The organism is Nostoc sp. C057 (genome assembly GCF_013393925.1).
GTDB classification, from domain to species: Bacteria; Cyanobacteriota; Cyanobacteriia; order Cyanobacteriales; family Nostocaceae; genus Nostoc; species Nostoc muscorum_A.
Genome location: NZ_CP040281.1, coordinates 1 through 57671 on the forward strand (window position 1 = coordinate 1; position 57671 = coordinate 57671).

At 42.0% G+C, this 57671-nt stretch carries 38 protein-coding genes (1 of these 38 running past the window's edge); 19 read left to right on the forward strand and 19 right to left on the reverse strand.

The genetic code is table 11. The features are described from left to right. Genes dnaA through FD724_RS00015 form a run of 3 tightly spaced genes read left to right on the forward strand, consistent with a single transcriptional unit; the run spans position 1 to position 2781 of the window. The gene (gene dnaA / locus FD724_RS00005; RefSeq protein WP_179071160.1) at positions 1-1380 is read left to right on the forward strand and encodes a chromosomal replication initiator protein DnaA; all 1380 of its coding nucleotides are present in this window, start codon (positions 1-3) and stop codon (positions 1378-1380) included. Positions 1381-1387: 7 nt separating this feature from the next. Then, positions 1388-1558, forward strand: coding sequence for a hypothetical protein (locus FD724_RS00010; RefSeq protein WP_159402424.1), 171 nt, complete (start codon positions 1388-1390; stop codon positions 1556-1558). A gap of 41 nt (positions 1559-1599) precedes the next feature. Continuing rightward, positions 1600-2781, forward strand: a complete 1182-nt coding sequence (locus FD724_RS00015) for a family 10 glycosylhydrolase (protein ID WP_179071161.1) — start codon at positions 1600-1602, stop codon at positions 2779-2781. 122 nt (positions 2782-2903) lie between these two features. Here the strand turns inward: FD724_RS00015 and FD724_RS00020 are convergent, their stop codons facing one another. Together FD724_RS00020 and FD724_RS00025 are read right to left on the reverse strand one after the other, a co-directional pair. Then, positions 2904-4394: a glutamine synthetase family protein gene (locus FD724_RS00020; RefSeq protein WP_179071162.1), complete on the reverse strand. Its 1491-nt coding sequence runs from the start codon at positions 4392-4394 to the stop codon at positions 2904-2906. 279 nt (positions 4395-4673) lie between these two features. Beyond that, a complete protein-coding gene (locus FD724_RS00025; RefSeq protein WP_179071163.1) occupies positions 4674-5870 on the reverse strand; it encodes a pyridoxal phosphate-dependent aminotransferase in 1197 nt (398 codons plus the stop codon). 182 nt (positions 5871-6052) lie between these two features. Between FD724_RS00025 and FD724_RS00030 the strand changes: the two genes are divergently transcribed. Together FD724_RS00030 and ribD are read left to right on the forward strand one after the other, a co-directional pair. Continuing rightward, on the forward strand, positions 6053-6652 hold the full coding sequence (locus FD724_RS00030; RefSeq protein ID WP_179071164.1) for an MBL fold metallo-hydrolase: 600 nt from the start codon (positions 6053-6055) through the stop codon (positions 6650-6652). 229 nt (positions 6653-6881) lie between these two features. Then, complete coding sequence (ribD, locus tag FD724_RS00035; protein ID WP_179075355.1) at positions 6882-8081, forward strand: bifunctional diaminohydroxyphosphoribosylaminopyrimidine deaminase/5-amino-6-(5-phosphoribosylamino)uracil reductase RibD; 1200 nt, start codon at positions 6882-6884, stop codon at positions 8079-8081. A 42-nt stretch (positions 8082-8123) separates the two neighbouring features. Here ribD and FD724_RS00040 read toward each other — a convergent pair whose 3' ends face one another. The 3 genes from FD724_RS00040 to FD724_RS00050 all read right to left on the reverse strand — a co-directional run bounded on the left by FD724_RS00040 (position 8124) and on the right by FD724_RS00050 (position 12219). Continuing rightward, positions 8124-8342: a hypothetical protein gene (locus tag FD724_RS00040; RefSeq protein ID WP_114080301.1), complete on the reverse strand. Its 219-nt coding sequence runs from the start codon at positions 8340-8342 to the stop codon at positions 8124-8126. A gap of 387 nt (positions 8343-8729) precedes the next feature. Then, positions 8730-10562, reverse strand: a complete 1833-nt coding sequence (locus FD724_RS00045) for a serine/threonine-protein kinase (RefSeq protein WP_179071165.1) — start codon at positions 10560-10562, stop codon at positions 8730-8732. Between the two features lie 604 nt (positions 10563-11166). Then, a complete protein-coding gene (locus tag FD724_RS00050; protein WP_179071166.1) occupies positions 11167-12219 on the reverse strand; it encodes a hypothetical protein in 1053 nt (350 codons plus the stop codon). A gap of 479 nt (positions 12220-12698) precedes the next feature. On the opposite strand from FD724_RS00050, the gene FD724_RS00055 reads away from it, so the two are divergent. The 3 genes from FD724_RS00055 to FD724_RS00065 all read left to right on the forward strand — a co-directional run bounded on the left by FD724_RS00055 (position 12699) and on the right by FD724_RS00065 (position 17034). Next, on the forward strand, positions 12699-14627 hold the full coding sequence (locus FD724_RS00055; RefSeq protein WP_114080298.1) for an alpha-amylase family glycosyl hydrolase: 1929 nt from the start codon (positions 12699-12701) through the stop codon (positions 14625-14627). Between the two features lie 683 nt (positions 14628-15310). Beyond that, complete coding sequence (locus tag FD724_RS00060) at positions 15311-16054, forward strand: hypothetical protein (protein WP_179071167.1); 744 nt, start codon at positions 15311-15313, stop codon at positions 16052-16054. A gap of 242 nt (positions 16055-16296) precedes the next feature. Further along, positions 16297-17034 (forward strand): class I SAM-dependent methyltransferase, encoded by a 738-nt coding sequence (locus FD724_RS00065; protein WP_179071168.1) that lies wholly within the window; start codon positions 16297-16299, stop codon positions 17032-17034. Between the two features lie 149 nt (positions 17035-17183). Here FD724_RS00065 and FD724_RS00070 read toward each other — a convergent pair whose 3' ends face one another. Then, entirely contained in the window at positions 17184-17588 is a 405-nt protein-coding gene (locus tag FD724_RS00070; RefSeq protein WP_179071169.1) for a hypothetical protein, read from the reverse strand. Between the two features lie 189 nt (positions 17589-17777). Here FD724_RS00070 and ppsA point away from each other — a divergent pair, with 189 nt between their 5' ends. The 6 genes from ppsA (at position 17778) to FD724_RS00100 (ending at position 26987) form a co-directional block, all read left to right on the forward strand. Continuing rightward, positions 17778-20252, forward strand: coding sequence for a phosphoenolpyruvate synthase (gene ppsA / locus FD724_RS00075; protein WP_179071170.1), 2475 nt, complete (start codon positions 17778-17780; stop codon positions 20250-20252). Positions 20253-20488: 236 nt separating this feature from the next. Continuing rightward, the gene (locus FD724_RS00080) at positions 20489-21001 is read left to right on the forward strand and encodes a GNAT family N-acetyltransferase (protein ID WP_114080294.1); all 513 of its coding nucleotides are present in this window, start codon (positions 20489-20491) and stop codon (positions 20999-21001) included. Between the two features lie 84 nt (positions 21002-21085). Further along, the gene (locus FD724_RS00085) at positions 21086-22684 is read left to right on the forward strand and encodes a dolichyl-phosphate-mannose--protein mannosyltransferase (protein ID WP_179071171.1); all 1599 of its coding nucleotides are present in this window, start codon (positions 21086-21088) and stop codon (positions 22682-22684) included. A 305-nt stretch (positions 22685-22989) separates the two neighbouring features. Next, on the forward strand, positions 22990-25296 hold the full coding sequence (locus FD724_RS00090; RefSeq protein ID WP_179071172.1) for an ATP-binding protein: 2307 nt from the start codon (positions 22990-22992) through the stop codon (positions 25294-25296). Continuing rightward, positions 25241-25687 (forward strand): response regulator, encoded by a 447-nt coding sequence (locus FD724_RS00095; protein ID WP_179071173.1) that lies wholly within the window; start codon positions 25241-25243, stop codon positions 25685-25687. The genes FD724_RS00090 and FD724_RS00095 overlap by 56 nt, the downstream gene beginning before the upstream one ends. 136 nt (positions 25688-25823) lie before the next feature. Then, positions 25824-26987, forward strand: a complete 1164-nt coding sequence (locus tag FD724_RS00100) for a hybrid sensor histidine kinase/response regulator (protein ID WP_179071174.1) — start codon at positions 25824-25826, stop codon at positions 26985-26987. Between the two features lie 80 nt (positions 26988-27067). Here FD724_RS00100 and trmB read toward each other — a convergent pair whose 3' ends face one another. Continuing rightward, positions 27068-27721 (reverse strand): tRNA (guanosine(46)-N7)-methyltransferase TrmB, encoded by a 654-nt coding sequence (trmB, locus tag FD724_RS00105; RefSeq protein ID WP_179071175.1) that lies wholly within the window; start codon positions 27719-27721, stop codon positions 27068-27070. Between the two features lie 492 nt (positions 27722-28213). Between trmB and gyrA the strand changes: the two genes are divergently transcribed. The 4 genes from gyrA to FD724_RS00125 all read left to right on the forward strand — a co-directional run bounded on the left by gyrA (position 28214) and on the right by FD724_RS00125 (position 33736). After that, on the forward strand, positions 28214-30835 hold the full coding sequence (gene gyrA, locus FD724_RS00110; RefSeq protein ID WP_179071176.1) for a DNA topoisomerase (ATP-hydrolyzing) subunit A: 2622 nt from the start codon (positions 28214-28216) through the stop codon (positions 30833-30835). Then, a complete protein-coding gene (gene lnt, locus FD724_RS00115; protein ID WP_179071177.1) occupies positions 30816-32405 on the forward strand; it encodes an apolipoprotein N-acyltransferase in 1590 nt (529 codons plus the stop codon). Before gyrA ends, lnt begins: the two co-directional genes overlap by 20 nt. A gap of 78 nt (positions 32406-32483) precedes the next feature. Next, entirely contained in the window at positions 32484-32819 is a 336-nt protein-coding gene (locus FD724_RS00120; protein WP_179071178.1) for a DUF4870 domain-containing protein, read from the forward strand. A gap of 539 nt (positions 32820-33358) precedes the next feature. Further along, entirely contained in the window at positions 33359-33736 is a 378-nt protein-coding gene (locus tag FD724_RS00125) for a hypothetical protein (protein WP_179071179.1), read from the forward strand. Positions 33737-33809: 73 nt separating this feature from the next. Here FD724_RS00125 and FD724_RS00130 read toward each other — a convergent pair whose 3' ends face one another. The 6 genes from FD724_RS00130 to dnaN all read right to left on the reverse strand — a co-directional run bounded on the left by FD724_RS00130 (position 33810) and on the right by dnaN (position 42947). After that, positions 33810-34814: a transaldolase gene (locus FD724_RS00130; RefSeq protein WP_114080284.1), complete on the reverse strand. Its 1005-nt coding sequence runs from the start codon at positions 34812-34814 to the stop codon at positions 33810-33812. A 234-nt stretch (positions 34815-35048) separates the two neighbouring features. Then, positions 35049-36479: a pyruvate kinase gene (gene pyk / locus FD724_RS00135; RefSeq protein ID WP_114080283.1), complete on the reverse strand. Its 1431-nt coding sequence runs from the start codon at positions 36477-36479 to the stop codon at positions 35049-35051. 253 nt (positions 36480-36732) lie between these two features. Then, complete coding sequence (gap, locus tag FD724_RS00140; RefSeq protein WP_114080282.1) at positions 36733-37776, reverse strand: type I glyceraldehyde-3-phosphate dehydrogenase; 1044 nt, start codon at positions 37774-37776, stop codon at positions 36733-36735. 230 nt (positions 37777-38006) lie between these two features. Next, positions 38007-39086 (reverse strand): DUF2891 domain-containing protein, encoded by a 1080-nt coding sequence (locus FD724_RS00145; RefSeq protein WP_179075356.1) that lies wholly within the window; start codon positions 39084-39086, stop codon positions 38007-38009. Positions 39087-39540: 454 nt separating this feature from the next. Further along, entirely contained in the window at positions 39541-41127 is a 1587-nt protein-coding gene (locus tag FD724_RS00150) for a B12-binding domain-containing radical SAM protein (protein ID WP_179071180.1), read from the reverse strand. A 656-nt stretch (positions 41128-41783) separates the two neighbouring features. Continuing rightward, the gene (gene dnaN / locus FD724_RS00155) at positions 41784-42947 is read right to left on the reverse strand and encodes a DNA polymerase III subunit beta (protein ID WP_179071181.1); all 1164 of its coding nucleotides are present in this window, start codon (positions 42945-42947) and stop codon (positions 41784-41786) included. A 593-nt stretch (positions 42948-43540) separates the two neighbouring features. Between dnaN and hetI the strand changes: the two genes are divergently transcribed. Further along, positions 43541-44260 (forward strand): 4'-phosphopantetheinyl transferase HetI, encoded by a 720-nt coding sequence (gene hetI, locus FD724_RS00160; RefSeq protein WP_179071182.1) that lies wholly within the window; start codon positions 43541-43543, stop codon positions 44258-44260. A gap of 83 nt (positions 44261-44343) precedes the next feature. On the opposite strand, the gene FD724_RS00165 is transcribed toward hetI, so the two are convergent. From FD724_RS00165 to FD724_RS00190, 6 genes are all read right to left on the reverse strand, one after another. Then, positions 44344-45147: an SDR family oxidoreductase gene (locus FD724_RS00165; protein ID WP_179071183.1), complete on the reverse strand. Its 804-nt coding sequence runs from the start codon at positions 45145-45147 to the stop codon at positions 44344-44346. Positions 45148-45696: 549 nt separating this feature from the next. Next, the gene (locus tag FD724_RS00170) at positions 45697-47211 is read right to left on the reverse strand and encodes a thioester reductase domain-containing protein (protein WP_179071184.1); all 1515 of its coding nucleotides are present in this window, start codon (positions 47209-47211) and stop codon (positions 45697-45699) included. Between the two features lie 2 nt (positions 47212-47213). Then, entirely contained in the window at positions 47214-48890 is a 1677-nt protein-coding gene (locus FD724_RS00175) for a PfaD family polyunsaturated fatty acid/polyketide biosynthesis protein (RefSeq protein ID WP_179071185.1), read from the reverse strand. Positions 48891-49116: 226 nt separating this feature from the next. Continuing rightward, entirely contained in the window at positions 49117-53865 is a 4749-nt protein-coding gene (locus FD724_RS00180; protein WP_179071186.1) for a PfaB family protein, read from the reverse strand. A gap of 231 nt (positions 53866-54096) precedes the next feature. Next, on the reverse strand, positions 54097-55824 hold the full coding sequence (locus FD724_RS00185) for an SDR family NAD(P)-dependent oxidoreductase (RefSeq protein WP_179071187.1): 1728 nt from the start codon (positions 55822-55824) through the stop codon (positions 54097-54099). A 144-nt stretch (positions 55825-55968) separates the two neighbouring features. After that, positions 55969-57671, reverse strand: the final stretch of a protein-coding gene (locus FD724_RS00190; RefSeq protein WP_179071188.1) for a type I polyketide synthase. 3706 nt of this gene lie beyond the right edge of the window; only the last 1703 of its 5409 coding nucleotides appear in the window; the start codon falls outside the window, past its right edge — the gene reads right to left on this strand; its stop codon occupies positions 55969-55971.

Below are 57671 nucleotides of genomic sequence, written 5' to 3' on the forward strand. Positions count from 1 at the left end.
ATGGAAATTCCCATAGAAAGTCTGTGGAGTCAGGTACTAGAGCGCCTACAGGTTGAACTATCCCGACCGACCTTTGAAACTTGGATAAAAACTGCTAGTGCGGAGCGATTAGAAAATAATTGCTTAGTAATCCGCACTCCTAACCCATTTGCCCGTAATTGGTTACAGAAATATTACATCAATACCATTGCTCATGCAGTACAAGATATTCTCGGTCATCCCGTAGGAATTTACATTACTGTTGCTCAAGGTGATGAAGTTTCTCATTTTAGTGAACGGGAGGTTTCTTGGGAATCAACAAATCCTAGCAGTATTCCTGAAACTGTTTCTCATCACAACCATAAAACTACTGAATTAAATTCTAAATATGTCTTTTCACGATTTGTAGTTGGAGCAAATAATCGGATGGCTCACGCTGCTTCTTTAGCAGTTGCAGAATCTCCTGGTAAAGAATTTAATCCTTTATTTTTATGCGGTGGGGTAGGTTTAGGTAAAACTCATCTAATGCAAGCTATTGGTCATTATCGCTGGAAAATTTGTCCTGATTGTAAAATATTTTATGTTTCTACTGAGCAGTTTACTAATGATTTAATTACAGCGATTCGTAAAGATAGTATGCAAAGTTTTCGAGAACATTACCGAGCTGCTGATGTTTTATTAGTTGATGATATTCAGTTTTTGGAAGGGAAGGAATACACCCAAGAAGAATTTTTTTATACTTTTAATACTTTACATGAGGCTGGTAAACAAGTTGTCATTGCTTCGGATCGTCCTCCTAATCAGATTCCGAGTTTGCAAGAACGTCTGTGTTCTCGATTTTCTATGGGGTTAATCGCAGATATCCAAAAGCCGGATTTAGAAACTAGGATGGCAATTTTGCAGAAAAAAGCAGAGGATGAAAATATTCGTCTTCCTCGCGATGTGATTGAGTATATTGCTTCTAACTATACTTCTAATATTAGAGAATTAGAAGGAGCTTTAATTCGGGCGGTAGCTTATATTTCCATTTGGGGCTTACCAATGACGGTGGAAAATATTACACCTGTTTTAGAACCGCCTAACGAAAAAATGGCAGCTACCCCAGAAGCAATTTTAAAGGTTGTAGCAGATAATTTTGATGTTTCAATAGACGATCTCAAAGGTAACTCACGACGAAGAGAGATTAGCTGGGCGCGTCAAATTGGAATGTATCTCATGCGTCAACATACATCTCTGAGTTTGCCGAGAATTGGCGAGGAGTTTGGTGGTAAAGACCATACAACGGTAATCTATAGTTGCGATAAAATTACCCAACTCCACCAGAGCGATCGCACTTTAGCACAAACAATCCGCCAACTGAGCGATCGCATCAACATGACTAGCCGTTCTCAAAAATCATAGGGTAAATATGCTGACGGGGCGCTTGTCGCCTCGTCAGCACTGCGCGAACAGACCTCAGAGGGAAGCGACACGAGCGATTTTAAGACGCTCGGATGATTTATTCTGTGGCGATAAAGTTCGCACAACAGAAGCTTTAAAAGATGATGACCGCGATTACGACTTTATAAATGGTCTCTAAATATATTTTCTATATTTTTAAAAATGAAATCGGAGTTTTATATGTCGAGTAAAAAGAAAGAACCAATTGGATGTGGATGCTCAAATATTCCGATTTCTATAATCCTAATTATCTTAGGAGGTAGTTATTGGTGGTTTAGCCAGAAAGGATATCCAGAAATTAGCAAGTTTTTAGATAATAGTAAAAAGATAAATATAGATATTCCTAAGCCTACTAAAACTAGTTCTTTAACTATTAATACAACTCCTTCTATAATCCCAATACCCTCTTTAGTAAGCACTCCAACCTTTACTGATAATCCGAAAATAATCCCAGATAAAAAAATACTATTGCTTCAAACAGCTTGGGAGAAGAAAGTAATTAGAGGAATTTATTTGACTCGCTACCAAATTACCAATAATGCCAACGAACAAACGATTCGTGAAAGAGTTCGTTACTATCGCTCTCAAGGAATCAATACAATTATTCATGGTGTTTGGGGTAATGGTTGTACTATGTACAATAGCGAAGTCATGCAGCAAACTTTCGGATATAAAAGTTGTCCAAATCAATTTCAGGAACAATGGTTAAATTGGTTGATAGATGAAGCACATAAGCAAGGAATGCAAGTTCATGCTTACTTTGAGAAGGGAATTAAAATAGATAAGAATAGCCCAATTTTTGATTTGGCAATTTCCCGGAAATGGATTGTTCCAGGAGTGGATAAAACCTACTCTGGAATTGATCATTATGTCCTTGATGTACAAATTCCTGAAGTTGCTAATCTTTTTCAAAATATCTTAGTAGAGTTTGTCAAAAAATATCCTGATATAGATGCAGTTCAGTGGGATGATTATCTGGGTTATTATGCTGAATTATCTGGAAAAGTTGACCGCACTGCAAATTTAACTAAATTTGTACAACAAATGGTAACTTCTATGAAAAAAGCTAATCCATCGGTGAGTTTTGATATTTGCCATCATAACCCCTATTGGGCTAAAAAATATTTTGCTGCTGACTGGGAAAAATGGGGTGCGGATCGTATATTTATTCAAGCTTATAATGATAGTAATTTTCTTGAAGAGTTAAATTATGCTCAAAAATATGCCGGAGTTGCGATTACAGATCGGCAACTGGGTCATTTAAAAGAATTAGTTGATAACCCAAAAATTAAAAGTATCTTAGTTTTTCCATTTTCAGGAAACCCAGAAAAAACAGCTTCTAGCTTAAAAAACTCACTGTGATGTGTGAGCGAGTTTTCTGAGCGTGGGAAACAAGGGATGATTAAGAAAGCGTGATTTAAAATAGTTTTCAACAGCCCGAAAGAGTAGTAAATCTGGTTTATTAAGAGAGTTATAAACCCAACTCAAAATAATTCAAAATATTCTCTTTGCTCCCAGTTAGTTACCTGCTTTAAATACTCTTCTGGTGGCTGATCGACGACGGACTGCAAAAAGCGATTAATTTCACTCTCTTTCATCTTAATGATGAAGTTTATGAACTGTTGCCCCATTTTTTCAGCAAAAAGTTCGCTTTGGCTTAAATATGAAATCGCCTCTGGCAAACTTTTGGGTAAAATCGGATTTTCTGTAGTATAAGGTGACTCTGTTGGAGAGCCAGGGTCAAGTTTACAATCTACACCATCTAAACCAGAAATCAATTGCGATGCCATGTAGAGATAGGGGTTGGCTGCTGGTTCTCCAACTCGGTTTTCAATGTGGGTACTGGGGTCATCAAAACCGCCTTGTAATCTAATCATTGCCCCTCGGTTTTCCAATCCCCACCCAGCACGGTCAGGGGCTAGGGAATAAGGTCTAAATCTTTTGTAGCCGTTAATTGTTGGGGTTGTGAACACAGAAGCAGCATTGGCGTGTTTGAGAAGACCACCAACGAAGTGTTTAGCTAAATCTGACGTGAGGGTTTGGGAGTTTGCAGACATGAAAGCGTTTTCGCCTGTGGTAAGGTCTACAAGGGATTGGTGCAAATGCCAGCCATTAGAAGAAGAACCTTGCAATCCTGGACGACACATAAATGATGCGATGTAACCTTGTTGACGGCAGATTTGCTTGGTTGCCATTCGGAATATCATCATTGTATCGGCAGCTTGCAATGCAGGAATCGGGTCAAAAGTAAATTCAAATTGACCAACACCCCCTTCGTTTTCTACACTCCTTAAAGGCAATTTCATTTCAACTAAATTTTCTGCCAGAAGGCGCAACAAATCTTGAATCTCTGGATTATATGATTCTAAAAGGTATTGGAAGCTATGGTCTACGGCGCTAACTTTAGCAGGTTCACCGGGTTTTCCAGAACTACCAACATTAGCGATCGCTAACATCGGATCTTCCAACTTTGCTAGATACCACTCAACTTCTAAGCCGACAATATGCTCCAATCCTCTTTGATGTAAATCTACCAATGATTGGCGCAAAATACCGCGACTAGAAAAGGGCATTGGCTGACCATTCTGAAAGTACTCATCACAGAGAATAAAGCCAGTACGTTTTGCCCAAGGCACAATTTTGAATGTATCAGGATCAGGAACAGCCACAAGATTTGGCGCACCTGTCATCAAAGGCATATCTAAACTACCGCCAGGGACAAACGGGTTAAATACTATTGCACCACCAGTATCAAACAGGAATGTCCCTGTGCTGATTTGCATACCGTTTTCCAGGGCGCTGAAAAAAGCTTGGGGTAAGAGTGACTTACTGCGAACAATGCCATGCTGGTCTGACCAAGCGGTACGAATCAACAATAAATCCTGTTCTTTAACAATAGCCTTGATTTTTTCAGATGCTTCTTTTTGGATTTCTGTCCACAGGTGATGACGCTCAATAAATCCAGGTCTTTTCATTGGGATTGTCTAATCATGTTCAACTGCTTGTGTGGTTAGTTTGACACTTCTTTCGCCAGTTTCGTGAATAATATGGAACTAGTCTTCAAGCATGGCATGAAGTAAATCGCAGAGGGTACGGTAAACCCATATCTAACCTATTCCCAAGAGCAATGTGATTTTGTTAGATGACCCAAAAAATTGGCAAAAAACGCCCCTCTCAGACTCGGAGAAGGACAGGCTTGAACGAAAGTTTAAAGTAAGGAGAGATTTCTCGAACTCACGTTAAATTAATTTGCATTAGGTGGTCGATTGCAGAGTTTGCTGTAGCTTGAGTAAGCGATCGCTCGCTGCTTGTAATGTCTCAGGTGTTTTGCTAAAGCAGAATCTGATCAATGAATGGCCTTTTTCTGGTTGGCTGAAAAAGCTGGAACCAGGAACTACGGCAACACCAATATTTTTAATTAGATGGTAAGTGAATTCAATATCTGTTTTGTAGCCAAATTTAGAAATATCTGCAAGAACATAATAGGCTCCTTGGGGAAGAAAGTAAGGAATGCCAACTCCATCGAGTATCTGTAAGATGGAGTCTCGCTTCTGGTGATAAAGTTTGCCTAGTTCTTCATAATAGGATGGTGGTAGTTGCATCGCGGTAACTCCGGCTCGTTGCAATGGTGCGGGAGCGCCAACGGTGAGAAAATCATGGACTTTGCGAATGGCTCCCGTTAATACGGGGTTTGCCAAAATGTAACCAACTCGCCATCCGGTGACACTATAAGTTTTGGATAGACCGTTAATGGTAATAGTGCGTTCTTCCATACCGGGAAGGGTCGCTAGGGCAATATGTTGAGTGCCATCATAGAGAATATGTTCGTAGATTTCATCTGTGAAGGCTAACACATCCCATTTTTGACAAAGTTCAGCAATTAGAGTAAGTTCTTCACGGGTAAAAACTTTGCCGGTGGGATTATGGGGTGTGTTGATAATAATAGCTTTGGTATTAGCATTGAAAGCTTGACGCAACTGTGCTTCATCAAATGTCCAATGGGGAGGATGCAGTGTTACGTATCGGGGTGTGGCACCAGCTAAAATCGCATCGGGGCCGTAGTTTTCGTAATATGGCTCAAATACAATTACTTCGTCACCAGGATCGACTGTTGCCAGCATTACAGATGCCATTGCTTCTGTAGAACCACAGGTGACGGTGATTTGGGTTTCAGGGTCGATATCTAAGCCGAGATACCAACGAACTTTGCTAGCGATCGCATGACGAAATGCGCGATCGCCCCAAGTAATGGCATACTGGTTGACATCTGCCTCTATTGCTTCATAGGCTGCCTGTTTCAACTCCAACGGACATGGAAAATCAGGGAACCCCTGAGCCAGATTCACTGCATTATGTTGCAGTGCCACCCGTGTCATTTCCCGAATTACTGACTCTCTAAACTGGTCTGCCTTCGCTGATATTTTTTTACGCCCAATCTCACTCACTCCCATACCTCCGTTAATCTCGATTGCGGTTATGCAGGAATTTTTCTAAAACCCATAAAACACATAATACCGATAGCTTTATCGTAGTATACTCAAATTCGAGATTCAGAGGGAATGCAACCTTATAATCTATATACTTAATTATTGATATTAATAGTCAATTACTGAAGTACTGATCCAGAATCATCATGAAATCTTTGCACCGTCCCGATCTTTATAGCTGGTCTAATTTCAATCCGGCAAGAAATATTGATTTCAATGGGATTGCCTGGATTCGCCCAGATGGAAACATCTTGATTGACCCAGTAGCCCTATCAAACCATGATTGGAATCATTTGAAATCTCTCGGTGGTGTAGTTTGGATTGTGCTGACGAATTCCGAGCATGTCAGGGCAAGTAAAGATATTGCCGATCAAACTTATGCTAAGATAGCTGGCCCAGTGGCAGAAAAAGCCACTTTTCCCATACCTTGCGATCGCTGGCTGTCTGATGGTGAAGAGTTCGTACCTGGGTTAAAAGTAATTGAACTCCAAGGCTCGAAAACTCCCGGTGAATTAGCTCTGTTACTGGAAGAGACAACTTTGATTACAGGGGATTTAGTCAGGGCACGTAAAGCAGGTAGCTTAACTATATTGCCAGATGACAAGCTACTGAATCGAGAGGAAGCTATTGCTTCGGTTCGCAGGTTGGCTCAACTGAGTCGAGTTGAAGCAGTGCTGGTGGGGGATGGTTGGCCCGTCTTCCGCGATGGACGCGATCGCTTACAGGAACTTGTAGCCACGCTGTAAATGGGTGGGGGCAGGAGAAAGTTTTTAGTTGGGGATTCTGGAGCCACTGAACTACTGTAAGAAAGCGGGAAGCTGACGCAACAGTTGGGGTCTTAAACTCTCTCTAAAAGTTGGACTTTACCCTTTTTCCTTTCCCCCTATTTTCAATTATTAGGAGCAAAGCGCGAGTCTCCTGTGGAAAGGCTGCGCGATCGCGTGCAGAATATTTACAGTGTTGCCGCCTAAAATTATGGATAATTCCCCAGTGGTCGCTCAACCAGATGCATCCTTACCAAATTACACTCAGGAAAATATACATCTAGTGGAGTCAGCAGTTATAAAAGAAAAGATCGGAACTGATTTTGACTCTCGCATGATGCTGCGGTGTTTGGAACTTGCTCGCCGCGCTTTAGGTCGGACTTCCCCAAATCCTTTGGTGGGAGCGGTGATTGTCAAGGATGGCGAGATTGTCGGCGAAGGGTTTCATCCTCGTGCAGGTGAGCCTCATGCAGAAGTGTTTGCTTTACAAGCAGCAGGCGATCGCGCTCGTGGTGCAACAATCTATGTGTCACTTGAACCTTGCAATCACTACGGACGTACTCCCCCTTGTTCGGAAGGATTAATCCAAGCTGGAGTAGCAAAAGTGGTAGTGGGTATGGTTGATCCCAATCCACTGGTAGCTGGAGGTGGTATCGCCCGTTTACGTGCGGCGGGGATCGAAGTGTTGGTGGGAGTAGAGGAATCAGCTTGTCATCAGCTCAATGAAGCTTTTGTGCATCGCATTCTCTACAAACGACCTTTGGGAATTTTAAAATATGCCATGACTTTAGATGGCAAAATTGCTACTACCTCTGGTCATAGCGCCTGGGTGACAAGCCAAGAGGCCCGCAATGAAGTACATCAACTGCGGGCGGCTTGCGATGCCATAATTGTCGGCGGCAATACAGTGCGACAAGATAATCCTTATTTAACTAGCCATCATGCGGAAGCACATAATCCCCTGCGGGTGGTGATGAGTCGCCATCTCAACTTACCGGAAAGTGCCCACCTGTGGCAAACTGCGGATGCTCCAACTTTGGTGTTGACTCAAAAGGGTGCTAACCCCGATTTCCAACAACTGTTGCTCAAACAGGGAGTGGAAATCGTGGAATTAACATCACTTACACCAGATAACGCAATGGCGTACTTATATGAACGGGGTTTTTGTAGCGTCTTGTGGGAATGTGGCGGTACTTTAGCTGCTAGTGCGATCGCTCAAGGAGCAGTGCAAAAAGTTTTGGCATTTATTGCCCCAAAAATCATTGGTGGTAGCATTGCTCCCACACCAGTGGGCGATTTAGGTTTTACTACCATGACTGAGGCATTGTCTCTAGAACGTGTTCGTTGGCGTGTAGTCGGCTCTGACTGCTTAGTGGAAGGTTATTTTCCCCAAAAAGCCAATAGTCAATAGTAATAACACTTGACTATCAATCAATTCATCGTGATTTTGCTATCATGAACACTGGCGTTCATGGGCAATATCACGTATTAGAGCTAGCCGAGATTGAATGTAGTGGCAGAGATAATCAGTTTCGTTAGGATCTAACAAAACTTGTGTTTCGGTTTGTTTCACTAACCACTGCACCAAGCTAGCATCATCCAGTTGTAAGAGGAGCTTGGCTTGCGCGGTTTCAACCACTGACCAAAGCTGACGCATGATTGTAGGAGTCATCAGACCTCGATTGAATAATGAGCTATTAGCTGTCTTTAGATTACACAATTCCGATCGCAATTTACGACATGAATGTAGAAGCTGAGACAAGTATTATTAAAAACTTAATAATGGTATTTATAACTTTATGAAGATTAAGAATTTGAAACTCAGGTTGAAAATGGGAATTGGGAATTGGCAATTGGGAAAACAGATTTTTATGGGTTTAGTTGCAAAACCTAGAAGACAAATACATTAATTCTAAAAACTGGGTTTTTGTGTTTGCAAAGACCGAAATTATGTAGATTTTAGTCCAGTAAAGACAGTTTTTTAAATACTATATTGAATCCTGAATCTGTCTTCTAAGATACAAAAATTTAAGTTTTGAGAAAAACGTTTTCTAGAAAGTTAACATCTTTTGGCTGTCGATGGACTCACAAAATCATGTAAATTTTCATCCCAAATACTAATGTAAATAAAATTACATTCTTGGCGGATAATCTGGCCCTTGACTGAGCCATTCTGAAAACGGAAATTATCAGACTGACCCTGTTGTACCTGTTTAAGTCCCTGCTTAATTTCTTCAGTTGCTTGCCCATCTAACAATCCATTCAAGGTAGCTTGCATCACCTGCGGGTCTACCGATTGGGCAAAAGATACCTCTGTTTGACGCAGCACTTGAGAATTACGATCGAATAAGTAGCCAAGATCAATTTTGTTTGGTACTAGTTTGTAAACAACAGCACGCGTCTTACCCCATGCACCTCTTAAATCTTGATTTGGTTTGCCGAGGGTAGCTTCTACAGCGCTTCTGGATGTACCTGTAGGAAATGCGGGAACGCTTTGACTGCTGGTAGTCACAGCTACTTTTTTCGGTGGCTGATCATTCTTCTGTGGTGCTGAAACTGCTTCTGGTGTTGGAACTGCAATATTCTCTGGTTCTGGCTGTGGTGTAGAAGACACTTCTGGCGCTGGAGTATCTGAAATTATAGGCTTTTTTTCTGGCTGTGGTATGGATACAACTGGGGGATTAACGGTTGGCAAAGGATTGAGAATTACTCGCTTTCGTGGTTGTGAGGCTGGTACAACTGGGGCTGGAGAAGTTTGGGAAGAAAGGGGCGATTCGGTAGATGCGGGAGTAGGTAAAGATTCTAGCGATGGAGTGCTACTTGTGACAATGGTTGTTTCTGGTTGTTGCTGACGAATGATGTTAGGAATCACTACTGCACCAATCAAGCCGCCTACCAGCAAACTACCAATAATTACGGCAGGTTTTTGCCAGTTTCCAGGAGTGGAATTCCCTATCACAGTTGGTTTTTGTGGGGAATATAATGGCTGGGTTTGTCGAGTCGATGACGCAGGGGGATAAAAATTAACTGTAGGAGTATTTGCAGCTAACTCAGGAGGGATATTACTAGCAGACTGCAAAGCGTGTAACATCTTACTAGCAGTGCTGTAGCGATCGCCAGCATGAGGCTTAATTGCCTGATTGATTACCACCGCCAATTGAGAAGAGACGTTAGGGGCGTGTTCCTGCCAAAGTATTTCCCCAGTTTTAAGATCGGTTTGCAATTCTTGCGGGTGTTTGCCAGTCAGCAGATAAATCGCCGTTAAACCTAAGCTGTAGATATCAGTGGCGTAAACTGGGCGGCCAACGGCTTGTTCGCTGGGCATATATCCAGGCGTACCAATAACGAGCGATCGCGTGGGGTATCCTGAAGAGTTGGCCACAGAACGAATTGTTTCTTTGACTGCACCAAAATCAATCAAAACTGGCTTGTTATCAACAGAACGGAGAATAATGTTCTCAGGTTTAATATCCCGGTGAATAATGCCTTTACTGTGGACATAATTTAACACTGAAAGCAGACTCAAAAGAATTTGCCGAACAGCAACTTCACTCTCAAATCCTTTAGCTTCGACAATTTTCGTCAGAGTTTGGCCGTGAATCCATTCTTGGACAAGGTAAAATTGCCCGTTCTCAGAAAAGTAGGCATAGAGTTTAGGAATTTGGTTACTACTTTCACCCAAATATTCCAAGGTTGCGGCTTCCCGTTCAAACCGTTGTTGGATTAGTTGGTAATTTTGCGGATCATTATTAGTTATCGGTTTGAGTTGCTTAATCACACAACGACGGCGAGAAGGCATGTGAACATCTTCTGCCAGAAAGGTTTCGCCAAAACCCCCAGCACCGATTACCTGGATAACTTGATAGCGATTGTTTAGCAGGGTTATTGTCATGAAAAATTATAAGCGTAGACACCCAGCGCGGAGCCGGAGACTTCCTATCTTCTCCAGGCTTGTCTCAGACATCGCCCTTTCCAAATGTACATCAGATAAGTAAAGCGAGGGCGAATAGATATCTGGTCAAAAGAGGCAGGGGAGCAGGAGGCAGGGGGAAAGACTGAGACGGGGCTTGTACTTTGCCCCAGTTCAAGCGTCCTGGAAGAACAGGGCTTCTCTTCTCTACGAGAGGCTGCGCGAACGTACCCATGTTTCGCTTTGCTCCATGCAGAGGAGAAGGGCTTTCTCCCCACGCTCCCTGCTCCCTTCCCCTCTACCTCTTCGGTGAAATTGAATATGCGTTATTCAGAACCCATGTAGAGAGATAGCAGTGGCAATACTTCTCTACATTCTTTTTTACCAGATATCTAATGTAAGCCGACGCATTACCAATGCAGGGTATTGCCAAATTTAATTTGCGATGAATGAATCGGTGTTGCTGATTAATTATATGAATTTTGGTATAAAGACGTTGCATTGCAACTTCTTTACAAGGGTTTTGAAATTACGTAAAATCATTTTCATACCTGAATTCAGCAACGCCAATCAATCAAATGCTGCATTAGTTAAACTCTATAGTCTCAACAAACTCTAAAATACTCTCCTTAATGTCTTCAGCTTCTTCTTCAAGGGAATCGGGAGTTTCGCCGTCAAGAAAGCTGTGCTGACTACTAACTATATACAAAAATTCACCACTGATAAAGGTGAGCAGACCCCGGTACGCATCTAATCTGATCGCAGTTCCATTATTTTCTTGCTTAGAAATTGTCGAACCTTTGGGCATATCAATTAACACATAGTAAGCGCCTCGCAAAGTATCTTCCAGATATTCCGTGTACTCCACAGAAGCATCTGGTACATTGGCAAAAATCGCTTGGGGTACATACTTATCTACTAAAATTGTTTGTAAATATTCTTCTTGTCCAACAGACTCCAGTTCCTCTAACTGTTCTAGAGGGAAAGGATAATAATCGATTCTCAATAAAGTACCGATGTCATCAGAAAAGCCAACTACTCCTTCCTGGCTTTGAATTCTACCGCCCTGCTGGGGATCAACCGGAATTGGCACGGTAAAATTACCTAAAGGGGATTGATATGTCTGTTCGCTGAAATCTTCTATGACTACTGTCTCATCATCGTCGTCATCTGCATATTCTTCCTCTTCTGCTTCTTTAAAGGCTGCAATTACCTCCTTAATAATTTCCTCTGCTTCTTCATCTTCCAGGTCTAAGGCTGCTTGTAGCTTTTTGAGGTAGGCTTGTTTTGGTTTGGCGATCGCAAGTTCATCGTCTAAAAGCACTATTACCCCAGCTGCAAAACCATCCAGCACTAATTCTTCTGAGAGAGATACTTTGGCGGCATTAAACAGGGGCCCAATTCCTTCCTCTTCTGCAATGGCTAGGAGTCTATCAACTATTTCGGCAATTTCATCTTCTGAGTATTCCTCGAAAACCTCGAATTCCCAGAGGATACCCGCTAAACTTTCTGCATCTACATCTTCAATCATGGAATCAGCGATCGCAGTGACAGTTGCGATCGCCGCTACCGCTTCCTCTGGACTTAGTGATTCCTCTGATGTCTTTGGTGAGTTAAAAACCTTGTCATATTTGGTCATAATTGCTACCTAAATTAATTCCTCAACAGTAAAAACAGATTGAAAGTGACAATGGTCAGTTTACCAATGGAGCGAATCTTCTAGAGAAAAAGTTGGCTAATGCTTTGTCTACTCAATATTGCTCAGGTGTAACAAAATCTTGTTGACAGCTAATCTCCAAAGAATTGAGATGTTCTCAAATCTGTTGTCGAATATACACTTAAACACGAGTTAGGCTCAATTTTTACCACAGGTCAACTTAATTAAATATTGTAAATTTTTGTTATTAAGCAATTATCGTTAATAAATGCTATATTTCTTTATTTTTATCCTCTAGCAGATGAATTATATCTATCGATAGAATTATAAACTAGCTAGCGATAGATACCTATACCGTGGGCAGGATGTCACAATACCGATGTCTGTAGCGACACACAATAGCCAAAGCGTTTGTACTGTTAGTTCTACAAATGTAAATTACATAAAATTTTGAGTTTTTTATGGTAAAAACCCCTCCATCTCAGTTTTCCCCAGATCAATACAAAGTTGATTCTGCACAAGAAAAAGTAGACGCTATTATAGAAACGCCACCATCAGAAACCGAGATTGACCTAGAGTTTCTTTACACCAGAGATATTGAATTTCGCCAAGAAACCATTTACTTTCTGGTGGTAGATCGCTTTTATGATGGCGATCCAGATAACAGCGAAGGTGAAAATTCAGAACTCTACGATCCCAATAGACAAGAATGGGGTAAGTACTGGGGTGGTGACTTGCAAGGTGTCATCGATAAGTTAGATTATCTCAAAAATATGGGAGTTACCGCCCTTTGGCTAACTCCACTATTCGAGCAAGTAGAAGAGTTATTTATTAGCAATGCGGCGATGCATGGCTATTGGACAAAAGACTTTAAGCGGATTAATCCTCGCTATATTGCTGATGGAGAAAACCCTTCTTTAAATGCTACCCAAGAAGAAAAAAATACGACCTTTGATCGATTAATTACAGAACTGCACAAGCGGAATATGAAGCTGGTGCTGGATATTGTCTGCAACCACAGCAGCCCTGATACCAGTGGTAGCAAAGGTGAATTGTATGATGATGGCGTTAAAATTGCTGACTTCAATGATGATGTCAATCATTGGTATCACCATTACGGTGAAGTGCAAAACTGGGAAGACGATTGGCAAGTACAGAATTGTGAACTAGCGGGTCTTGCAACCTTTAATGAAAATAATACAGAATATCGACAGTATATTAAGTCAGCAATTAAACAATGGCTAGACCGGGGTGTGGATGCACTGCGGGTTGATACTGTCAAGCACATGCCGATTTGGTTTTGGCAAGAATTCACTGGCGAGATGACCAATCACAAACCAGATGTATTTATTTTTGGTGAATGGATTTATAGTAATCCGAGTGACGATCGCTCGGTGGAATTTGTTAACCACTCAGGCATGACACTTCTAGACTTTGGGCTATGTGTGGCAATTCGAGCCGCACTGGGTCAAGGTTCAGAACTGGGATTCCAAACAATTCAATACATTTTTGACCAGGATTATCGCTATAACGGGGCAACAGAGTTAGTTACCTTCATCGATAACCATGATATGTGCCGCTTCCAATCGCTGAATCCCGATCCAGCGATGTTGAAGGTTGCGATCGCCTTAATTATGACATCTCGCGGTATTCCCTGTATATATTACGGCACAGAACAGTATTTACATAACGATACTGATGGCGGTAATGACCCATATAACCGCCCAATGATGGAAAATTGGGATACCGATAGTGAGGTTTATCGTTGCATTAGATTGCTGTCTGGTTTACGCCGACTAAATCCTGCTATATCAATGGGTAGCCATTGGCAGAAATACTTGACCGCCGATGTTTACTGTTATGTCCGCCGCTATCGTGATTCTCTGTGTTTTGTAGCTTTAAACCGGGGAGGGGAAGTTACTCTCCCAGAAGTAGAAACAGAATTGCCCGATGGTGAGCATACTTGCGTAGTGACTCGCAATAAGTATGAAGTAAAAGACGGCAAGATTTATAACTTAGTATTAGAAGAACGGGGAGTGCTTGTTTTCAGCCACGTTGGGGAACGGATCAAAGCACAAACAATTGTGCGCGTCCAACTCAATGGTGTGGATACCCAACCCGGTGAAATCATTGTGGTGACAGGAGATTGTCCAGAGTTGGGTAACTGGGATATCAGCAAAGCATATCCACTAGAGTACATCAACTCAAATACTTGGTCTGCTGAGATTCCCTTTGATGAAAGTGCTGGTAAGCTGATTGCTTATAAATATGCCATGTGGCGGGAAGGGCGATCGCCTCTGCGCGAAAATTTGGTCAATCGTCGCTGGGTGATTGCGAAAGAAGGCACTGTAAAATGGCGTGATACTTGGGCATCGGGAAGAGAATCGTAGAAATTTCAAATCAACAATGAAGTGTCTGATTTTTCACGTTATGTGGAAAAGTCTACCAAAAACCTCCTAACCCCCTTCCCGACGCGGGAAGGGGGAAAATTCAAAGTCTCTCTCCTTTTAGGAGAGAGATTTAGAGAGAGGTTTTCCAGATGCCGTGAAAAGTCAGAATGAAGTGTGAAGGATAAAAATTTTGCTCCTTCACACTTTATTTTTTGTGAATTAATAACCCTTCTTGTGCTTTGCGGTTTCGTCTTTGACGTTCTCAGAGAGTCGCCGCTATAAATTTATGTATGCAATGCTCTGATTTCTAAATGCTTTTTCAATATATTTTAGTTTGCAGTGATCTAGATCACACCATTTTGTGAGTAAGAATAGATAGTATCAAGCACATAAACACCTTAAAACTGTCAAAGGCAGGAGCTAAAAAGCTCTACCTCTTACAGGGTAAAAGAATAGATGATACCTGTATAAGTACTAAAATCACCAGTTTTTAATTCTTACCAAATCATCTAAAAAAACGTGAGTTCGACAAGTCTTATTTGACCTCTCCCCCAACCCCTCTCCGACACGGAGAGGGGAGCAAAAAGCTTAATTTTTCGTTGCTCCTCCCTTTCCGTTTCGGAGAGGGAGGCTGGGAGGGAGAGGTTCATCGAACTCACGTTAAAAAAATGAGAAAAAGGTAAATGGTGATGTTTGAACTCTTGCTAAAAAATCAATTAAGCGCTCCCAAAAAAGTAAAATTTAAAAATGAGATTTTGGCACGAGTTCAAGGACAAAAATCAGGAACTTCAAATGACGAAATTAAATTTTATAAAACTGAATTACTTCCCTATTTTATAAAATTGAGCCAACACAATCCTGTTTTCAGCGTTACGGAACAATTACGGCTTTTGGTGGGTGTTTGGACACCAATATGGTCTACCATTTCATTTCATGAAAGTTTACCGAAAAGAATACAAGAACAGTCTTTTCAAATTTTTCAGCATGATGGTTACTGTGCCAGTGTCGCTCGCTATATAATGGGGAAAGAGCCGTATTTATCCCAGAGTTTTAACTCAATATTACCAGCTTATGATTTCATGGTAATCCAAAAATATGGAGTTCAAAATGGTAAATGGTATCTTCAAAATATTGATAGATTTCAGGCTTTTAAAAATAGAGAAATTCCTCTAAATTTAGAATCAGTCTACACCTGGTTTACTGATGTGCTTAACACTAAAGTCAAACTGAATGCGTCAAAATTGGCTTTACCGAAAGCTCTCGAATTAGAAAATATAGAGATAAATCATACAAATTATTTAAAAAAAACATCCTTAGCACCTTCTCAAGTGTTTCAGCATTTATATATAGATAATGACTGGCGACTTGTAAAAACTCAAACAGATGCCTCACATCTACCTAGTTACACAATTTCTGTGAAGAGGTAATTGATAAAGTAAAAATAAAATTACCGTAGTGGGATCGTAAAATCTCTTATTTTTTCTCAGCGATCTCTGTGCCTCTGCGGTTTAAAAGTATTTTTTCTAACCACAGAGGCGCAGAGGACACAGAGTATAGAGCTTAAAGAGAAATCTATTTACCAAAATTTTTACGCACCTTGAAAGGGCTAGTCTTAGGCTCGTAATAGGAATTTAGCCCCAAAAAATTTATAACATAGCCTCTAAGCAATATGAATGAATGGTACAAAGAAGACCTTGCATTTATTCATGATGACGGTTTCCGTGACTTCGCTCTCAAATCCGCTCCCGGCATTTTAGAAATCCTCGCTCAAAACAAAATACATGATGGACTAGTGGTTGACTTGGGTTGTGGTAGCGGATTATGGGCAAAAGAACTTACTAAGGCTCATTATCGTGTTCTCGGAGTTGATATTTCTGAGTCGATGATTAATATTGCACGAACAAGAGTCCCAGATGCCGAATTTCGGATCGATTCACTATTCAAAACAGAGATTCCGCCATGCAATGCTGTCACCTCTATTAGTGAATGTATCAGCTACCTGTTTGATCGAGACAACGATCGCCAAATTCTTGTTCAGCTTTTCCAGCGCATATATAATGCCTTAACTCCTGGGGGTGTATTCATCTTCGACATTGCCGAAAAAGGACAAGTTGCACAAGGTACTACAACTAAGGGTTTCACTGAAGGAGAAAGCTGGGTAGTATTAGTTGAAAAATCGGAAGATCGAGAGCAAATAATTTTGACACGCCGAATTATTAGCTTCCGTAAGATAGGGGAACACTACAGACGATCTGACGAAGTACACCACGTGCGATTATACGAAGCAACAGCTATTGCAAGTGAACTCTCTGGCGTTGGCTTCCAAGTTGAAACAACTCGTAGTTATGGGCAATACCTTCTGCCGAAGGGTCATGTAGCATTTATTGCACGCAAACCAGGATTATAAATACCTGAATCAAATCCAATATCTAATTTTTTTGTTATGGTGATCCCAAAAGAATTGTTAAGTACTTACGAGGTTCAATAGAATGACTAATCGATTTACTTATATGTTTGAATACAAGCCGTTATAAATAATTTATTTATAAAGTGTATCTATTTAGGTTGGGCAATACGCGCTTCAATATCTTCCAATGTTTGTAACAATAGACTCCTTGCCTGCAATTGCCAACCCCATCTTTGAATTCTGTAAGCTGATACAGTACCAACTATAGCGGCTAACAAACAGAAAGGTTGATTTAAAGAAATTCCGAATAACAAACCCAATCCAGCAATTCCCCAAAATGGTAAGGCTACTGTTTGTCTTTGCTCTTCCACAATTTGAGTAACTATATTAGAAGATTGCTTATTAACTAATAATGCTTCTTTGACTTGTCGTTGTTCGGCTGCCGACACTGTTAAACCTATTTTCCGCCGTAGTTTTTCTATTTTGCGGGCATCAGTACTGTACTCAGTTAACTCATCTTCTGCCATTTTTAGTAGTCGTTCTAATTGCGCCATTGTGTATTGCATCCAGTATTTTGATACAACTATTAACTTGAATAATTGTTAATTTTTATTGACTATAAAGTTGTATTTAATCGCCAAATTTAAAGTTACACGACAAAATGAAAAATCTAAAATTAAAGATGGGAAAAATATACTAACGGTTACGCACTTACAAATTGAGTATAAATTTAAAAGGTAATTATGACTACAATATCTAAAAACACTTTATCTCCATCTGCTCAAGAGCGATCGCTCATCTTGTGGTTTGATGAAGTTGGAATTGCTGATATCCCGTTAGTTGGTGGTAAAAATGCCTCACTGGGCGAAATGATTCAACAGCTAACGCCTAAAGGGATTAACGTTCCTACCGGATTCGCCACCACTGCTTACGCCTATCGTCATTTCATCAAATCAGCAGGTTTAGAAGCAAAGCTACGCAAACTCTTTGCTGACTTGGATGTTGAGGATGTCAAAAATTTACGAGAACGGGGGAAAAAAGCGCGATCGCTATTAATCCACACTCCATTCCCTGTAGAATTGCGAGAGGCGATCGCTACAGCCTACCAAAGTCTTTGTGAAATATACCATACAGAGACAGATGTTGCAGTCCGTTCTAGCGCCACTGCTGAAGACCTTCCCGATGCTAGTTTTGCCGGACAGCAAGAAACTTACCTCAACGTTGTCGGTGTGGAAGGAGTTTTAGCCGCTTGTCACAAGTGCTTTGCTTCCATATTTACCGATCGCGCCATTTCTTACCGTCACACTAAGGGATTTGACCACTTTAGCATTGCTCTGGCTGTGGGTGTGCAAAAAATGGTGCGCTCTGACTTAGCAACCTCTGGGGTGATGTTCTCCATTGACACAGAAACTGGATTTAAGGATGCGGCACTAATTACAGCCGCCTACGGTTTAGGTGAAAATGTTGTCCAGGGGTCTGTAAATCCCGATGAATACTGTGTTTTTAAACCAACTTTAAAAGCTGGTTTTCGCCCGATTATCGATAAAAAATTGGGCAGTAAAGAACTGAAAATGATTTATGATGACGGCTCCAAATTTACAAAAAATGTTTCGGTTTCCCCCAGCGAAAGAAATAAATTTGCCCTGAGTGATGAAGAGATTTTACAACTAGGAAGTTGGGCGTGTTTAATTGAAGATCATTATTCTCAAGTCCACGGTACATTGACTCCAATGGATATTGAGTGGGCAAAAGATGGCATTACTAATCAACTTTTTATTGTGCAAGCGCGTCCCGAAACCGTCCAGTCGCAGAAGGCGGGAAATGTGTTGCGGAGTTATCGGTTGGTATTAGGAAATGGGGAAAAATCTTCCCACTCGTCACTCCATAATTCCCAATCCCCAATTCCCCTGGTTACGGGAAGTGCAATTGGAGAAGCTATTAGTCAAGGGAAAGCCCGCCTAATTTTAGATGTTCAGAAACTCGAACAGTTTCAAGTTGGGGAGGTTTTGGTGACAGAGAGAACTGATCCCGATTGGGAACCGATTATGAAACGCGCCAGTGCAATTGTCACCAACTCTGGTGGTAGAACGTGTCATGCAGCAATCATTGCGCGAGAATTGGGTGTCCCTGCGATCGTGGGATGTGGCAATGCTACAGAAATCTTAAAACCTGGTCAAGAGGTAACAATTTCTTGCGCTGAAGGGGAAGAAGGAAAAGTTTATGCAGGTTTATTACCTTTTGAAGTTGAAGAAGTTGCTTTAGAGAACTTACCGCGTACCCATACTCAAATTTTAATGAATGTGGGTAATCCTCAAGAAGCATTAAGTTTATCGGCAATTCCTAACGATGGCGTAGGTTTAGCGCGGACAGAATTTATCATTGCTAACCAAATCCAAATTCATCCAATGGCGTTGATTCATTATGAATTATTAAAAGATGAATTTGCCAAAGCTAAAATTGCTGAAATTACCTCACTTTATGACGATAAACCTCAATATTTTGTAGATAAATTAGCTCAAGGCATTGGTAGAATTGCCGCAGCATTCTATCCTAAACCAGTGATTGTGCGAATGTCAGATTTTAAAAGTAATGAATATGCGAATTTGTTAGGTGGGCGACAGTTTGAACCCCATGAAGAAAACCCAATGCTGGGTTGGCGAGGCGCAGCACGTTACTATGATGAAGGGTACAGAGAAGCTTTTGCCCTAGAATGTCATTCCCTCAAACGGGTACGGGAAGATATGGGTTTAACGAATGTTATTCCGATGATTCCTTTTTGTCGCACTCCTGATGAAGGGCGACTGGTTTTGGCAGAGATGGCAAAAAATGGTTTAAAGCAGGGCGTTAACGGGTTGCAGGTTTATGTGATGTGTGAGTTACCCAGTAATGTGATTCTGGCTGAAGAATTTGCTGAGGTATTTGATGGTTTCTCGATTGGTTCAAATGATTTAACTCAACTGACACTGGGGATAGATAGGGATTCGGCGTTGGTAGCAAGATTGTTTGATGAACGTAGTCCAGCTGTGAAACGAATGGTAAAAATGGCCATAGAAGCGGCAAAAAAATGCGATCGCAAAATAGGCATTTGTGGACAAGCACCCAGTGATTACCCAGAATTTGCTCAGTTTTTGGTTGAACAGGGAATTGACTCAATTAGTCTGAATCCAGATTCGGTTTTAAAGACAATGCTAGAAGTGGCAAAAGTTGAGCAGGGATAGCAAAGGATCGGATTGTATTGGGATTCCGTTCTGAAGAACTGCGGAAAGATTCAGAATTTGCGTAGTTTACCGCCGCAGGCATCGCATAACCAACAGTAGTTGAACTTTTGGATCGCTGCCTGTAATATAGCGATCGCCATATTTTGTTTGTGTAATTGTCTACAAAACTTTTGACTGCTCAACCATAAGTATCTTAGTATTTTGCAGAATGGCTATTTAGTTTAGTCAAAAGCAAGATGACAAATCTTTTGGAAACCGAACGCTTGATTATTCGTAGTTGGATACCCGAACGTGATGCCGAGGAAGCCTTTGTAATTTATAATGACCCTGAAGTTACGCACTTTCTCGGCTCTCGCATCACAAGTGTTGAGTCACAGCGTCTGCGTTTAATTGACGACAATGGTAATGGATCTTGGGCAATTGTCGAAAAGGAAACTACAACAATTGTGGGAACTATCCTTCTCGAACAATTACCTGACAAAGATGGTTTACTCACTCAAGATTATGAGGTAGGCTGGCACTTACGGCGAGCTTCTTGGGGTAAAGGGTATGCAACAGAAGCAGGACGAGTTATGCTCAACTACGGATTTAGTGTTTTGAACTTGCCAGTGATTTATGCTGTAGTAAAGCCAGAAAATCATGCTTCAATCCGTGTAACAGAACGATTGGGTATGAAACCAATAGGGCGGACAAATAAGTATTACGGTATTGAACTACTCCTGTTCCAACTAGATGCACCTGAAGAGTAGAGAGGGAGTAGGAGTAGGGAGTAGGGGAAGAAAAACTATTTATTGATTATTTATCAATGCCCAATGACAAATGACAAATGACAAATGACTAAAAAATGGTTCCGAATTGGGCTGTTGGGTATATTTATCCTCTCACTCGCCTTGAGGTTTTGGGGATTGGAGCGATTCAATACTCTGGTATTTGATGAAGTTTACTTTGCCAAATTTGGTAATAATTATCTCACGCATACACCATTTTTTAATGCTCATCCGCCGTTAAGTCAATATATGATCGGCATCGGCATTTGGCTTGGTAGTCACATTCCTTTTTGGCACGATACAGTAAATGGGCTAACGGGTTCAATGCGATCGCCTTGGACTTATCGGTGGTTCAATGCCCTTACTGGCTCATTTATCCCTTTAGTTGTAGCTGCGATCGCTTATCAGTTGAGTTATCGCCGTAGCTTTGCTTTGCTTGCTGGTTTGTTTACTGCATGTGATGGCCTTTTTCTAGTTGAATCTCGTTATGCTTTAAGTAATATTTATATTGTCATCTTTGGTTTATTAGGACACTGGTTTTTATTATTAGCATTAGATAAGCAAAATCGGCGACGTTCTTTTTGGTTAGTTTTTGCTGGCATTGCTTTTGGTGCGTCAGTCGGTACTAAGTGGAACGGTTTATGGTTCCTATCAGGTGCTTATCTTATTTGGATAGTAGCTTGGATAATTCAGGGAACGCATTCTTTTGCTAACGCCAAACTCTTTTTTAAATCCCCCTCATTGGAGGAGGGAGAAGGCATAAGGCAGGAGGCAGGAGGCAGGAGCCAGGATAGCGAAGCGGTAGCGAGTCCGCGAGCGTCGGCAGAATTCAGGGGCCAGGAGGTAGGAATTAGTACTTATTCTCCACCATTTATACCATCTCCCTCATCTGAGTCACCACTACAAAACTTGACTCAGCTAAATATTTTCCAGATGTTATTTTATCTAGGAATAATTCCAGCTTTTATCTATAGCATCATCTGGATTCCTCACCTTCAGCTAGATAAAACTTATGGATTTATTGCAGTACATCAGCAAATTTTGAAGTTTCACTTGCATTTAGGTGGTAATAGTTCGGACGTACATCCTTATTGTGCTGCCTGGTACAAATGGCCTTTGATGACTCGACCAATGGCATATTATTATCAAACAGCTAAAAGTATCACTGAACCATTACCTGTCATGGGGCCACCTTTACCTGCTGGTGCTGGACAAGTTATTTATGATGTTCATGCAATGGGCAATCCCTTTTTGTGGTGGTTTGGTGTTGCTGCTATGTTGTTTTTAGTAGGGATGCTGGTGTCACAAGCCGTAATGCCTTGGATGAAAGAAAAGCGTTTTTTAGTACCTGCAACTCTTAGTATTGATACCTGGATTGGTTTGTATTTAGTTATAAATTATGCTGCTAATTTAGCACCTTGGGTAAAAGTGACGAGGTGCGTTTTCATATACCATTATATGTGTGCAGTAGTATTTGTATTTTTAGCGATCGCTTGGTTTGTCGATCAGTGTCTTCGCAGCTATTATCAACAACTCCGGGCGTTAGGTGTCACCATTACTTTTATTATTCTGGCTGCTTTTATTTTCTGGATGCCTATTTATTTAGGTTTACCCCTCTCCCCTGACGGTTATAAATTGCGGATGTGGTTCAACTCTTGGATTTGATTAAAAGGGGTTTTAGTAAGAATAATGACTCCTAAACTCATTTATAAACTTAACATAGCTACACATATACATGATTGTTTAATCACATAGTTTTCACATTTATTATCCCTATGTAAGTTTACTGGCTGTTAGACTTTTCAAAGCGTAAGCAGATGAGAGTAAGCCTGCAAAACGCAACATCAGGGCATGGGAAATTAGATACTAAGTAAAAATGCTGAATGTAAACTTATTTTTTTACATTCATCATTATCCGTTATTCTAGATATTCTAGTTTTGATGCTCCCGGACAACAGAGGAGGATCTTCATGGAAATGAACTTACAATTCCCAGGTATTAATTTAATTAGCTTGAAAGAGGCACCAATTCATTTTTCTAGCCAAATTCAGCCTCATGGTGTCCTGTTAGTTTTGGAGGAGCCGGAGCTAAAAATATTACAAGTTAGCACTAATACATTAAAAATTTTCGGAATTACTCCCGAAAATATGTTGCACAAAAAACTAGAAGATTTACTTGATCCCTTTCAAATAGAGAGAATTAAAACAGGGCTATCTGGGGAAAATCTTGATTTCATCAATCCCACTAAAGTTTGGGTGCGAAAAAAAGGTGATGACTACATAGTATTTGATGCAATATTTCACCGGAATACAGAAGGGTTTTTAATTCTGGAATTAGAACCTGCTATTACTCAAGAAAATATTCCATTTTTAAGCTTTTATCATCTCGCTAGAGCCTCTATTAATCAACTAGAAAAAACAGCAAATCTCCGTGACTTTTGTCAAGTTATCGTTCAAGAAGTTCGGAAAATAACGGAATTTGACAGGGTAATGCTATATAAATTCGATGATGATGGACATGGTTCCGTTGTCGCGGAAGACAAACTAGAAAGCCTAGAACCTTACTTAGGTCTGCATTATCCAGAGTCAGATATTCCTAAACCAGCGAGAAAATTATTTGCTGCCAATTCGATCAGAATCATCCCGGATGCTTATTCTCAGCCAGTCAAACTTTTTCCTGTCAATAATCCAATTAGCGATCGCCCGATTAACTTAACCAACTCTATTCTCAGAAGTGCTGCTTCTTGTCATACAGAGTACTTGCATAACATGGGTGTTGGTGCTTCGCTAACTATCTCTTTAATTAAAGACCAAAAACTCTGGGGAATAATTGCTTGCCATCATCAATCCCCAAAATATGTTTCCTACGAATTGCGTAAAGCTTGCGAGTTCTTAGGGCGAGTAATATTTGCAGAAATCTCAGCTAGAGAAGAGACAGAAGATTATTATCACCGGATAAATCTGACACACCTTCAATCAGTCTTGATTGAATATATGTCTCAAGAAGAAAACTTTATTGATGGTTTAGTTAAAAACCCGCAGCATCTTTTAGATTTGGCTAGCGCTCAAGGTGCGGCTGTCTGTTTTGCGGGAAATTGCACGGTAGTTGGTGAAACACCTAGAGAAGAAGACCTGAATTTTTTAGTCCAATGGCTAAAGAATAATGTTGAAGAAGAAGTCTTCTATACAGATTCTTTGCCACAGATTTATCCAGATGCAGAAAGCTTTAAAAATGTCGCTAGCGGTTTGTTAGCGATTCCCATCGCCAAGCGGACTTATGTTTTGTGGTTCCGACCAGAAGTAATTCAAACTGTAAATTGGGGTGGCGATCCTAATAAGGCGTTTGAAGTTAACCAGTCAGAAGGAAATGTCCGTTTATGTCCACGCAAATCATTTGAACTGTGGAAAGAAACGGTTCGCTTAACATCTTTACCTTGGAAAGAGGTAGAAGTTAAAGCAGCACTGGAACTGCGGAAAGCAATTGTCAATATTGTGCTGCGTCAAGCCGATGAACTAGCCCAGTTAGCCCAAGATTTAGAACGTTCTAACGCCGAACTGAAAAAGTTTGCCTACGTCGCCTCCCATGACTTGCAAGAACCACTCAATCAAGTTGTGAATTATGTGCAGTTGTTAGAGATGCGGTATAGCGAAGAACTTGACGAAGATGCCCAAGAGTTTATTAGCTACGCTGTGCAGGGAGTTAGCCTGATGCAGACGTTGATTGATGACGTGCTGGCATACTCGAAAGTGGATATGCAGGCGATCGCATTTCAAATGAATGATGTAGAGAAAGCCTTAAATCGAGGGTTGGGCAATTTGCGTCAACGCATTAATGAAACCGGGGCTACTATCACCCACGATCCCTTACCAACAGTGATGGCTGACAGCACCCAACTGATGCAGCTATTCCAAAACCTCATCGGTAACGCCATTAAATTCCATAGTGACCAGCCGCCACAAATTCATGTGGGAGCAGAAAGAATAGAAGACGCATGGCTGTTCTCAGTTCGGGATAATGGAATTGGCATTGACCCAAAATTTAGCGATCGCATTTTTGTAATTTTTCAGCGCTTACACACGCGGGATGAATATACTGGTACAGGTATGGGTTTAGCCATCTGTAAGAAGATCGTCGAATGTCACCGGGGGCGGATCTGGGTAGAGTCAGAACTAGGTGAAGGCGCAACCTTCTACTTTACGATTCCAGTTGGAGGACGCGAACTTGAGCGTAGAAACGGGAGAAAAACACAAAACCATCTTTTTGGTCGAGGACAATAAAGCTGACATTCGCTTAATCCAAGAAGCGTTAAAAAATAGTTCAGTGCCCTACCAAGTGGTAACGGTCAGGGATGGTATAGATGCTATGGCTTATTTACGCCAAGAAGGTGAATATGCTGATGCAGCACGCCCTGACCTCATTCTATTGGATTTGAATTTGCCTAAAAAAGATGGTCGAGAAGTGCTGGCGGAAATAAAAGCTGACCCACTACTAAAGCGTATTCCAGTTGTTGTGTTAACAACCTCAAAAAATGAGGATGACATTTTTCACAGCTACGATTTACACGTGAATTGCTACATCACTAAATCTCGCAACCTGAACCAATTATTTCAAATCGTCAAGAGTATTGAAGATTTTTGGCTCTCTACTGTGACGTTACCATCGGAGTGAGGTAGGGGAGGCAGAGGGGCAGGGAGCAGGGGAGGCAGGGGGAGAATAACTAATTACTAACGACTAATGACTAATGACTAATGACTAATGACAAATTACAAGATAGAGGAGCAATAGGGGGTGAAACCCGAAGATTATGGTTGTGAGCTACTCAGTAAAAATCTTATTAATTGAAGATAACCTAGCTTATGCGAGGTTGTTACAAGAGTTTCTGGCACAAGCCCAGTCCCAAGAGTTTACTTTGGTTCATGTAAAGCGATTGGGCGAAGCATTTCAGGAACTCAGTCAATGTAACTATGATGTTATTTTATTAGATTTAACTCTACCTGACAGTCAAGGATTATCATCTCTACCTTCTCTGATTAGCCAAGCGCCAAGTATACCGATTGTTGTCCTAACCAATACAAATGATGAAGAACTGGCAATTGAAGCAGTACGTCAGGGGGCACAAGATTATCTAGTCAAGCGCCAGGTAAATGTAGATGTGTTGGTTCGCTCTTTGCGTTATGCGATCGAGCGCAAACAGGTTTTAGAATCATTACGCACAGTCAATGAGACGTTACAAAATCGGGTTGAAGAACGAACGGCGGAACTGGTGAAAGCCAATGAACTCAACCAGTTCAAATCTGAATTTGTCTCGATGCTTTCCCATGACATCCGCAATCCTCTAAATACTATTCTCTTGGCTGCTGGTTTGCTACAAAACCAGGATGAAAGATTGACCAAAGAGAAAAAACTGAATCATTTGCAAATGATTCGCTCGGCGATCAAAAATATGGCAAAGCTATTGGATGAAGTTACATTCATCGGCAAAGCTGATTCTGGCAGACTGGGGTATGAACTCATTTGTATAGATTTAGAAGCTTTTTGCCGCCAAATGGTCGAAGAAGTTCGGTTAATGGCAAGTGATAAGCATCTGACTTTGGTGTTTGCCAGTTGTGGGCAATTAGACGAGGCATTATGGGATGAAAGTTTGCTGCGGCATATTTTAGGCAATTTACTGAGCAATGCGATTAAGTATTCACTACCGGGCGGTATAGTGCGTTTTGAATTAATTGGTCAAGAAAAAACAGTAATTTTCCGAATTCAAGATTCGGGAATTGGCATTCCTCAAGAAGACCAAAGACGGCTATTTCAGCCTTTCCAGCGTGCGGAAAATGTTGGAAATATTCCAGGTACTGGCTTAGGATTAGCGATCGTCAAAAAATGTGTTGATGCACACGGAGGCGAGATTATAGTCAACAGTCAAGTTGAAGTAGGTACAACCTTTACCGTTACCCTTCCTTTACTAGAAGCTTAAGCATTTAAGTTAAGTAATTAAGGTTAAATTATATACATTTAAGGAATGCAGCAAAGTTTCCTCAAAAGAATTACTTGTTACTACCCTTCATTCACAACTTCTCGTCTGACAAACAAAGCCCGATAAACAGGTTCACCCTTTTTTTGTGTGCCTATTTCCCGTTCTGTGGGGACTGGTAGCGGATTTTCTGCTAACCATTCTTCTGTTCCAACTTTCTGATAAGCTGGGTGGGCGGCGAAGCGATCGCGCATTTCTACCGCGATAAATTCCATATCTGATTGCACAAACACAACGCCACCAACCGCTAGATAACTGGCTAACTCTGCCACTAATTCTGGTTGCACTACACGGCGTTTAGCATGGCGGGTTTTAAACCAAGGATCAGGAAATTGAATTGTAACGCGCTGTAAACTTCCTGGAGGGAGTGAAGATAACAGCGATCGCAATGAGTTATTCACATTGCAAAATAAGTAGTGCAGATTTGTTAAAGCCAACTGAGAACGTAACTTATTTGCCTCTTTTACCAACGGTTCTCGAATTTCTAAGCCTAGATAATTCCAGTTGGGTTCTATTTGGGCCATATTTAACAAAAACTGTCCTTTAGCGCAGCCAATATCTAAATGTAGTGGTTGATTTGGCTTTGCATAAATTTTTTCAAAGTCTTGGGGACTTACTGGTGTTTGATACTTGTTAGCAAGTGGATTCACATGCTGGCGGACTCGGACTGCTGCCAAAATTTCCTCTCCTTTACGTCAAAATATTTTGTCGATCATAAATACGAATTGCTACAAGTCTTCCTTTAATTGCGTCTTGGTAGCCTTTCTCCAATTTTGCTATTTCTTTAAGTAGAAATTATCAACTACGCTTTTATTTTTAAGACCTGAGTAAGCAAAAATTATAGTAAATAACGGTTATCAAAGTAAGAGTTGATAAAGCCAATTTTATATTGTTTTCTTAACTTTACTCTGTCATGTTTCAAGTTAGGCGAATTTGCGCTAATCAACCTTTTATTTCACTGCTCTTGTTAAATAACTAAAAGCTTCCCAAATGTAAGTTATTATATCTTCTTTCACTAGAGATTTTGGATTAGCTGCCTAGGCAAAAAAGGGCAATATTATGCTAGAATTATATCAAATTATGGCAATTATTCAAGAGTAATTTAGAATAATTTTGCGCTTTGTTGAGTAAACAAGCTAAAATCTACGATTTTTGGAGATTTTTAGGTTATGACAACCTCACAGGAGAGGATTATCCCGATAGATTTGCGAACCGAAATGTCGCAGTCTTATCTGGAATACGCCATGAGCGTGATAGTGGGTCGGGCGTTGCCAGATGCCAGGGATGGTCTAAAACCTGTGCATCGTCGCATTCTCTACGCAATGCACGAGCTAGGTCTGCTCCACGATCGCCCCTTTAAGAAATGCGCCCGTGTAGTGGGGGAAGTGTTGGGTAAATATCACCCCCACGGCGACACAGCAGTATATGATGCCTTGGTGCGGATGGCGCAGGATTTTTCCATGCGATCGCCCCTAGTTAACGGACATGGTAACTTCGGTTCGGTAGACAACGATCCACCAGCCGCCATGCGGTACACAGAATGCCGCTTACAAGCTTTAACTAGCGCTGGGCTACTGCACGATATTGAGTATGAAACCGTAGATTTCGCTGATAACTTCGACGGTTCCCAACAAGAACCGACAGTCTTACCGGCACGGATTCCCCAATTATTGCTCAACGGTTCCTCTGGGATTGCCGTGGGTATGGCAACCAACATTCCCCCCCACAATTTGGGCGAATTGATTGATGCTTTGGTGGCTGTAATCCACAATCCAGAAATCACCGATCTCGAATTAATGCAGTATGTCCACGGCCCAGACTTTCCGACTGGGGCGCAAATTTTGGGGACATCTGCGATTCGAGAAGCTTACACTACTGGGCGTGGTTCCATTACCATGCGTGGTGTCGCTAACATTGAAACCGTTGAACAACGGGGACGGCCAGATAGAGAAGCAATTATCATCACCGAATTGCCCTATCAAACCAATAAAGCGGCGCTAATTGAAAAAATCGCCGAAATGGTGAACGAAAAGCGGCTAGAGGGCATCGCAGATATCCGGGATGAAAGCGATCGCGACGGGATGCGAGTTGTCATCGAACTCAAGCGTGATGCTTATCCTCGCGTCGTTCTAAACAACCTCTACAAACAAACGCCACTGCAAGCCAACTTTGGGGCGAATATGCTGGCGTTGGTGAATAGCGAACCCCAAGTACTCACCCTCAAGCAGTTCCTAACCGTCTTCTTAGATTTCCGCATCGAATCCATTGCCAGACGCACCCGTTACGAACTGCGGAAAGCCGAAGAACGCGATCATCTCCTGCAAGGATTGTTGATTGCCCTATCCCAGTTAGATCCAATTATTGTCTTGATTCGTCATGCTCCCGATGCGCCGACAGCCAAAGGCGAGTTAATCACAACTTACGGACTCTCGGAAGTGCAAGCAGATGCGATTTTGCAGATGCAATTGCGGCGGTTAACTGCCTTAGAAGCAGACAAAATTCGTTTGGAACACGACGAATTACAAGCAAAAATTACCGACTTGCAAGATATTTTGGCACGCCGGGAGAGAGTGCTAGAAATTATCGAAACCGAAGTCGCGCAACTGAAAACTAACTTTGCCACACCCCGCCGCACGGTAATTTTACCAGGGGAAGGAGAATTAGACGATCGCGACTTAATTGCCAATGAAAAAGCGATAATTCTGGTGACAGAGCAAGGCTACATCAAACGGATGCCAGTTAACACCTTTGAAGCCCAAAGCCGTGCTACCAGAGGCAAAGCCGCAGCCAAGGTGAAAGATGATGATACCATTGAGCATTTTTTGACTTGCTGCGATCACGACAGTATTTTATTCTTTAGTGAGCGTGGTGTTGTTTATTGCCTGAGAGCCTATCAAATCCCAGCGAGTTCGCGTACCAGTCGCGGGACACCTATTGTCCAGATGCTACCCATTCCCAAAGAGGAAAAAATCACCTCGATTGTACCTGTTGACGAGTTTAGCAGCGAAGAATATCTGGTCATGCTCACTAAGGGCGGCAATATCAAGAAAACCGAATTGGCAGCCTTTAGTCATATTCGCGCCAATGGTTTGATTGCCATTTCCTTAGAAGAAGGCGACCAACTGCGCTGGGTGCGACGTGCGAGAGTAGAGGATAGTGTAATCATTGGTTCTCGTAATGGGATGGCGATTAACTTCCGGTGCAACCACGAACAACTGCGTCCTTTAAGTAGGGCGACTCGTGGGGTGAAAGCCATGAAACTCAAAAATAAAGATGAACTCGTGGGTATGGATATTCTGCCCGCAGCAATTCTGGAAACTTTGGATGTAGCAGAAGCCGAAACTGAAGATATCGAAGCAACCGAAGCAATCGAAGCAATTGAAACAGAAGATATCGAAATTACCGAAACTACTGAAGAGTCCGCAGAAGTGCCTAGTACTGGCATTGTTGGCCCTTGGGTGTTGGTAATTACGATGGGAGGATATGGTAAGCGCGTACCCGTTGCCCAGTTCCGACTACAAAATCGTGCTGGTCAGGGTTTAATGGCAACCAAGTTCAAAAACCGCAAAACCAAAGACAAGTTGGCAACCCTACGCATTGTCAACAATGATGATGATGAAATCATGATGGTGACAAATCGTGGTATTATCATCCGTCAAGCGGTAAATGCGATTTCTATCCAATCGCGATCGGCAACTGGAGTCAGAGTACAGCGTTTAGATGAAGATGACGCTATTACCGGAGTAGCAATAGTTCCACCTGATGCTGCCGATGCAGAAGAAGCAGAATAAAAAGCAGGGGGAGAGGTTAACCACCTTACTCCCTTATTTAATTGCCTTAGCTAGCGGCATTTTAATGGGGCTAACCGTAGCCCCAGTAGGTGCATGGTTCCTGGCTTGGATTGCCATAGTTCCTTTATGGGTGCTAGTTATAACTTCAGCCAAAGATAAAAACCAATTCCCTCCGGCTTTCCTCTGGGGTATTGGTTTTCACGGTGTCGCCCTATTCTGGATTACCGGAATTCATCCGATGACATGGTTGGGCGTTCCTTGGTTGCCAAGCTTGGCAATTACGATTTTTTGTTGGGGATTTATCAGTGTCTTGGGTGGGGTATTCCTTACTATTTGGGCGGCTGTAATGGTTCGCCTGGGTGGAAAAAAACCGTGGTTACGTATACTTATTGGTACAGCCGTCTGGTGCGGCTTAGAAAGTCTATGGAGTGCTGGCCCTCTGTGGTGGAGTTCACTTGCTTACACCCAAAGTCCGCAGAATCTCGTAATTGTACATCTGGGTCAACTCTCTGGGCCTAATACTGTGACAGCAGCAATAGTTGCTGTAAATGGGTTAATTGCGGAAGGATGGATAAACCGCAGAGGCACAGAGGGCACAGAGAAAATTTCCTCCGTGTTCTCTGCGCCTCTGCGGTTCGTTAATAAATACTTAGTTTCCGCCACAGGATTATTAATTACCTTACACCTCATCGGTTTTTTCCTATACAGTCGTCCCATCGCCCAACCCCCAGAAGCAGCCTTGAAAGTGGGGATTGTTCAAGGTAATATTCCGAACCGACTTTTACGAAGTTCCGAAGGGTTTCGTCGCGCCCAAGAAAATTACACTAATGGGTATTTAACTTTAGCAGACCAAGGTGTAGATGCAGTCCTCACCCCAGAAGGAGCCTTACCTATTTTCCAGCGTAACTTGTTGGGAACTGCCTTAGTCGCAGCTGTGAAAGAAAAAGGTGTAGTTGCTTGGATTGGGGCTTTTGGCGAACGAGGAGACAGTTATACAATTAGCTTGTTTACTTTCAACAGTAAGGGTGAAATTGTCAGCCGCTACGATAAGTCCAAACTCGTACCTTTGGGAGAATATATTCCCTTTGAAGGAATTTTCGGCGGGTTAATTCAACGCTTGTCGCCTTTGGAGGCACACCAAGTTCCTGGTTCAGCAAATCAGATATTTGACACTCCTTTTGGTCGTGCGATCGCTAGTATATGTTATGAATCCGCTTTTCCTGAACAATTTCGCCGTCAAGCTGCGGCGGGTGGGCAATTTATCCTCAGTTCTTCTAATGATGCCCATTACACTGCATCCATGCCATTCCAGCACCATGCACAGGATATCATGCGGGCAATTGAAACCGATCGCTGGTCAGCACGGGCAACTAATACCGGATATTCAGCTTTTGTAGATCCTCACGGTAGAACCTTGTGGATGTCTGGATATAATACTTACGAAACTCATGCTGAAACAATTTATCGGCGACAGACACAAACTTTATATGTGCGTTGGGGTGATTGGTTAACACCTTTGTTGCTGGGATTGAGTGTCTTAGGGTGGTTTGTGCAGAGAGTGGTTAACTAACGCTAATATCAGATCGTAACTACAGTGACATCCACGAGTAATAGTTACCATTTGAGTCTCTAAAAGAGGAATTGTGGCATGGAAGACATTCAGCAACGCAAGCTTTTATCCGCCCTAAGCCACGGAGCAATATTTTTTAGCTCTACGATTATCTCCATTGGCATACCGATTGCAATTTTGTTAATTAGTAATGACCCGATTATCAAAAGCAATGCCAAAGAATCACTCAATTTTCATATAAATCTTTATATTTATGCACTTATCTTTGCATTGCTGACTGTTGTGGGAATTGGTATTTTGTTATTGATTGCTTTGGGTGTAGTCAGTTTTATTATGCCAATTATTGCCATTATCAATGTTCTGAACCAGCCAAATGTGTCTTACCGCTACCCGTTTATTTTTCGATTTGTATAATTAAAAGAGTTGTAAAAAAAATGTAGGTTGGGTGTAGGCTTTGCGTAACCCAACATTCTGAGATAAGCTGTTCCACATTTAAATTACATATACTGGGCGGGCAGGATGCCCACCCTACAAGAGTTATATTTAATTCGATTATGCAAATTAGATGTTTTTTAGCTTATGTTGGGTTGCGCTCCGCTTCACCCAACCTACGTCTAATGCACTATTTTAGTCTTACCATGCCACTACAATAATTGTATTTTTAATTTATAAATCGCCTCTAACTGAACTTTATTGCAATGTAGCAAAGCTTTCTTAAAGTGACACACAATGTTAGGTAATTCTCCATTTTGTCTATTGGAAAAAATTATATTTTGCTAGACGATTACTTCTTTATTACACAGGTTGATATAATTTGCAATTCTCCATAAGATTGAAATTTAAATACAGGATTTCATACCAAATTTAAGTTTAAAAAAAGTGTATAAGGGGTAATTTGTAGACTTTCAGGTGTTTTAATAAAGTTATTACCAAAGTCTAGTTGAAGCAAAAACATGAAAGGTCTTAGGAAGTTATCCTCAATAGCGCTATTGCTATGTGCCTTTGTGTATCCGCCCTCATTAGCTGAAGCAAAAGATATTTCTTTAAATAATGCTCGCAATGAACAGAGCGCCGCACCAGAAGCTAATCTAGTTGGAGATAAAACTGGAGAGCTTTTAATTGCTCAACGGCGGCCAGGACGATACCGAATGATCCGAAGACGGCAGATTATCCGACAACGGCAGCCCTATGGACGATACCAAAATATCCGACGACGGCAGCCTTTCGGACGATACCAAAATATCCGACGACGGGATCAGTTAAGACAAAGGCAGATTATCCAACGACGGCAGCCCTACGGACGATATGGCATTATCCGAAGTCGTTATTAAGCCAAAGCTGATACAACTAACTAATGGTTAGTGGTTTAATCACCAACCACTAACCATTAACTATGGTTATCTTTTAATGACTTGCTACTACCTCTCCTTCAAGGCGAACTAGTCGGTCTGCCAAAAGTTTTTCAAGGTCTTCTAATGCCTTGGTAAAACCTTTGATGCCCTCGTCTAGTTTGTCAGTTGCCATGCGGTCAGCAGCGTGCATTTTGTCATAGCTAGCTTTGTCAATGGATATCTTTTCGATTGACAAACTTGCTGCCTTGGCGGGGTCAAGTTTACGTGGCAGTTCTGCAACAGTTGACTGCAATTCAGCCAAAAGTGATGGAGAAATGGTCAGCAAATCACTACCTGCAAGTTCAGTAATTTCACCAAGATTACGGAAGCTAGCTCCCATAACTTCGGTTTTATAGCCAAATTTCTTGTAGTAGTTGTAGATTTTGGTGACGGACAAAACTCCAGGATCTTCGGTTGCTGGGTAGCTATCGCGTCCGGTATCTTTTTTGTACCAGTCGAGAATCCGACCGACGAAAGGAGAAATTAGGGTAACGCCGGCTTCTGCACAGGCGATCGCTTGGTGAAGACCAAACAACAAGGTAAGGTTACAGTGAATACCTTCTTTTTCAAGAATTTCCGCTGCGCGAATGCCTTCCCAAGTGGTGGCAATTTTAATTAAAACGCGATCGCGGCCAATTCCAGCAGCTTTATACTGGGCAATTAAATCCCGTGCTTTAGTCAGAGTAGCTTCAGTATCGTAGGACAAGCGAGCATCTACTTCTGTAGACACACGACCGGGAATAATTTGTAAAATCTTTAATCCAAAAGCAACTGCTAAACGGTCAAAAGCTAGAGAAACTATCTGTGCTTGGGTGGCTCCGTCTCCAGCATCTTTCTTCGCTTGCAGTAAAGTTTGATCGACAATTCCCTGATATTCTGGCATTTGCGCCGCAGCAGTAATCAGAGAAGGATTGGTGGTGGCATCTTGGGGTTTGAACTTTTCAATTGCCTGGATATCCCCCGTATCCGCGACCACAACAGTCACTTCTCGCAATTGTTCTAGTAAATTCTTAGACATAAAAGACTCCGTGATGTTTGTTTAGGATTTACTTATTCCCTAGCGAGTGCTGAGTGCTGAGTTAGGAGTAGAAACGCGATTAATCGCGTCTGTACAAGAGTTATTATTCTCTTCCTTATCTTCCCAGTCACCAGTCCCCAGTCCTTAGTTCCTTCAATTCTGATTCTGGCAATTTTTCGGAATCATTGCCCAATTTTGCTTACTATCTTGAGCCACAGCCCTATTCTAAGTGGCTTATGCCGATATTGGCTGTCCAATGGAATGCACTTTGATTAAACTAGTTGTGCCCGATTTACCAATTGGAACGCCAGAGGTAATCACTACTTTATCGCCCTTATTCGCTAGACCCATATCTACAACTGTGTTCACCACATTGGTAAACATCTCTTCAGCATGGTGAACTGGTGGGATCAGCAAAGCTTCCACACCCCAAGAAAGCGCTAGTTGGCGATAAGCGGTGATGTCGGAGGTGAGGGCAATAATGGGAGAAGTCGGCCGATATTTAGACACCATTCTCGCTGTATTTCCAGAGGAAGTGTTACAAAGAATAGCCCGTGAGCCTGTTTCATAAGCGATGCGACAGACTGATTCTGCTACAGATTCGGTAACGCTAAGACTACCTGCCTCATGACACCAAGCATGTTTGCTACCCTCATCTAGAGCCTGTTCTGTCCGCACGGCGATATTGTGCATCATCTGGACGGCGGCGATGGGATATTGTCCAACAGCTGTTTCACCAGAAAGCATTACCGCATCCGTACCATCTAAGATGGAGTTAGCAACATCAGTTGCTTCGGCGCGGGTGGGGTCGGGGGCGCTAATCATCGACTCTAGCATTTGGGTGGCTGTAATCACCGGTTTGCCAGCACGATTGCAACGGCGAATAATATCTTTTTGAATGAGGGGTACTTCGTGAATTGGCACTTCCACTCCTAAATCGCCACGGGCAATCATAATTGCGTCGGCAACTTTCAGAATGGAATCAAAGTTTTCTAGTGCTTCTGCTCTTTCGATTTTGGCAATTAAGCGAATGGAAGCACCAGCCGCTTCAATCATGCGCTTGGCGGGTTCTAAGTCTTGTGGCGATTGGACAAAGGACACCGCTACCCAATCTACACCCAACTGAATCCCAAAGCGTAGATCCAGTAAGTCTTTTTCGGTGATGGAACTAACAGGTAAAGGAGTTTGTGGTAGATTTACTCCTTTATGTGTGGAAATTAACCCGCCAGTTTTCACTTGGGCGCGAATGCGATCGGCATCGCGATCGGTAACAATCAATTTGACGCGACCATCATTAATTAAAATCGGTTCACCTGGTCGCACCATTGCGAACAAAGTCGGTAATGGTAGAGGTATTTCCTCAATGCTCTCACCCTTTTCTTGCAATACAAAGGTGACTTCAGTACCAGCTTCTAAATTTAACCCTTCCGGTGGTAAAGTTCCCAAACGAATCTTGGGGCCACACAGGTCTTGCATAATTGCGATCGGTTTTTGCTGCTCATTACTAATTTGTCTGAGATAGTGAGCAGTTTGAGCATGGAATTCGTAAGCCCCGTGGGAAAAATTCAACCGTGCCACATTCATTCCAGCTTCTACCAAGCCTCGCAGATTTTCGGGTGCAGATGTAGCGGGCCCAACAGTACAAATGATTTTGGTTCGACGCATAGGGATTAGGGGTTGAGGAGTAACCTGCAAATTTGGATGGTTTATACCAATTCGTAATTCGTAATTCGTAATTCGTAATTAAGAGACTTCACATCCAAATTCACATGTGCTTCATATCACTGGTTTGCTAAATAAAGATACTAGATCGCGTTTTGTTTTAAGTGTATTTACCACTTGACCCAAATCCCCAAAGTCAAGGGTCAAAAGTCAAAAGTTAATCACCAATGACCAATGACCAATGACAAATGACCAATTAAACTACAGCAACTGTAGAGGCGAGTTTTTCCTTTTGTGACATAGACAACATCAGGTCAATCACGCGATTCGAGTAGCCCCACTCGTTGTCATACCAGGCAATTACCTTGAAGAAGTTAGAATTCAACTCAATTCCAGCACCTGCGTCGAAGATACTAGAATGGGTATCGCCTTGAAAATCTGTAGAAACTACTTCTTCATCTGTGTATCCTAAAATACCCGCTAGCGAACCTGCGGCAGCCTCTTTCATAGCAGCACAGATTTCTTTGTAACTAGTGGCTTTGGCAGTTTTGAAAGTTAAATCAACTACAGAGACATCGGGAGTCGGAACTCGTAATGCCATACCAGTCAATCTACCCTTCAATTCTGGTAAAACCAGTGCTACAGCTTTAGCTGCGCCTGTGGAGGAGGGAATAATATTCTGGCTTGCACCTCGACCACCCCGCCAGTCTTTCTTGCTGGGGCCGTCTACAGTTGGCTGAGTGGCAGTCATGGCATGAACAGTGGTCATCAACCCTTCAGTTAACCCAAAGTTATCATTGATGACTTTAGCTATGGGAGCTAGACAGTTTGTAGTGCAGCTAGCATTGGAGACAATGATATCCTTGCTGGGGTCAAATAGGTGATGATTGACACCCATAAGTAAAGTCGTAACTCTATCTGGATCTTTAGTGGGAGCAGAAATTACCACGCGCTTTGCACCTGCTTTTAGGTGGTTTGCGGCTCCTTCGTAGTCAGTGAAAAGTCCGGTGGCTTCTACGACATAATCCGCACCTGATTTTCCCCAAGGTAACTCTGCTGGATTTCTCACCGACACACAAGGAATGAAGTGCCCATCAATGAGAATACCGTCTTCCTTGGCTTCAACCTTCTGCTTTAATTGACCGTGGGTTGAGTCGTACTTTAATAAGTAAGCAAGGTTATCTGGTGGTACTAGGTCGTTAATGCCCACAAATTCAATATTGGGATTATCGATGCCAGCGCGAAGCACGAGTCGCCCGATTCGACCGAAGCCATTGATACCAACTTTCAATTTAGTCAAGATTAAGCCTCCCGTTGTGGAAGTTGAACAAAAGGAGAAAGTTAAAAGTCAAAATAGATTGCCTTTTATTCTTTACTCTTTGATCCTGACAGTATCAGCAAGCTAAGGCATATTTACTTGGCATCTTTTAAGGATTGGGGCATTGGGGAATGGGGAACGGGGAATGGGGAATGGGGAACGGGGAATGGGGAAAGGGGAATGGGGAATTGGGAATGGGAGAATAATAACTCCTAACTTTTGTACAGACGCGATTCATCGCGTCTCTCCTGTACAGATGAGGGGGGCAACCCACGATTCGTTAGGAGGTAAACAGCAAAAGTTCCTAACCAGTGACTAGCTGCATAATGTTCAATTACAACATCTGTGAGTCCATGCTGACGATGGTGAAGAGCAGCAGAGCGGAGTGTTTCTATGCGGCGATCGCTATTTGCCAATCCAGATATGATACCCTCAAGCATCCAAGCACGACTGAGATTAAGACCGTAGAAATGGGCTTGCATATAATCTTGAGGATTATCCACTCTGGCTGGTTCTAACCAATTTACTGAATTATCAATGGGTATTTGTGGCAGAAAATTGGTGAGCCAGTCGGTGAAATCTGTTGTTGGCAGAATTCGCCGCATCAGGTCTGCTTCAGCAAGTCCAGGAGAGAGAAAATCGTAGCCAAGTGGTTCAAATTGTAACGAGTAGTTGCGATCGCTAAGATAAAATTGCCGTGCTTTATTCTCCAATAACTGAGTAAAATCAGTATTTTCGGTAATCCTTGCCCAATCTAGCATCAAACCAAGTGCAAAGGCTGTTTGGCTATGCACCCCTGTGCGATTTGGCAGTTTCAGTTCGTTAATCCAGCGCTGTAGGTTATCAGCAATCAACTTTTCTAGCGGTTCCAATACAACCCGCCATTCTTTTGCTTGAGCATGATTCCACTCGTGAAGTTCCGCAGCCAGTTGCAGAAACCAGGCCACACCGTAAGGAAATTCAAAAAAGGGTCGCCGTTGAAAATGGGCAATTTCTCCTTGAATTTTCTCAGGCGTTAGGCTTTGCCCAAGTGCTTGTTTTGATGCTGCATTGAAAGAGGCTTCGGGGAAGTGACGCATAAGACGTACCAGCAACCAGTGACCATGTACGGCTGAATGCCAATCTAAGCAGCCATAAAAAGCAGGAGTTAATTGACGCGGTGGTTTGATATCCTCGTCGCTCTCAGCCCAACGCAGAATACTGTTAGGATACTCTCGCTCGATACAATCCAGCACTAATTGAGCAAATTGTACTGCGATCGCTTCATTAATCTCCAAATTATCGGGTAGCATGGTCACGTCGCTTTGCTCCGAATTAAAAATTAAAAATTAAATTTAGGTGCTTATATCCCAATACAGTTCAGTTAAGCATTTCTTTCTTCTCTCAGTGCCCTCTGCGCCTCTGTGGTTCGTTAAAAAAATTGACTTTGACAAAGAGTTTTAGCCTTAACTGAACCGTATTGGCTTATATCCTTTTTGCGTAAAAGCGTAGTGTTTTTAATGCAGGGGAATGGGAACTGGGTATTTAGGACGGGTTAAAGCCCCAAACATCATTTTTCCACGCTCTTCCCAATCCCCAACCCCTTTTACCATTGCAAGGTCTTGTAAATTTAATTCACTAGTAGTTAGCCAAGTGAACTTGGCGGGGTAAAGGGTAAAGGGGAAGGGGGAAAGGTTTCAAATCCCTTACCCCTTACCCCTTCCCCTTTACCCAGACATCACGCAGCATTTTTGGGTTGGCAGACTACTAGGAATTAACCATCACTTGCGCTTCAGGTTTTACCCTAGCTTCTGCTTCCAGAAATTCAGTCACTTGAGCTTCAATTTCATCCCGGACAATTTGGCGATACTCCAAGAAATGCTCAATTTGGGCACAAACGGCTAAGTAGCTACTCACCCCACCTGGATTATGCTGATACATACTCCACAAGTTGCGCCAGAATTGCCAGCGCGTCTGACGACGTACACCCTGCCGCCAGCAAATGATTAGAAACGCTCGGAGTACTTTCCAGTTCAATGGTTTTTTAGCAGCTTTGCCCTTTTTCGGATAGGTTGCTTCGCCCAAAAGCCGGAAGTGTTTGTATGTACGCTCCAAAAACCGCTCTGGCTCATACAAATCACAGAATGCCTGCACATATTCACGAGCAATGTCTTCTAACGGTCGAGTTGGGACAAAGTTCATCAACGTGGTTTGGTTGATGTTGGCTGATTTATTGCGGAGTCGTCCTTCTTTTTCTAATCTATGCCAGAGGGCTGTATCTGGAAGCGCTTGCAGCATACTGAATAAGGCAGTGGGTATTGCTGTTTGCTCAACAAACTTGACAATCCGTGCGCCGGCTCCTACTTTTTCGCCATCAAACCCAATGATAAAGCCTGCCATAACTCGCAACCCTGAGCGGGTAATTCTATTTACCGCTTCACTGAGCGAGTCTCTGGTATTTTGGTATTTCTGAGTGAAAGTTAGACTTTCTTCGTCGGGGGTTTCAATTCCTAGAAAAACCGCTCCAAAATTACACGCTACCATCAAGTCCATCAGTTCTTGATCTTGGGCTAAATCAACTGAAGCCTCTGTCGCAAAAGAAAAGGGATAGTTATGTTCTACCATCCAGGGCAGAAGAGACTTCAAAAATAATTTGACATTCCGCTTATTACCAATGAAGTTGTCATCCACCATAAAAATACTGCGCCGCCAACCCAGTTTGTAGAGATAATCAAGTTCTGCTAATAGTTGTTCTGGGTTTTTGGTGCGGGGTTTGCGACCATATAGCACAATAATGTCGCAAAATTCACACTGGAAGGGACATCCACGGGAAAATTGCACCGACATTTCCGCATAAGCTTCAAACTCTAACAAGTCAAAGCGAGGGGTGGGAGTGTTGGTAACATCTGGTTTTTCACCGCCAGAGCGAAAGATACCTGTGCGATCGCCCCGTGCGATCGCTGCTACAAATAAGGGTAGGGTAATTTCCCCTTCGTCCAATATCAAATAATCCACTCCGGCAGATGTCATTTCATCTGGTAACGCTGTCGGGAAAGGCCCACCCACAGCTACCCGTTTACCTCTCCGTTTTGCTTCTAATATCTGACAGAGCAAGTCTTCTTTTTGCACAATCATCGCCGACATAATAACCAAATCGGCCCAAGCCCACTCTGCTTCCGTACAGGCACGAACATTTCGATCTACTAGCTTATACTCCCATTCTTGAGGTAATATCGCGGCTACAGTTACCAAACCTAAAGGCGGTAGCATTGCTTTACGGTCTAATAAAGCCAGTGTTTTTTCAAAAGACCAAAAGCTTTTTGGAAAAAGGGGGTATAGAAGTAAAACGTTCATATTTGATGCTTATAAACCTTGATCTTAGCTGCTGGTTAAGTTCAAATACAACTTCGCCGCTCTGGTAAAACACTTAGAGAAGCTTTTGTATGCAGTAGCTGTAAATTCTACTATGACTGATTTAGACGAAACAATATTTTTTAAGGGCAATTATTACTACTTTTATACTAGGGAGGACTCCAAGACTGCGGGTTTTGCTGAATTAAGGAATGATTCTTGTAGGGTGGGCATCTGCCTTAACTTCATTTGAACGAGGCAGGGGGAGGGAGGAGGGGGCAGGGGGCAGGGGGCAGGGAGCAAGGACAGCCCGCAAATATGGAAAGCCACTTGGCAAATTGGCAACTCTGAACAAATTAACTGTGTTATTTTTAATAACTATACAAGGTGTATTTGCACTTTCAAGCTATTTTTTAGACGGGCTGCAACCCGTCTTTATTTATCTTCAGATCCTTTTACAGCAGTTTTCATGTATTTGAACTATATCTGTCGTAGGAGCAATTCATGAATTGTCCCTACAACGAAAGTCCTAAATTTAATTATTTGCTCAACAACTTTTAGGGTGTTATATAACATTTTCTAAACAACATCTCAATAAAGAGAAAGACGTTTGAATCTGTTCTTTTCCCCTGCCCCCTACTCCCTGCCTTCTGCCTCCTTCAACTTCTCAGTTGCACAGGCATAGCTAAATAGGTCATTTTCAAACCACCCAATGGTGTAAAAATAACTGGAGTCAGGCTTTGATTTAGGTGCATTTGAATTTCGGTAGATGGCAACTCTTTCAAGCCTTCCATCAAATATTTAATATTAAAAGCAATTTCAATGTTTTCTCCAGATATCTGCGCTGGCATTGACTCTCTACCACTACCCACATCTTGAGCTTCGCAAGATAAGGTAATTTCTTGAGCTTCGCTATCAATAGTAAGTTTGACAATATTATTTTTTTGATCAGCTAGCACGGCAATTCGTTCCAAAGTGCTGACAAATTGTCGCCGTTCAATTGTCACTTGTCGTTCAAATTGACGCGGAATCAATTGTCGATAAGCAGGATATTGCCCTTCTAATGTGCGACTAGTCAAGCGTTGATTTTGCCATGCAAATACAACTTGACCTTGATCGAAATATAAAGCTACAGGTTCATCTGATGAGGCGCTATGAGCTAGCATCCGTTGAAGTTCGCGTAATGCTCTCGCTGGTACTGTAACCTCTAATTGACTAGTTCCCCCTAGAGGACGCTCGTTGCTAGTTTCTACCACTGCTAGGCGATGTCCGTCGGTAGCTGCAAATTCTAGGGTATCTTGTTTAACTGTTAAATGTACTCCCGTGAGTACTTGTTTAGTTTCATCACCACTGGTAGCAAATAATGAACCCCGTAATCCCTCAACTAATGCGGCGGTGGTGAGATAAATTACTTCTGTATTTTCAATTACAGGTAGTTCAGGAAATTCTTCCGGTCCCATTGCTCGGACTTGATAATGTCCACTTTTGGGTGTGAGTGTAACTATTAAACCTTCTCCACCGGATGTTGCACCTGTGAGGGCTGATTCATCGTCTAAAGTGATTTCACCTTCTGGAAGACGAGAGGTGATATCTACAAGTAACTTAGCAGGAAGTGCGATCGCACCACCTTGCCATACCTCTGCGTTAAAGCTGGTGCGGATTCCCAAGCTGAGATCGAAGGCTGTTAAGCTTACTTGGTTAGTTTCAGCATCCGCTTGTAACAGCACATTGGCAAGTACTGGATGAGTTGGTCGTGAAGGTACTGCACGACTAACGAGTGAGAGATTTGTACTGAGATCGCTTTGGGAGCAAACTAATTTCATAAGTGAGATTCAGCTGGTGAAGGATATGGTAACATCCTTATCGTTTATAGGCGATCGCTGATGAAGTTATTTAAGGGTAAAATTCCAAACTCACCAATCCTTTAGCAGCCGATTCTGTTAAGCTTTCTTCTGTAAATGGATCTTATGAATGGGGCATCGGCTGCGATCATCAGTTAGCTAAAATCCAATAGGGTTCATATAGCGGTTTTCGTACCCTCCGGGAAGCCGCTACGCATCTTAATAGATGCAATAGACTTTAACCTCTCTCCTTTTAGGTAAGTTAACTACCTGTGGAAAACTTGTGGAAAAACATGGGTACTTTTTCACAAAGTAATTATACTTAATTAAGTTTTATCAGGAAAATATCAAGTTTTCCACAGATTTTTCCACAAAAAGTAAGATTTTTTCCATAATCTAAGTTAAATTTAATCAATTTTTATACGTTACTTAATATTTTCAACTAATTATTCAACCATTAAGACTAGCGATCACACTACTGGTTGTGGAAAACTTAAAATATATCTTCAGGATAAAATAAAGACTAGTAAAGCTAAACTTCGGTAAAGGTTACAAAACAAATCAAATCAGATTCAATGACCGCTACTCATCATTTCTGGCTACCTGCACCGACAGATTTAACTTTGTTACCAGATGAGATTCATGTCTGGCGTATAGAACTTGACCAACCAGAACTACAACTGCAAAATTTAGCAGCAACTCTTTCCAGTGACGAAACGGCTCGTGCTGAACGGTTCTATTTTCAGGAACATAGACAGCGTTTCATTGCTGGTCGTGGTATTCTCCGAACTATATTAGGTCGCTATTTGGGTATCCAACCCTTACAAGTGCAGTTTAATTATCAACAGCGTGGCAAACCAGTATTAGCAGACACATTTGCCGATAGTGGACTGGCATTTAATTTGTCTCATTCCCAAGGGTTGGGTTTGTGTGCGGTGAATTGTACTCGCCCAATTGGTGTAGACCTAGAATATATTCGCCCGATGTCTGATATTGAAGCTCTTGCCAAACGGTTCTTTTTACCGAGAGAATATGAGATGTTGCGATCGCTATCTCCCAATCAACAGCAAGAAGTATTTTTCCGTTACTGGACTTGTAAGGAAGCTTATCTAAAAGCAACTGGAGACGGACTATCCCAGTTAGAACAAGTTGAAGTGTCGTTGACTCCTACAGAACCAGCCAAGTTACAGATATTAGAAGACTGGAGTCTTTTTGAACTAGTACCTGCAAACAATTATGTTGCTGCCGTTGCTGTAGAGAATTTTGGCTGGAACTTAAAGTGTTGGCAGTATTGATGTTGATTAAGCTCATCTCTTGGCTGAAACAAGAGAGATATTGCAGACAAATGACCAATGACAAATGACAAATGACAACCTGCTTACTTATCTTCCTGCATATTTCGCACAATTTTTGTCACCAGGTTTCTAGGTACAAATCTGACGCTTTTTGCAAGTATTGCATTGAGTAAACCAGGAATGACAATGGTTTGACCCTTCATTAAGGCACGAAAACCAACTTCAGCTACTGTTCGTGCATCCATCATTCTCTTACCCTTGAGCAACTTAGAGTCAGCCATTCCGGTTCTCTCATGAAAGGCAGATGCGGTTGAGCCTGGGCAAAGAACTGTCACAGTGACACCAGTACCTTCTAACTCATTAGCGATCGCTTCTGAAAACGATAAGATATAGGCTTTAGTAGCAAAATAAACCGCCATCAAAGGCCCTGGTTGAAACGCCGCAGCCGAGGAGACGTTTAATATCTTACCTTCACCTTGCTTGACCATGTGCTTCAGGAATAGCTTAGTTAAATGGGTGAGACACACCAAATTTACCTGTAGCATTTCCAGTTCAGTAGCTAAGTCTGTTTCATGAAATAATCCATAGATACCAAATCCAGCATTATTTACCAGCACATCAACATTAATATCGGCTTTTTGCAACTCCGTGAAAATTTCTTCAGGAGCAGTTGATATAGATAAATCCTTAACAATAGTTTTGACAAAAATTCCAAATTTTTCTTGGAATTTAGCTGCAATTTCTACTAGCCTTGGCCCATTTCTGTCTACTAAGACCAGATTGTAATTATGAGCAGCAAAAATACACGCTAATTCGTAGCCAATTCCACCGGCTGCGCCAGTAATAAGAGCAGTTTGTTTGCTCTGTTTTTGATGTGTTTTGTTCATGTAAGAATGTTGGTGAATTCAACTTGATGAAGCTGCGTTGCATTTACAGTGGTTCTTGTTCTACAATTAAGTACGCGTAATATCTCAACCTACAATAAATATCTTGAGTTATTACCCTTTCAAATGCTTATGTGATGCATTGGATAGATGTAGCAGTCCAAACGTAAATTTAGGACTTATGCATCGAAGAAGTTAGGCCTTAAAGGAGTTCGGTTATTTCAGACTGCTAGCATTTGGTTTTTGATCACTCACAAAAGCCAGCGGGTAAAATCAACCTTTTATGCCCGACATTAACCATTCTATCCTCAATTGCTTCTGTCAAGGGTTGAATACTAAAAATTTACATGATTGAGCATAAAAAAACAGGGCAATTATATTGCCGCTGTTAGTGTATTAGTTGTTGCTGGCATCTGAAATATTGGCTATTTAGTAGTACTGAGTTTTAAAAAGCTTGGACTAAATAAACTTATTTTTTAGGTTCGTAACGCACCGAAAGTATCCAGGATGGTGCGTTACGTTCCTAACATATCCTACGTAAGTTGTGAATTACTAAGCGATATTTAAGAAGCCGCTTTGAATCAAGTAGGCGGTATAAGTCATGAACAATTGAGAGTCAATTGGAGGACAAGCAATAGAACTACCTGCCAATGCATGGAGAGTATCTTGGCAGCTAATATGGGGTCTTCTCGCTTGCAAGTACAAATCAGGAATAGTCAGTTGTTCATCAGACCAACGTTCCAGTAAAAAGGGTCGCAGAGTGTACAAAGGGTTGTCAGCAGAAGTCACATTATTGATTAACTCAGATTGCCATTTTTCATAGGGAATCATTTCAACTGAATAACCAAAAGAGCGTATCCACTCAACTAGCATTTTCAAAGCTGCGGGTTGGGGATGTTGTAAATTGAAAGCCTTACCTATGGATTCTTTTTGGCGTGATAGATAAACGATCGCTTTACTTACATAGTCCACAGGTGACATATCCAACATATAATCTACATCAGGGAAATATCCCATTTGTAGACAGCCCTTGGTCATCAAGTTAATAAAGTCATGTGTGTTACAAATGCCTGTCTTGCTATCACCTGAAATCAGTGGTGGTCTGTGGATAGTTACAGGAAGCCCACGGTCACGAGCAATTTTAACTAACTTTTCAGCTACCCATTTAGTTTGTGAGTAACCAAGATAAATGCCTTCCCAATGATTGAATTCATCCTGCTCTTTGACAACCTTGCCAGCATAAGCAGTAGATTCAAAAACAGCAACACTAGAAACGTAATGTACAGGCTTGACTTTAACTTGACAAGCCAATCTCAAAACTTCTTGAGTACCTAAAACATTGGCTGCTTTCAGTGCAGAGTATGGGAAAACATAATTCAACAAAGCAGCACTATGATAAATAGTATCAATATTGGCAGCTAAAATTTGAAACTGTTCCGAACCAATACCTAACAAAGGCTGAGATAAATCGCCGATAATCGGAATAATTCTGGAGTTAAATTCTTCTTGCCAAATTGCATACTGCTCTAGATTTTTTTGGAGTTTGCTTTTGCCTTCTTCAGCATTAGCAGCACGCACTAAGCAATAGATATCCGCATTAGTTTCTTGTAGCAATTCCCGGATGATAAAGGCTCCTAAAAAGCCTGTTCCTCCAGTTAAAAAGATGTTCTTGGGTTCACCTATAGCTACATTAGATGCAGCACCAGGATGGATGGTGGGGTCAAGAACAGCCTCAGCACCTAAATCTAGAACAGTGGGTGCAGCATTGGCATTGGAGGCTACTACCTTTGTATCTTGAACTGGTGAACCTTCTTGCACTTCTTCAGCTAAACGCTGTGAAAGAGCCTCAATATTTGGGTAATGCCACAGCAGCAATGGAGAGGGTTGGAATCCTAGTAATTTTTCTAAGTTACTTACTAGAATCATTGCTTGGGCTGAATCCAACCCATAGTTTTCTAAATGTTCTGTGACATCTATTTCATCAGTTGCGACTCCTAGCAACTTAGCTAAGTTAGATACCAAAAATACTTGAATATCGTCTGCTGTGAAAGACTGTTTTATAGTCATTTTTAAATCTCCAACAATGATGTAGAACGAATAGGGTGATATTGACTGTAATAATCGGAAGCTTGCAGTCCTTGAATTTTCAAATTTTGAACACGGTACAAAAAGGCTGCACCAGTCATAATTTGATTAGCAACATCAACTACACCGCGATTATTTGGTTCAGACAGGTAAGAACCGCGTACCCAGTCATTGAAACCGCCCATTGCCGGGCCACACCAAATTTGATAATCGACTTCTCTACCTTTTTCACCAGAACTAGACCAGCGAGAAGATAATCCTAAATACCAACGGAAAATCAACGCCATTTTTAGTTTAGGATTATTAACTGCTTTCCCAAGTTTCTCAGGATTCTTTTGGGACAAATAAGCCGCAGTCCCTTCCCATACTTCAGCAATAGTTTTGCGAAAAACTTGTTTTTCTAATTTCTCTCTTTCTGCAAGGGGGATGCTTTCAATGGAATCATAAGCGCGGTAGAGTTCAAATAATTTCTGCGCTCGCATGGGGAACATCGTACCCCGTTTGAGAACTTGCAATTTGACTCCCATTTCAAACATATCTGCTGCTGGGGCCATTATCATATCAGCCATTTCTGCTTGGGCTAATAACTTTTTGGTATGTTCACAAGCCCCAGATTCAACACATGACTGATTAATGGAACCGGTCATTATATAAGCAGCACCCATCATAAAGGCTGCTAATGCTGATTGTGGTGTACCAATTCCACCTGCAACGCCGATTCTAATGGGTGTTTGGTAATGATATTGTGCTTGAATCTCATCCCGCAAGGCAATAATAGAAGGTAACACACAAACCAAGGGACGGTTATCTGTATGACCTCCAGAATCAGCCTCGACGGTAATATCATCAGCCATCGGAACTTTGGCTGCAAGGGTTGCTTGTAACTCAGTAATTAGACCTTGTTCAAGAAGTTCTTTGATTATTCTGGCCGGTGCTGGTTGCAGAAATTTAGTCGCAACTTCTCGGCGAGAAATTTTGGCAATGATTTTATTTTTGATTTCAATTTGATTGGCGCTATTCAACCCCAATCCAGCAACACGGTAATAAACAATGTTGGGTGTCAAGTCGAGAAATGCAGAGGCTTCTACTGTTCTCACTTGATATTTTAGGTATAAATCCACTGCGCGGCGTTCAATCGCAGGTTCGTTGGGGCTGTGGATTAGATTAAATGCGTAAGGCCCTTGAGGTAAAGCTTGTTGAATGCGATTTATGGCTGCTTCCAAACGTTCTGGAGTTAAACCACCTGCACCAAAGGAACTCAAAATTTGCTCTTTTCCAAGTGCAATGACCATTTCTTCGGAAGCAATTCCGCCAGCCATTGCGCCGGTAACGTAGGCATATTTCACTCCATGAGAGGAGAGAAAATTCGGATCTCCAAATTGTTGAATGCGGATTGGTGCTGCAAATGTTAGCAGTTCTACTTGTGCTGTTGTGCCATTATCACCAGGGGATAAATAACCCTCATTAGTGACACCGATTTTTCCGGCAACTTTCACGATGTAGCAGGGTTTATTTAACACCATCAATTTATCTTTGATGGTTTGTTTTTCAAAAGATACAGTTTCTAAAGAACCTTTCCAAACCTGGTTTTTGTTATATGACCAAGTGGAGAAGTTAAGACCATTATCGTGTTTACTTAGTACCGTATCTACGGTTGTCACGGTAGTTATCCCTCGGATTACAAACAATGGATGATAAAGTTGAAGGGTGTTGACTCTGTTAACGAACCGCAGAGGCACAGAGGGCACAGAGTAAGAGAGTAATACCAATTCTCTGGGAGATGCACGTAATAATTTTTAAACGAACCGCAAAGGGCGCAAAGAGCGCGAAGGAAGAGATAAGTTAAGAATTAAGCGGTGCAACTTGAGAGAGAATTGGTATGAGATATTAAGATTCTTCGTTAAGCAAGTTTTGGGCGCAAGCTAGTTGCAATTGAATGATTTCGCTCATTTGCTGACTGTAATCTTGTCTAGCTTGTAAGAAGGCTGTGTGTGCTTTCGTTATCTTTGAATTATTAGCATTGAGCTTTTGATACTGGGTCTTATTTAAATCGAACATGCTGATGATGCTACTAATTTTTTGAGTTCTGACGGGTGGGAAAGAAACAGGAATTGGCTGTCTAATTGCGCTTGACTCAGAAGATTGTAATTGTTCTCTCGGTTGAAAAACGTTATCAATGATATTTTTCAGTTTTACTTCTTCTGGCTGAGGCAAGATGTTAGGGGAATGACTTTCTTGTTGGGTTATCTGGGTAGAAGTGTTAAGAAAATCTGTGATTTCAGATTGCTGAAGATTAGGTATCTTTGGATGCTGTATTTTGAAACGTTCGCTCCTAAGATCCCCAGCAAAATCTTCAACAAGTTTGCGATTTTTTTCGCTCAAAATTGTAGCAGCGATCGCTTTTCCACCCAAGGTAACTGTTCTCAATGTTGCTTTATTTGAATTAGCCGTTTCTTGGGCTTTGTTGTACAACGGTGATAAATCTACGTTCACCTGATGACTGAGTAGTTTTGCTAATGCTTTGACCATCGAAGCATGGTCATCCATTCCTCTACGATTTAGAGAGACTGTGATGTGTTCTTGGTTGCCGAGAATTTTATCAATCCATCGTGAACAGACACTACCAGCACCCGCTTCTAGAAATATTTTGACACCATCGCCATAGACACGATTAACTAATTGCGGAAAATCAAGTTCTTGGCACAATCCTTTGGCGATGTTGTGCGCGATCGCATCACTTTCAAGTACAATCGGTTGATAGTCGGCGGCAGAATAAAACACAATATCGGGGAGACTTTGCGACGGTAATTTGTTTACCTTCTTGATTTCCTCGAACTGCGATCGCATCGCTTCACAATGTATCACATGGTCGAAGGGAGCGGGGAAAGAATTGCAACCTAAAGTTGTAATTACTCGCTTACAGGCGGCATCTTCACCAGCAATTAATACTTCTTCTGGTGTGTTGATTTGAGTTAAGTAGACGTGATTCTCATGTTTCAGGCATTCTCTCACTTGAGATGGAGTAGCCATGAGAACATAGGTATTCCAAAAATTGTTGTTTGGTGAATCGGTTAATCCCCAATATTCACGCACAGCATTTTTTGGTCCAGATAATTTATCGCCAAATAGAGGTGATGAGTTTAAGGTGTTACTTCCACCTTCAAAATCACTCCAAACTCCTTGGGCAACCATCATACTAGTTTCACCCAAGCTATACCCAAATACAGATTGCGGCTTGACTTTAAAATCATCTCGGAAAATTGCCGTCATGTATCTAGCAAAGGCGATTTCACTTTCAAACATTGCCAGGGAATCATCTAACAATTGCTTTTCGAGTGTTTCTAGTTGCCTGGTTGTCAATTTAGGTAAGCTTCTGGGATAAACTAGCTTTTCAACATCGGCAGCCCGATTGTAGAGATTGTTACTTTTTAAGTCCTCAAAAACTTTAGGAAATAAGCGGAAGACACTGCGACCAATGCCAATATAAGAATTGACTGCTGCGGGATAAACGTAAGCAACTGCTCCAGTTTTACCCAATGGTTTCGCTGTGAAATAACTACCTAGTGGTGTTTGCCAATCTGTGCCGTTTTCAAAGGCATTATTTACACCTTTGCGGGCAGATTCAATTTCTTTGAGTAAATCTTTTGTGTTACGTCCTGTAATTGATAAGACGTATTTTGGATTAGAATGCTGTTCAAACTTAGCAAATGTCTCGCTGGCGGTAGCTGCTAAAGAAGAACTCGCTTCTATGGTATTTTGGAGATTGTTGAGAAGATCGGAGATGGTGGTGCGATCGCTAACTGCTATCGGAAACAGATGAAAAGGCATTTGTTGCAAATATCTGTTATCCCGTTCCTCTTGGCTGGGTTCCTCCGATAAGATTAAATGGGCGTAACTCCCATCTATACCCATGCTATTAATTGCTGCTATTCTGCGTGTGCCGCCTTTATCAACAAACCAAGGTCTTGATTCCATTGCCACATAGAAAGGACTACCTTCCCATACTTGCGGTGTTTTGACACCAGACCATTTGGGTGTGGCGGGAATATACCTGTAATAAAGACAGAGAGCGGTTTTGATTAAGCTAGCAATTCCCGATGCTGTATAGGTGTGGCCGATATTGGCTTTGACGCTGCCTAATGCACAATGCAAACCATTGCCCACTTTCGGATAAGCTTGCAGTAAACCTGTGATTTCGGCTTCATCCTCCTGGGGAACGCCACTACCAAAGACTTCCACATAGTTGACTTCTGTGGGTTGAATCTCCGCCATCTCGAAAGCTTGTTTGCAGACATTGCTGATAGCTGAAGCATCAGGTTTTACCAAAGCATCACTCAAAGTAGAATTACCTTGTGCGAAACTCATAGCATCAATTACTGCATAGATGCGTTCATTATCTTCTTTAGCAGCTTCGTAGCGCTTGAGGACGACAGCACCCGCACCTTCGCCAACCGTCCAACCATTAGCTTGTTGGTCATAACCCAATGTATTTACACCCGTATTAATTGGCGCAAATTGGCTGCGGAACAAGACATTTTCCACACCACCAGCTAAATCTACTGCACCAACAACGACTGCATCAACTTCACCCGTAGCGAGTAGCATTTGGGCAACTTCCAACGCTTTGAGGGCGGAATTTTCGCCAGCGCTGACGGTGAATGCAGGACCAGTGAAATTCCATAAAGCAGAAATCCGACTCGCCATGATGTTGGCGATGTGACTGACGTATTCGCCGATTTCTACTGGTTGGTGAATGCTATCTTTGACAATGGTTTCCAGTTGGGAAAGCTGTTCAGCAGGTAGAGAAATTCCTTGGTTGAGTAAGCCATCCTTAACTTGCCAAGATAGATTCCATCTTTGCTGTAACTGATGCACAGAGAATTCTGTCTCGGCGGCAACAATCACAGCCACATTGCTACCTTCCTGTAGTTTCGCATCTTTCACGGCGCGATCGCTAACCTTCAAAAGCAACAATTGTTGTGGGTTTAGCTTTTCGATTTCATTCGGTGGGATTTTGCACGATAAAGTATCGATTTCAAAATCCTTGATATATGCTCCTACTGGTGCTTTTCCGTCTGTTAAACCGTACTCTTTCAGGACATTTTCCTGATTTTCTATACCGTGCCATCTTTGAGGCGGTAGAGAAGTAAAATGCTGTGTCCCATCATAAATACTGCGTTCAAAAGCATCTAAACCATTGCAGTTACCAAAAAAGGCATCCATGCCAACAATGGCGACTTTGGTAGGTGGAACAGGTGGAGTTGATTCAACTGATTCTGGTGTAGTTCCTTGTTCTAAAATCAGATGAGAATTAGTTCCGCCAAAACCAAAAGCACTGATAGCCGCTCGTTTAATTGCTGCGTTATTATTAGGCCATGCTGTAGCTGTTCTAACAATTTTGTCGGCAGAAATTGTACTATTTTCTGAAGCTAAAGGATCAGAAACATTCATGGTTGCTGGAATTACACCATGAGACATACTCAAAATCACTTTAGTCAAGCCAACCATGCCAGCAGCAGTTAGCAAGTGACCAGTATTTGCTTTAGCAGAACCTACCAGAGGCGCAGCTTGATTTTGACCAAAAAATGTTTCGATGGAGTTGAATTCGGTTGTATCTCCTAGCAATGTGCCAGTGGCGTGACACTCTAGATAATCGATGCTTTTTGGACTAAAATTTGCTTCCTTGTAGGCTCGTTCAAAAGCTAAGGTTTGTCCTTTAGGATTCGGACTGAGTAAATGTTTACCTTTGCCATCATTCGAGAGTCCATTACCGCAGATAGTGGCAAGAATATTATCGCCATCTCTAACGGCATCAGAATATCTTTTCAGCATTACCATCCCAACACCATCGGCGGGAATTAGCCCTCTAGAGGATTTATCTAAGGGACGGCTAATGCCGTTTTCTGCATACCCTTGAACACCGGAAAATAACATCCGCACGAATAGGGAATCTGCACAACTTATGGCTCCAGCTAACATGACATCAGCTTTGTGCGACCATAAGTAATGAGATGCTAGTTTAATCGCATAAAATGAGGAAGAACAAGCAGCATCCAGACATAAATTAATCTGGGATAGAGATAGAGCTTGAGCAACGATAGATGCTGGTAAACCAGATATCATCGCATTGTACAAAGATGCTTTGGTTGCTGTTGGGACAGCTAAATCAAAATCTTCACACTGCAAAAGTTCTCTGACGGCAGGATTAATAGCTTGCTGGTAAATTGGAGAGAATAATTGATTAGATAATTTTGTCGGGAATGACAAATTACCTAAAATTACGCCGCATTTTGCAAGAACATTTTGATTACCCCAATAACCACTTTGTACAATTGCTTGTTTGGCGGCATACAATGACCATTTGAAGGTGTTATCTAAACTAGCAACAAATTCTGATGGTAGATTGTATTCAGATGGATTAAACTGGAAGTTGCGGATGTACCCGCCTTTAAGGGAATAAGTTTTGTCTGGTGTACCTTTAACTGGATTGTGAAAGATTGTCGGATCTACTCCGATTTCTTCGACGGTTGCAGAGGATGTCGAATCTTTTTGATTAACGATGTTTTGCCAGTATTCTTCAGGATTCTTTGCATCGGGGAATAGGCATGATAATGCGATGATGGCTATTTTTTCCACGATTTATATGCTCCGAGTTTGGGTATTTAGCAAGAGATAATTAAAAGGCAGGATTTACGCTGTTCCCCAAACTTTGAACGAGGCAAGTTATAGCAATCCTATTTGAGTTGTTAAAAATGCTTTTTCTAATCGAACCACAGAGGCGCAGAGAGCGCAGAGAGAAGAATAAAGAGAGCTTTTTACAACTGATTTAGGACTGCTATATGGATGTTGAGTGATAAAGGAGGATTATTAGCTTCTGAGCATTTTCATTGACCAAATAATGGCATGAGCGCCGAGCATTCGTGAGTATATTTTTCCTTGGCGATCGTATATGATAAAGTTTGCGATCGCACTACTTGATGTCTTAGACAGTACTTCACAAGAAACGTAAAATGTTTCGTTATGTGGTATGGCTTCAAACTGTTCAAATTTTTCCACTTTTCCAGGTAAACAACCTTCTTCATGAAAGTGTTGTGTCCAAATCCATAAGGCGTGCATACTCAAGTCAGTTGTATAAGGATTTACCCATTGGACGGGGAATTGTCCTTGTTGCTGTGGGGTGAGTTCTGGCCACAGACATTCTGTTGTGATTTTTTCAGGACTGATGTTTAAAACTCTCTTAACTTCTTGAAAACCGGGGCCGTGAAATAATGTAGCCCCACCATTCTGGTAAAAAGCTTTTCCTGTAGCGGTGATGATATTATCTTCTTCGAGATTGAGAGATTCATAAGTGGGTGCAGATGGGATTTCTCGCTGGAGATTGAGTTGAGCGCTAAAATGAAACTGGATTCTGCCTTGTGGGTTTTTACTCGAAATTTTGGCTTTAAGTTCGATTCTTTCAAGATTAACTTTAGAAATTTCTTCTATCTCTAAAATATGTTCTTTCGCTAATGTCTCATTGAAAGTAATCCCTTTCAAAACTTTGAAATCTTGGTAATTAAACAACCGATAACCTGGATATAATTGTTCAGAAGCATTGATAATCCAGGTCATTGCACAAGTTGCTGGTAAAACTGGAGAACCAGCAATCGTATGATCGTGCAAAAATGGATTAGCTTCTAATGTCATTTGGCGACGGATACGATAAGTTCGTAATTCTGAATCTAACTCCGCCGCCAGGGGAACTAGTGGGCTACCAATGACAACTTGTGCGGTTGCATGATTGGCGTTATCCATTTCCTTAACGAGCATTTGCGCCCCAACTGCAATGGGAATTATATCAATTTTTCGCTCTTGAAAAATCTTCTTTAATTCTGCTGTCACCATCCCACTGTCCCAAGCGCCCCAGTTGATAGCAACTACATGACATGAGGGATAACTTTGCTTAAATATATGGGCTGATTTGTTCAGAATTTCATTTGCGATCGCATAATCAGATTGTCCAGGATTTCCGTAAAAGCCTGTGACTGAAGAAAACAAAACTAAATGCTGAAGTTGATTAGGATTGACGCAAGTTAGCAGGTTTTCTAAGCCTTGAACTTTAGCGGTGTAAACTTTTTCAAAATCCTCTTCTGTTTTCTTTTCAATTAACTTATCGGCTAAGTTTCCCGCGCCGTGGATGATTCCGGTAATTGGGCCGAGATGTTGCACAGCAGTGGCAAGTTTTTCTTGTAAAGCTGGCGTATCTGTGACATCGACGCTGATATATTCGGCTTTAGCTCCGGTTTTTTCAATTGCTGCTAGGGTCTTTTTAATTTCGCGGCTGGAGGTAATTTTGTTATATATTTTTTGCACATTCATGGGTGTAGGCTTCTCTCCTTGAGAAAGAAGATTTTCCATGATGCATTTTTTCAATGCGGAGTCATCAGAATTTTGAGCATAATCTGGCTCGGTTTCTAATAGTTCGGAGCGACCGAGGAGGATGAATTTGCAGGGTTGCTGCTGGGCTAATCTGATAGTACACTCAGCCGTAATCCCTTTTGCACCGCCGCTCACGACAAAGACAGATGATGGACTAAGCTGGGCTGTTTGTGTCATAAATCCTCTGGGATTAATTCGTAATTCGTAATTCGTAATTCGTAATTAAAAGATGCTCTCTTATCTCTTTCTCTGTGTCCTCTGCGCCTCTGCGGTTTTTTTTTAAACGAACCACAGAGACGCAGAGAGCGCAGAGAGAGGAGATTAATCGGCGATAATAGTGACTCGTCCTTGTGAGCCGTAGCCAACTTCACTTATATAAAGGTTGGGATCGTGAAGTTCGGCGATGATGTTTTGTACTGACTGTTTAGCGTCAAGTCTGGGGCTTAGGTCGATCGCACGAGTAAATACTTTTGGCCATTCCCATCTCAGGGTTTTGGTTAATCCAAATAAACCAGCGCCGATCGCACCGAAGTTGACTTTGTACTCTAAACCGAAGGCTCCATCAAGGTGAGCAACTGTGCAGAAACAACTACGTCCATGCTTTGCGGCTTCATTTAGAGAAGGTTTAAGGTGTTTCGCCATCAAAAATACGTGCTTGACGATCGCCTTTTCTGATTCGTTATAGGAAATACTTCCAGTATGATTTCCTACAAACATCGGATGTAGATGGACGAAAACCCCAATCGCTCCGCAGTGAGATGCGATCGCTTGCAATTGTTGTTGAAGATGTTCTTCACTCAAGTTTGCTAAGGTGACGCGGGTTACTCCTGTGGGTAAGGGCGCTTGTTGAGCGATGAGCGATTGGGGGAAGCTGATAACTACTACTTTCCAGCCTTTCTCAATTAAGGATTCAGCTAATTTATAAGTGGTGAGGGAACCATCATCGGTAATTAAACCGATGTGTCCCTCTGGTAACGTGAAATCCAAGTAATCGGGCTGTGGTAAGCTTCTGAGTTTGACCGGATGGCGCTGGATAGTATGCTCTAATTCCGGTGGTTGTTGGACAAACTCAGGTTCAGACTTTTTTTTTTCACCTCCAGCCAACTGCTGTAGGTAATCAACTATTTGACCGATGGTGCGGAGGTCTCCAAGTTCTTCGATATTTGGTTTGGGTAAGTTGGGGTACGTTTCTTGCATCGCCCCTAAGATTTCTACCCGTTTGATGGAGTCAATACCCAAGTCGGCTTCCATGTCCATGTCCAGTTCCAGCATCTCCACTGGATAGCCAGTTTTATCGCTGGTGATGGCTAACAGAGTTTCACCTAAGTTTGCAAATTCATCACTTGTTGCGGGAGTAGGTTCTGGTTCTGGGGTGAATGCGACAACTACGCTTACTTCCGGTGTAGTAACTACCTCAACTACTGGTGCAGTCTCTACTGCAATCTCCGTTGCTGGTTGTACTTCGTGAACTGCAATTTCTACCGAAACACCTTTGGAAGCGTGGGATTGCAGATACTCTACAACTTGACCGATGGTGCGTTTTTCTGACAGTTCTTCTAAATTGGGCTTGGGTAGGTTGGGGTACATTTCTTGTAGCGCCCCTAAAATTTCCACCCGTTTGATAGAGTCAATCCCTAAATCAGCCTCCATGTCCATGTCCATTTCCAGCATTTCGACTGGGTAACCGGTCTTATCGCTGGTGATGGCTAAGAGATTTTTATCCAAGTCAACAATATCGATAGTTGCGTTAGATACAGGTGCAGCAGTTGTGGGTGCTGGTTCTGCAACAACTTCCTTGACTGGAGGTGAGCTAATTTTGACTACAACTTCAGGTTGGGGTTCTACAACTGGGGCAGGTGGCGCGACTACAGGCTCTACTGTCTCGACAGTTGCGAAGTGCGGTGTGGGTAGTAGAGACGCGATCCCTGGGGATACAGGAGTTTCAACTACGGGTTCTACAGCAGCCGGCAGAGGTGCTTGGGTAACATTTAAGCCATTTTTAGCTACAGGCTCAGTTACAGACA

What these genes read in the sequence shown, in the direction of transcription:
- FD724_RS00170 (WP_179071184.1), bottom strand. Translation starts at nt 47,211, where the DNA reads ATGACTATAAAACAGTCTTTCACAGCAGACGATATTCAAGTATTTTTG.
- FD724_RS00070 (WP_179071169.1), bottom strand. Translation starts at nt 17,588, where the DNA reads ATGGCGCAATTAGAACGACTACTAAAAATGGCAGAAGATGAGTTAACT.
- FD724_RS00025 (WP_179071163.1), bottom strand. Translation starts at nt 5,870, where the DNA reads ATGGGAGTGAGTGAGATTGGGCGTAAAAAAATATCAGCGAAGGCAGAC.
- FD724_RS00130 (WP_114080284.1), bottom strand. Translation starts at nt 34,814, where the DNA reads ATGTCTAAGAATTTACTAGAACAATTGCGAGAAGTGACTGTTGTGGTC.
- FD724_RS00185 (WP_179071187.1), bottom strand. Translation starts at nt 55,824, where the DNA reads ATGACACAAACAGCCCAGCTTAGTCCATCATCTGTCTTTGTCGTGAGC.
- FD724_RS00100 (WP_179071174.1), top strand. Translation starts at nt 25,824, where the DNA reads ATGGTTGTGAGCTACTCAGTAAAAATCTTATTAATTGAAGATAACCTA.
- gyrA (WP_179071176.1), top strand. Translation starts at nt 28,214, where the DNA reads ATGACAACCTCACAGGAGAGGATTATCCCGATAGATTTGCGAACCGAA.
- FD724_RS00020 (WP_179071162.1), bottom strand. Translation starts at nt 4,394, where the DNA reads ATGAAAAGACCTGGATTTATTGAGCGTCATCACCTGTGGACAGAAATC.
- FD724_RS00080 (WP_114080294.1), top strand. Translation starts at nt 20,489, where the DNA reads ATGACAAATCTTTTGGAAACCGAACGCTTGATTATTCGTAGTTGGATA.
- ppsA (WP_179071170.1), top strand. Translation starts at nt 17,778, where the DNA reads ATGACTACAATATCTAAAAACACTTTATCTCCATCTGCTCAAGAGCGA.
- FD724_RS00060 (WP_179071167.1), top strand. Translation starts at nt 15,311, where the DNA reads ATGGTGATGTTTGAACTCTTGCTAAAAAATCAATTAAGCGCTCCCAAA.
- FD724_RS00145 (WP_179075356.1), bottom strand. Translation starts at nt 39,086, where the DNA reads ATGCTACCCGATAATTTGGAGATTAATGAAGCGATCGCAGTACAATTT.
- FD724_RS00065 (WP_179071168.1), top strand. Translation starts at nt 16,297, where the DNA reads ATGAATGAATGGTACAAAGAAGACCTTGCATTTATTCATGATGACGGT.
- FD724_RS00125 (WP_179071179.1), top strand. Translation starts at nt 33,359, where the DNA reads ATGAAAGGTCTTAGGAAGTTATCCTCAATAGCGCTATTGCTATGTGCC.
- hetI (WP_179071182.1), top strand. Translation starts at nt 43,541, where the DNA reads ATGACCGCTACTCATCATTTCTGGCTACCTGCACCGACAGATTTAACT.
- FD724_RS00090 (WP_179071172.1), top strand. Translation starts at nt 22,990, where the DNA reads ATGGAAATGAACTTACAATTCCCAGGTATTAATTTAATTAGCTTGAAA.
- dnaN (WP_179071181.1), bottom strand. Translation starts at nt 42,947, where the DNA reads ATGAAATTAGTTTGCTCCCAAAGCGATCTCAGTACAAATCTCTCACTC.
- FD724_RS00040 (WP_114080301.1), bottom strand. Translation starts at nt 8,342, where the DNA reads ATGACTCCTACAATCATGCGTCAGCTTTGGTCAGTGGTTGAAACCGCG.
- FD724_RS00055 (WP_114080298.1), top strand. Translation starts at nt 12,699, where the DNA reads ATGGTAAAAACCCCTCCATCTCAGTTTTCCCCAGATCAATACAAAGTT.
- ribD (WP_179075355.1), top strand. Translation starts at nt 6,882, where the DNA reads ATGGATAATTCCCCAGTGGTCGCTCAACCAGATGCATCCTTACCAAAT.
- FD724_RS00045 (WP_179071165.1), bottom strand. Translation starts at nt 10,562, where the DNA reads ATGACAATAACCCTGCTAAACAATCGCTATCAAGTTATCCAGGTAATC.
- lnt (WP_179071177.1), top strand. Translation starts at nt 30,816, where the DNA reads ATGCAGAAGAAGCAGAATAAAAAGCAGGGGGAGAGGTTAACCACCTTA.
- FD724_RS00015 (WP_179071161.1), top strand. Translation starts at nt 1,600, where the DNA reads ATGTCGAGTAAAAAGAAAGAACCAATTGGATGTGGATGCTCAAATATT.
- FD724_RS00085 (WP_179071171.1), top strand. Translation starts at nt 21,086, where the DNA reads ATGACTAAAAAATGGTTCCGAATTGGGCTGTTGGGTATATTTATCCTC.
- dnaA (WP_179071160.1), top strand. Translation starts at nt 1, where the DNA reads ATGGAAATTCCCATAGAAAGTCTGTGGAGTCAGGTACTAGAGCGCCTA.
- pyk (WP_114080283.1), bottom strand. Translation starts at nt 36,479, where the DNA reads ATGCGTCGAACCAAAATCATTTGTACTGTTGGGCCCGCTACATCTGCA.
- FD724_RS00050 (WP_179071166.1), bottom strand. Translation starts at nt 12,219, where the DNA reads ATGACCAAATATGACAAGGTTTTTAACTCACCAAAGACATCAGAGGAA.
- FD724_RS00165 (WP_179071183.1), bottom strand. Translation starts at nt 45,147, where the DNA reads ATGAACAAAACACATCAAAAACAGAGCAAACAAACTGCTCTTATTACT.
- FD724_RS00010 (WP_159402424.1), top strand. Translation starts at nt 1,388, where the DNA reads ATGCTGACGGGGCGCTTGTCGCCTCGTCAGCACTGCGCGAACAGACCT.
- FD724_RS00150 (WP_179071180.1), bottom strand. Translation starts at nt 41,127, where the DNA reads ATGAACGTTTTACTTCTATACCCCCTTTTTCCAAAAAGCTTTTGGTCT.
- FD724_RS00030 (WP_179071164.1), top strand. Translation starts at nt 6,053, where the DNA reads ATGAAATCTTTGCACCGTCCCGATCTTTATAGCTGGTCTAATTTCAAT.
- FD724_RS00120 (WP_179071178.1), top strand. Translation starts at nt 32,484, where the DNA reads ATGGAAGACATTCAGCAACGCAAGCTTTTATCCGCCCTAAGCCACGGA.